Annotated in this window: 42 protein-coding genes and 2 pseudogenes (1 of these 44 running past the window's edge); 27 read left to right on the forward strand and 17 right to left on the reverse strand. The window is 71.7% G+C overall.

Annotated elements, in window-relative coordinates; all coding sequences use genetic code 11:
• The 3 genes and pseudogenes from ACFQUZ_RS10570 to ACFQUZ_RS10580 form a co-directional block, all read left to right on the forward strand.
• Positions 1–104 (forward strand): annotated as a pseudogene (locus tag ACFQUZ_RS10570) (RICIN domain-containing protein); the annotation flags it as partial.
• A gap of 205 nt (positions 105–309) precedes the next feature.
• Positions 310–2,304 carry an alpha-L-fucosidase gene (locus tag ACFQUZ_RS10575; protein ID WP_377440729.1) on the forward strand — a complete coding sequence of 665 codons (1,995 nt, stop codon included), beginning with the start codon at positions 310–312 and terminating at the stop codon, positions 2,302–2,304.
• 194 nt (positions 2,305–2,498) lie between these two features.
• Positions 2,499–3,617: a ScyD/ScyE family protein gene (locus tag ACFQUZ_RS10580; protein WP_377440731.1), complete on the forward strand. Its 1,119-nt coding sequence runs from the start codon at positions 2,499–2,501 to the stop codon at positions 3,615–3,617.
• Here ACFQUZ_RS10580 and ACFQUZ_RS10585 read toward each other — a convergent pair.
• The 3 genes from ACFQUZ_RS10585 to ACFQUZ_RS10595 form a co-directional block, all read right to left on the reverse strand.
• Positions 3,581–4,306 carry a hypothetical protein gene (locus tag ACFQUZ_RS10585; protein WP_377440733.1) on the reverse strand — a complete coding sequence of 242 codons (726 nt, stop codon included), beginning with the start codon at positions 4,304–4,306 and terminating at the stop codon, positions 3,581–3,583. The two genes, ACFQUZ_RS10580 and ACFQUZ_RS10585, sit on opposite strands and share 37 nt — an antisense overlap.
• Positions 4,307–4,363: 57 nt before the next feature.
• Positions 4,364–5,137, reverse strand: a complete 774-nt coding sequence (locus ACFQUZ_RS10590) for a peptidoglycan DD-metalloendopeptidase family protein (RefSeq protein WP_377440734.1) — start codon at positions 5,135–5,137, stop codon at positions 4,364–4,366.
• Positions 5,138–5,227: 90 nt separating this feature from the next.
• On the reverse strand, positions 5,228–6,037 hold the full coding sequence (locus tag ACFQUZ_RS10595) for an SAM-dependent methyltransferase (protein ID WP_377440736.1): 810 nt from the start codon (positions 6,035–6,037) through the stop codon (positions 5,228–5,230).
• Between the two features lie 272 nt (positions 6,038–6,309).
• Between ACFQUZ_RS10595 and ACFQUZ_RS10600 the strand changes: the two genes are divergently transcribed.
• The 4 genes from ACFQUZ_RS10600 (at position 6,310) to ACFQUZ_RS10615 (ending at position 11,107) form a co-directional block, all read left to right on the forward strand.
• Complete coding sequence (locus ACFQUZ_RS10600) at positions 6,310–7,461, forward strand: winged helix DNA-binding domain-containing protein (RefSeq protein WP_377440738.1); 1,152 nt, start codon at positions 6,310–6,312, stop codon at positions 7,459–7,461.
• Between the two features lie 326 nt (positions 7,462–7,787).
• A complete protein-coding gene (locus ACFQUZ_RS10605; RefSeq protein ID WP_377441134.1) occupies positions 7,788–8,573 on the forward strand; it encodes a tetratricopeptide repeat protein in 786 nt (261 codons plus the stop codon).
• Positions 8,574–8,711: 138 nt separating this feature from the next.
• Positions 8,712–10,220, forward strand: coding sequence for an amino acid permease (locus ACFQUZ_RS10610; RefSeq protein ID WP_377440740.1), 1,509 nt, complete (start codon positions 8,712–8,714; stop codon positions 10,218–10,220).
• A 128-nt stretch (positions 10,221–10,348) separates the two neighbouring features.
• Entirely contained in the window at positions 10,349–11,107 is a 759-nt protein-coding gene (locus tag ACFQUZ_RS10615; protein ID WP_377440742.1) for a YaaA family protein, read from the forward strand.
• 115 nt (positions 11,108–11,222) lie between these two features.
• Here ACFQUZ_RS10615 and ACFQUZ_RS10620 read toward each other — a convergent pair whose 3' ends face one another.
• Positions 11,223–12,317 (reverse strand): lytic polysaccharide monooxygenase, encoded by a 1,095-nt coding sequence (locus ACFQUZ_RS10620; RefSeq protein WP_377440744.1) that lies wholly within the window; start codon positions 12,315–12,317, stop codon positions 11,223–11,225.
• Between the two features lie 185 nt (positions 12,318–12,502).
• The gene (locus ACFQUZ_RS10625; protein WP_377440746.1) at positions 12,503–13,927 is read right to left on the reverse strand and encodes a cellulase family glycosylhydrolase; all 1,425 of its coding nucleotides are present in this window, start codon (positions 13,925–13,927) and stop codon (positions 12,503–12,505) included.
• A 348-nt stretch (positions 13,928–14,275) separates the two neighbouring features.
• Here ACFQUZ_RS10625 and ACFQUZ_RS10630 point away from each other — a divergent pair, with 348 nt between their 5' ends.
• The 15 genes from ACFQUZ_RS10630 (at position 14,276) to ACFQUZ_RS10700 (ending at position 34,127) form a co-directional block, all read left to right on the forward strand.
• A complete protein-coding gene (locus tag ACFQUZ_RS10630) occupies positions 14,276–15,664 on the forward strand; it encodes an MFS transporter (protein ID WP_377440748.1) in 1,389 nt (462 codons plus the stop codon).
• Between the two features lie 92 nt (positions 15,665–15,756).
• Positions 15,757–17,811: a molybdopterin oxidoreductase family protein gene (locus ACFQUZ_RS10635; protein ID WP_377440750.1), complete on the forward strand. Its 2,055-nt coding sequence runs from the start codon at positions 15,757–15,759 to the stop codon at positions 17,809–17,811.
• A complete protein-coding gene (locus ACFQUZ_RS10640) occupies positions 17,808–19,205 on the forward strand; it encodes an FAD-dependent oxidoreductase (RefSeq protein ID WP_377440752.1) in 1,398 nt (465 codons plus the stop codon). The genes ACFQUZ_RS10635 and ACFQUZ_RS10640 overlap by 4 nt, the downstream gene beginning before the upstream one ends.
• Entirely contained in the window at positions 19,202–21,727 is a 2,526-nt protein-coding gene (gene nirB / locus ACFQUZ_RS10645; RefSeq protein WP_377440754.1) for a nitrite reductase large subunit NirB, read from the forward strand. The genes ACFQUZ_RS10640 and nirB overlap by 4 nt, the downstream gene beginning before the upstream one ends.
• Positions 21,724–22,092: a nitrite reductase small subunit NirD gene (gene nirD, locus ACFQUZ_RS10650; RefSeq protein WP_377440756.1), complete on the forward strand. Its 369-nt coding sequence runs from the start codon at positions 21,724–21,726 to the stop codon at positions 22,090–22,092. Before nirB ends, nirD begins: the two co-directional genes overlap by 4 nt.
• Entirely contained in the window at positions 22,089–23,195 is a 1,107-nt protein-coding gene (locus ACFQUZ_RS10655) for a uroporphyrinogen-III synthase (RefSeq protein WP_377440758.1), read from the forward strand. The genes nirD and ACFQUZ_RS10655 overlap by 4 nt, the downstream gene beginning before the upstream one ends.
• Before the next feature lie 102 nt (positions 23,196–23,297).
• Positions 23,298–24,191, forward strand: coding sequence for an alpha/beta hydrolase family protein (locus tag ACFQUZ_RS10660; RefSeq protein WP_377440760.1), 894 nt, complete (start codon positions 23,298–23,300; stop codon positions 24,189–24,191).
• 185 nt (positions 24,192–24,376) lie between these two features.
• Positions 24,377–25,270, forward strand: a complete 894-nt coding sequence (locus ACFQUZ_RS10665) for an ABC transporter ATP-binding protein (RefSeq protein WP_377440762.1) — start codon at positions 24,377–24,379, stop codon at positions 25,268–25,270.
• Positions 25,267–25,989, forward strand: a complete 723-nt coding sequence (locus tag ACFQUZ_RS10670) for an ABC transporter ATP-binding protein (RefSeq protein ID WP_377440764.1) — start codon at positions 25,267–25,269, stop codon at positions 25,987–25,989. Before ACFQUZ_RS10665 ends, ACFQUZ_RS10670 begins: the two co-directional genes overlap by 4 nt.
• A gap of 12 nt (positions 25,990–26,001) precedes the next feature.
• Positions 26,002–26,880, forward strand: coding sequence for a branched-chain amino acid ABC transporter permease (locus tag ACFQUZ_RS10675; protein ID WP_377440766.1), 879 nt, complete (start codon positions 26,002–26,004; stop codon positions 26,878–26,880).
• On the forward strand, positions 26,877–28,034 hold the full coding sequence (locus tag ACFQUZ_RS10680) for a branched-chain amino acid ABC transporter permease (protein WP_377440768.1): 1,158 nt from the start codon (positions 26,877–26,879) through the stop codon (positions 28,032–28,034). The genes ACFQUZ_RS10675 and ACFQUZ_RS10680 overlap by 4 nt, the downstream gene beginning before the upstream one ends.
• 72 nt (positions 28,035–28,106) lie before the next feature.
• Entirely contained in the window at positions 28,107–29,390 is a 1,284-nt protein-coding gene (locus tag ACFQUZ_RS10685) for an ABC transporter substrate-binding protein (RefSeq protein WP_377440770.1), read from the forward strand.
• Positions 29,391–29,994: 604 nt separating this feature from the next.
• Positions 29,995–30,597, forward strand: coding sequence for a TetR/AcrR family transcriptional regulator (locus ACFQUZ_RS10690; RefSeq protein ID WP_377440772.1), 603 nt, complete (start codon positions 29,995–29,997; stop codon positions 30,595–30,597).
• 98 nt (positions 30,598–30,695) lie between these two features.
• Positions 30,696–33,488, forward strand: coding sequence for a LuxR C-terminal-related transcriptional regulator (locus tag ACFQUZ_RS10695; protein ID WP_377440774.1), 2,793 nt, complete (start codon positions 30,696–30,698; stop codon positions 33,486–33,488).
• A gap of 84 nt (positions 33,489–33,572) precedes the next feature.
• On the forward strand, positions 33,573–34,127 hold the full coding sequence (locus tag ACFQUZ_RS10700) for a histidine phosphatase family protein (protein WP_377440776.1): 555 nt from the start codon (positions 33,573–33,575) through the stop codon (positions 34,125–34,127).
• 34 nt (positions 34,128–34,161) lie between these two features.
• Here ACFQUZ_RS10700 and ACFQUZ_RS10705 read toward each other — a convergent pair whose 3' ends face one another.
• From ACFQUZ_RS10705 to ACFQUZ_RS10715, 3 genes are all read right to left on the reverse strand, one after another.
• On the reverse strand, positions 34,162–35,235 hold the full coding sequence (locus tag ACFQUZ_RS10705) for an alcohol dehydrogenase catalytic domain-containing protein (protein ID WP_377440778.1): 1,074 nt from the start codon (positions 35,233–35,235) through the stop codon (positions 34,162–34,164).
• A complete protein-coding gene (locus tag ACFQUZ_RS10710) occupies positions 35,232–36,650 on the reverse strand; it encodes an aldehyde dehydrogenase family protein (RefSeq protein ID WP_377440780.1) in 1,419 nt (472 codons plus the stop codon). The genes ACFQUZ_RS10705 and ACFQUZ_RS10710 overlap by 4 nt, the downstream gene beginning before the upstream one ends.
• A gap of 102 nt (positions 36,651–36,752) precedes the next feature.
• Entirely contained in the window at positions 36,753–37,418 is a 666-nt protein-coding gene (locus tag ACFQUZ_RS10715) for a TetR/AcrR family transcriptional regulator (RefSeq protein ID WP_377440782.1), read from the reverse strand.
• Positions 37,419–37,556: 138 nt separating this feature from the next.
• Here ACFQUZ_RS10715 and ACFQUZ_RS10720 point away from each other — a divergent pair, with 138 nt between their 5' ends.
• From ACFQUZ_RS10720 to ACFQUZ_RS10730, 3 genes are read left to right on the forward strand one after another with little or no spacing between them, the layout of a single operon-like run.
• Positions 37,557–38,729, forward strand: a complete 1,173-nt coding sequence (locus ACFQUZ_RS10720; RefSeq protein WP_377440784.1) for an acyl-CoA dehydrogenase family protein — start codon at positions 37,557–37,559, stop codon at positions 38,727–38,729.
• Entirely contained in the window at positions 38,726–39,190 is a 465-nt protein-coding gene (locus ACFQUZ_RS10725) for a MaoC family dehydratase (protein WP_377440786.1), read from the forward strand. Before ACFQUZ_RS10720 ends, ACFQUZ_RS10725 begins: the two co-directional genes overlap by 4 nt.
• Entirely contained in the window at positions 39,187–40,737 is a 1,551-nt protein-coding gene (locus ACFQUZ_RS10730; protein ID WP_377440788.1) for a long-chain fatty acid--CoA ligase, read from the forward strand. Before ACFQUZ_RS10725 ends, ACFQUZ_RS10730 begins: the two co-directional genes overlap by 4 nt.
• Before the next feature lie 94 nt (positions 40,738–40,831).
• Here ACFQUZ_RS10730 and ACFQUZ_RS10735 read toward each other — a convergent pair whose 3' ends face one another.
• The 5 genes from ACFQUZ_RS10735 to ACFQUZ_RS10755 all read right to left on the reverse strand — a co-directional run bounded on the left by ACFQUZ_RS10735 (position 40,832) and on the right by ACFQUZ_RS10755 (position 47,306).
• Entirely contained in the window at positions 40,832–42,832 is a 2,001-nt protein-coding gene (locus tag ACFQUZ_RS10735; RefSeq protein ID WP_377440790.1) for an endo-1,4-beta-xylanase, read from the reverse strand.
• 205 nt (positions 42,833–43,037) lie between these two features.
• A complete protein-coding gene (locus tag ACFQUZ_RS10740) occupies positions 43,038–44,057 on the reverse strand; it encodes a LacI family DNA-binding transcriptional regulator (protein ID WP_377440792.1) in 1,020 nt (339 codons plus the stop codon).
• Between the two features lie 62 nt (positions 44,058–44,119).
• The gene (locus tag ACFQUZ_RS10745) at positions 44,120–45,007 is read right to left on the reverse strand and encodes a carbohydrate ABC transporter permease (protein ID WP_377440794.1); all 888 of its coding nucleotides are present in this window, start codon (positions 45,005–45,007) and stop codon (positions 44,120–44,122) included.
• A gap of 14 nt (positions 45,008–45,021) precedes the next feature.
• Complete coding sequence (locus ACFQUZ_RS10750; protein WP_377440796.1) at positions 45,022–46,011, reverse strand: carbohydrate ABC transporter permease; 990 nt, start codon at positions 46,009–46,011, stop codon at positions 45,022–45,024.
• 2 nt (positions 46,012–46,013) lie between these two features.
• Positions 46,014–47,306, reverse strand: a complete 1,293-nt coding sequence (locus ACFQUZ_RS10755; RefSeq protein WP_377440798.1) for an extracellular solute-binding protein — start codon at positions 47,304–47,306, stop codon at positions 46,014–46,016.
• Positions 47,307–47,564: 258 nt separating this feature from the next.
• Between ACFQUZ_RS10755 and ACFQUZ_RS10760 the strand changes: the two genes are divergently transcribed.
• A complete protein-coding gene (locus ACFQUZ_RS10760) occupies positions 47,565–49,187 on the forward strand; it encodes a glycoside hydrolase family 43 protein (RefSeq protein ID WP_377440801.1) in 1,623 nt (540 codons plus the stop codon).
• A 274-nt stretch (positions 49,188–49,461) separates the two neighbouring features.
• The gene (locus ACFQUZ_RS10765) at positions 49,462–50,658 is read left to right on the forward strand and encodes an endo-1,4-beta-xylanase (RefSeq protein WP_377440803.1); all 1,197 of its coding nucleotides are present in this window, start codon (positions 49,462–49,464) and stop codon (positions 50,656–50,658) included.
• A gap of 153 nt (positions 50,659–50,811) precedes the next feature.
• Here the strand turns inward: ACFQUZ_RS10765 and ACFQUZ_RS10770 are convergent.
• The 4 genes and pseudogenes from ACFQUZ_RS10770 to ACFQUZ_RS10785 all read right to left on the reverse strand — a co-directional run.
• Positions 50,812–52,061, reverse strand: a pseudogene (locus ACFQUZ_RS10770) (MFS transporter).
• Between the two features lie 76 nt (positions 52,062–52,137).
• Positions 52,138–52,653 carry an FBP domain-containing protein gene (locus ACFQUZ_RS10775; protein WP_377440805.1) on the reverse strand — a complete coding sequence of 172 codons (516 nt, stop codon included), beginning with the start codon at positions 52,651–52,653 and terminating at the stop codon, positions 52,138–52,140.
• Positions 52,654–52,744: 91 nt separating this feature from the next.
• Positions 52,745–54,358 carry an FAD-binding oxidoreductase gene (locus tag ACFQUZ_RS10780; RefSeq protein ID WP_377440807.1) on the reverse strand — a complete coding sequence of 538 codons (1,614 nt, stop codon included), beginning with the start codon at positions 54,356–54,358 and terminating at the stop codon, positions 52,745–52,747.
• Between the two features lie 33 nt (positions 54,359–54,391).
• A protein-coding gene (locus tag ACFQUZ_RS10785; protein ID WP_377440809.1) for a beta-ketoacyl synthase N-terminal-like domain-containing protein crosses the window boundary here: on the reverse strand, positions 54,392–57,671 show its 3' portion. Its footprint extends 2,390 nt past the window's final position; only the last 3,280 of its 5,670 coding nucleotides appear in the window; its start codon lies beyond the right edge, outside the window — the gene reads right to left on this strand; it ends in the stop codon at positions 54,392–54,394.

Consider the following 57,671-nt stretch of genomic DNA (forward strand, 5'->3'; position numbering starts at 1 on the left):
AGGTGGTGGAGGTGCAGGGCGCCTCGACCGCCGATGGCGGCAACATCGTGCAGTACGCCGACTGGAACGGCGCGAACCAGCAGTGGCAGCTCAACCGCGTCGGATAGGACGGTTTCGGATGTGCGGCCGCTGTGGCGGCCGTACATCGATGTATGTCGCCAGCTGAGGCGCTGTCAGGTCAGCGATGCGCGGGCGGCGAGGCAGAACCTCGATGTGACCAGGTACTGATGTTCGTGACAGTGAATCTTAACGTCTGATGTCTGAGGCCGACGTGCCGCCTCAGCTCCCCTTCTGGCTGGAGGGATCCCCATGTCCCGCTCCCCGCTCACCCGACGCTCGTTCCTGACCGTCCTCGGCGCCACCGGCGCGGCGGCGGCCGTCGGCGCCGGCGACATCCTCCACCCGCTTCCCGCCGCTGCGGTCATCCCCGGACCGACCAGCTATTCCCCCACCTGGGCGTCGGTCGACCAGCACCCACCGGCGGCCGAATGGTTCCAGGACGCCAAGTTCGGCATCTACTACCACTGGGGCGCGTTCAGCGTCCCCGCCTTCGCCAACGAGTGGTACCCGCGCAACATGTACAACAACGGGTCCAACGAGAACAACCATCACCGGAGCGTCTACGGCGATCCGTCGGCCTGGCCGTACCACAACTTCATCAACGGAGCGAACAACCGGGCTGGCCAGTTCGTGCAGTTCGCGCCCCGGCTCAGGTCGGCAGGCGGCACCTTCGACCCGAACGAGTGGGCACAGTTGTTCGTCGACGCCGGCGCCAGGTTCGCCGGGCCGGTGGCCGAGCACCACGACGGCTTCTCGATGTGGAACAGCCAGGTCAACGAGTGGAACTCGGTGGCCCGCGGGCCGCGACTCGACCTGCTGCGGCTGCACGCCGACGCCATCCGGGCAAAGGGCCTCAAGCTGTTCGTGGCCCTGCATCACGCGTTCAACTTCACCGGTTTCTACCAGTGGGTGCCGTCGCAGTCGGACCAGAGCCTGCGCAAGCTCTACGGCCAGCTCGGCGCCAGCGCCGAACACCAGCTCTGGTACGACAAGCTGCGCGAGGTCATCGACGGCTACCAGCCCGACATCATCTGGCAGGACTTCGACCTGTCCAAGATCCCGGAGTCGTACCGGCTGAACTTCCTGTCGTACTACTACAACCGGGCGGTGGCCTGGGACAAGGAGGTCGTCGCCACCTACAAGGACGGCTTCAACACCAGGGGCGAGGTGTTCGACTTCGAGCGCGGCGGCCCCGCCGGCATCCAGACCCCCTTCTGGCTCACCGACGACAGCATCAGCAGTTCGAGCTGGTGTTACACGGTCGGCATCGGCTACTACTCGACGAACGCCCTGCTGCACGCGCTGATCGACCGGGTCAGCAAGAACGGCAACATGGTGCTCAACATCGCCCCGATGGCCGACGGCACCATCCCGTCCGGGCAGCGAAGCGTCCTGCTCGGCATCGGCGACTACCTCAATCGGTTCGGCGAGTCCATCTACGCCACCCGGGTCTGGACCTCCTTCGGCGAGGGACCGACCCAGATGGGTGGCGGGACGTTCCAGACCCCGCGCACCGGTACCGCGCAGGACATCCGGTTCACCCGCAACAAGGCCAACACCGTGCTCTACGCGACGATCCTCGGCTGGCCCGGCAGCTCGGTCACCATCACCACGCTGTCGTCCAACCGGATCAACCTGGGCAGCCTGGTCTCCGCGCAACTGCTCGGCTCCACCGCCGGCACGTACATCGACCTGCCGAACCGCACCCAGGACGGCGGCGGGTTCCGGATCACGATGCCGTCGGGCAACGCGCCGTACAGCGCCCCCGCGTACGTGCTGAAGCTGACCTTCTCCGGTCAGATCCCCACCCTCGGCGCGGCTCCAACCCCTACCGGATACGTACGGATCGCCAACGTCACGACCGGCCTGGTGCTGGACAGCGGCGGGAGCGTCGCCTCCGGCTCGAACCTCAAGCAGTGGAGTTACGACGGCAGCACGAACCTGCAGTGGCAGCTCGTCGACGTCGGCGGCGGCTATCACCGCATCGTCAACCGCACCAACGGCATGGTCGTCGACAGTTGGGGCAACGCCGCCAACGGGGCCCCCGCCCGGCAGGCGGCCTGGAACGGCGGCAACAACCAGCAGTGGCGGCTCACCAGCCTGGGCAACGGCCGGTACCAGATCGTCAACCGTGGCACCGGCACCGCGCTCGACGGCATGGGCAGCACCACGGTCGGTGCCACGGCCTGCATGTGGGCGCCGAACGCCAGCACGAACAACCACTGGACCGTCACCGCGGTCTGATCGCCATCACCACCGACACCATCCCGGTCGGGATCGGCCGGCGCCGCCAGGCAGCAGCCGGAACGTCCCGCCCAGGGTGTCCGGCGGACCGTGGCACGGTGTCCGACAGCCGACAACGACGCGGAGCCGGACGGTCGACTCACTAGCGTCATCGACGGACGTAGTTGACAGCCGACCACAGTGGAGGGAAGCCCATGGCCCGTCGCACCCTCAGTTCCAGCCTGACGGTCACCACCATCGCGCTGCTCGCGGTGGCGTCCGCGCCCGCCGGCGCGCAGGCGGCACCTATCGGTGCCGCTCGCCCGACGGTGGTAGCGACCGGACTCGACAACCCCCGGGGCATCACGGTGGAGCCCGGCGGTGTGGTGCTCGTCGCCGAGGCCGGCAGCGGTGGTCAGGGCCCGTGCATCGTCGGCGCGCAGGACCAGACGTTCTGTCTCGGCGCGACGGGCGCCGTGACCGCCATCTGGGGAGACCACCAGCGGCGGGTGGCGACCGGCCTGCCGTCGCTCGGCACTCCCGACCAGTCCGAGGTCTTCGGGCCGCAGGACATCGCTCTGACCAAGGCCGGGGCACTCGTCACCATCGGCCTGGGCACCGATCCGGCGCGCCGGTCCCAGTTGGGTCCCGCCGGCACGCTCGTCGGCCAGACCGTAAGGCTGGGGCTGTCCGGCGCCAGCGCCTTCGCCGACCTGGCCGGATACGAGGCCGCCAACGATCCGGACCAGGACCAGCCCGGCACCGGACCGGACAGCAATCCGTACGGCCTCGTGGCGGACGGCGACGGGGCGGTGGTGGCCGACGCGGGCGGTAACGACCTGCTGCGACTGGACCGCGACGGTCGCATCAGCACAATCGCCGTCTTCCCGACGACGCCGACGCCGAACCCGTTCGGCGGACCGGACGTCCCGATGCAGGCCGTGCCGACGGCGCTGGCGAAGGGCCCCGGCGGGGCGCTGTACGTCGGCCAGCTGACCGGGTTTCCGTTCCCGGTGGGCGGCGCCAAGGTGTGGCGGGTGACGCCAGGACGGGGGCGCACCGTCGTCGCCGACGGCTTCACCTCCATCATCGACCTCGCCGTGGACCGCCGAGGCCGGCTCCTGGTGCTCGAATTCGCCACGAACGGCCTGCTCAGTGGCGATCCGACCGGCGCCCTGACCAGGGTGGAACGGGACGGATCACGTACCGAACTGGCCACCGACCTCGTCGCCCCGACCGGAGTCGCGGTCGCCCCCGACGGCACGGTATATGTCGCCAACAACGGCACCCGGGTGGGTCAGGGTGAGGTGCTACGGCTCCGCGTGTCCGACTGAGTCCCGCGGATCGAGCCGCCGGTGCCGGTTCCGTCCGGCCCGGCGGCGCCCACCGTCCGCTGGTGCAGCCGGCTGAACGCCTCGGCCCATTCGTCCGGCCCGGAGCGGTCGGTCTTCTTGGTGGTGAAGTAGTCCGCGTGCAGGACGGTCGCCGTGATGAGCGCGATCAGGCAGGCGAGTGACAACCCGACCTGCACGCCCTGCGCGATGTCCTCCAGCCACGAATACCAGCCGGGGTAGAGCAGCGACTTGACCTGCGGGACGAGATCGCCGAGCCGCGCCTGGACCATCGCCTTGAAGTAGCCGGGGAAGTCGGGCGACGACATCACGTCACCACCGAGGCCGACCAGGCCGTACAGGAATAGCGCGGGCGTGGCGATGAACGCCGCGGTGCGCGCCCACAAGCGTCCCTGGGCTAGCAGCGGCGCCAGGCTGGCCAAGGCCAGGCACGCCACGCCGACGACGATGAGATCGACCGCGCCCCGCTGGCCTCGCAACAGTGGTGGTGGTGGCGGACCGTCCTGGCGGGCGATGTCGGCGAGAAGTGCCGTCAGCTGGGCCGAGTCCGGAGTACCCCACCAGTACAGCTCGATCGAGCCGGCCACGATGAGGAGCAGGCCGGCTCCTGCCGTCGCCCAGGTCAACCGCGAGGCCAGTCGTACCTTGCCCGGTGCGTTGATCCCCGTCATGGCATGGAGTCTAGAGTCCCTGCCCAATCTCGGTGGTCCGATTTTCCACGTGCCTGGTCAGCACCGCGGCACACCGGGGATGTAGCCGTCGTAACCGGTGTAGACGTACGCGTCGGCGATGAAGCGGCCGCTGCCGATCCGGTCCCAGATCGAACTGGTGCCATACGTTCCGGTGACGGTGCTGCCGCTGGTCTGGCAGTGGATGGTGACCCGGGTGCCGTCGGCGACCGTGCCGACGGCGGTGTAGCCGGTGCCGGGGCCCGAGCGCACCGTCAACGGGGTGCCGCTGGTGTTCACGGTGCCGGAGCCGGTCGACGAGGAGCAGGCGTTGTCGCTGGTGTAGGTCCTCGTGCCCCAGTAGAGGGCGAGCGCGCCGTTGAACCGGACCTGGATGTCGGCGCCGTTGAGGCGCTGCTCGTAGTGCAGGTGCGGGCCGGTCGAGCCGCCGGTGCTGCCCACCCAGCCGATCACCTTGCCGTAGCCGATCGACTGGCCGACGGAGACGTTGAAGCCGTTGAGGTGCGCGTAGTAGGTCGTGTAGCCGCCGCCGTGGTCGATCCGGACGTACTTGCCGTAGCTGGTGCCACCGAGGTCGGCGACCCGGTCCACGGTGCCGGGGGCGCTGGCCACCACGGGGTCGCCGAGGTCGTCGGTGCGGTTGAAGTCGACCGCGTACGCCGGGCTGTGGTTGGTGCGGGTCTGGCCGGACCAGGACTGGCCGCAGGGGAACGGGACCTTGAAGGTGGGGGCGGCCATCGCGGGAGCCGCGGGGCCGAGGACGCTCGCGGCGAGTACGCCGCTGATCAAGAGACTGAGCCACCGCTTGCGCATCGGTCCTCCTCCGCGAAGCACTTCGATGCCGGTGGATGAAATTTAATTACAGGACGTCGATACGTCAAGAAGGATGACTACATGATCTGGTCAGCGCTTGCGACCGACGCCGCAGTAACCGTCCACGGTCGCGGGAGTGCCGGCGGTGTCCGGGCGCCAGTGGGTGAACGGCACCAACCCCGGCTCGACCAACTCCAGACCATCGAAGAACCGAGCTATCCGGTCGGGGCTGCGCAGATGGTACGGAAGCGCGCCGCTCTCGTTGTACTGGCGGTGTGACTCGACGACCTCGGGACTGGTGTCGGTGCCGTCGGAGATGGCGAGGTAACTGTCCGAGGGCGCGGCGGCCATCAGGGTCTGGATGATGCGGTTGGCCTCGGCGTCCTCGCCGACGTGGCCCAGCACGCCGAGCAACATGACCGCCACCGGCTCGGTGAAGTCGAGGATCTCCCGGGCCTGCTTGATGATCTCGTCCGGGTCGTGCAGGTCGGCGTGGATGTACGTGGTCAGGCCCTCCGGGGTGCTGACCAGCAACGCGCGGGCGTGGGCCAGCACCATCGGGTCGTTGTCGACGTACACGATCCGGCTGTCCGGGCGGGTGCGCTGGGCGACCTCGTGCGTGTTGTCGGCCGTCGGCAGACCGGTGCCGACGTCGAGGAACTGGCGGACGCCCGCCTCGCCGGCGAGGAACCGCACCGCCCGGGAGAGGAACGCCCGAGACTCGCGCGCCGCCAGGATCATTCCCGGGAACACCTGCCTGACCTGGTCACCGGCGGCCCGGTCGACCTCGAAGTTGTCCTTGCCGCCCAGCCAGTAGTTCCAGATCCGCGCCGAGTGCGGCACGCTCGTGTCGATCTTCGCGTACGGCTCGGCCTCGGCCGGCTGGACGGTGTCTGCCACGGGTGCCTCCCGGATGAGGAACGGGCCGGTCTCAACGGACCACAATATGATCACACAGTCGTCCCGTGCCGGAACACTCCGGTGCTCCGCAGTGGACCGCCGATCCCACTCCGGCGTGTCGGCGTGGCCGCGCAGCAGATGGGCAGCCGGGTCGGTCATGGCACGCGGGAGGCCAGCGAGGTGGGACAGGTTCTGACCTACGTCGGCCCTACGGTGGTCGGTATGACGGAGTTCTGGACCGACATCCCGCAAGCCGATCCCGGGTACCCGCGGTGACCCGCCTGACCTGGGCGCAGGTGTGTGCCCGGCGCCTCGCCCGGCACGGGCTCGGGGTGGCCGCCGCCCCGACGCCGACCACGATCGCGGAGGTGGTGTCCGCGATGTGCGGCGCGCACGCGCAGATCGCGTCGGCCGCCGAACTGTCCGTGGGGCTGCGGGCGCCGGATGTCACCCGTACCTCCGTGCGCGAGACGTTGTGGACGGACCGCACGCTGGTCAAGACCCGCGGACCGCGCGGTACGGTGCACCTGCTCGCGGCCGCCGACCTGCCGATGTGGATCGGGGCGCTGTCCGCCATCCCGGGCTCCGCGGTCCCGCCGAGTCACGCCGCCCTGCTCACCGCCGAGCAGGTGGAGCAGGTGGTTGCCGCCATCGCGGACGCGTTGAGCGACGCGGAACTGACCACCGTCGAGCTGACCGAGCAGGTGGTGGCCCGCACCGGACCGTGGGCCGGCGACCGGGTGATGGAGGCCTTCCAGGACAAGTGGCCCCGGTGGATCGCCGCCATGGACGTCGCCGTCCGGCGCGGCGTGCTGTGCTATGGACCGAACCGCGGTCGCGCCACCACACACACCAGCCCGACCCGCTGGCTGCCGGGATTCACCCCGATGGAAGGCGAGGCCGCGCTGGCCGATCTCGTGCACGCCTATCTGCACGCCTACGGGCCGGCCACCCCGGCACAGTTCGCCCAGTGGTTGGCGGCCCCCCGATCGTGGGCCGCGGACCTGTTCGGATCGCTGGATCTGGCGCCGGTGACGGTGGAGGGCCGTCCCGGGTGGGTGGCGGCCGACGACACGGACTTCCCGGACGAGCCGGTGGACGTGGTGCGGCTGCTGCCCTACTTCGACGCGTACGCGGTCGGTTGCCACCCCCGCGACCGGGTCTTTCCGGGCGCGGCCGCCGAGCGGGCGCTGGCCCGGGGCCAGGCCGGCAACTACCCGGTACTGCTGGTGGACGGCACGGTCGCCGGAGTGTGGCATCAGCGTCGGTCCGGGCGCGCCATCCACGTCACCGTGGAACCGCTCGCCGACCTCGACGCCCGGCGGCGCCGGGCACTGGACGAGCAGGTCGAGCGGGTGGGCGAGGTGCTGGAGGGCAGGCCCACGCTGACCGTCGGGACGGTCAGCGTGGGCCCGCACGCCTGAGCGTGGTCGGTGCCCCGACCGGGCGGGGCACCGACCCTGGCCGCGATCAGAAGGGCTGCCGGTCGGCGGCGCAGGCGATCCGGTCCGCGACCGCTGGCCGTCGCCTGGTTGAGCCTCGGCCACGCCAACCATGCCCTGGGCGACACCAGCGCGGCGACCGCCGGCTACACCCGGGCCGCGTCCGCCGGTCGGGCCGCCGGCTGGGCGGAGTGCGAGGCCACCGCCCTCTACCTGCGGGCCAGCGTGGAGCTGAGCGGCGGCCGGACGGACCGGGCCGGCCGTAGCGTCGCCCGGGCGCTGAGCCTCAATCGGGCTGCCGGTCGCGAATCGGCCCGGGCGGTGAACCTCAATCTCCTCGGCGAACTGCGGCGGCTGCGCGGCGACCTGAGCGGCGCCGTCGATGTGCTCGCCGAGGCGCTCGTGCTGCACCGTCGCTACGGCGCCCCGGCGAGCCAGGCCAACGCGCTGGTGCTGACCGCGACGGTGGAACACGAGCTGGGCGGTTACACCGGGCGACCGGGCACCTCACCGAGGCGCTCGCGCTCGCCGAGGACTGCGGGAACTCGTACGCCATCGCGATGGCCCTGCGTGGGCTCGCCGCCGTACGACGGGACCAGGGGCGCCACGCGGAGGCCGAACGGCACGCCCGGGCGGCTCTCCAGATGGCGCAGCGCAGCGGCAGTAAAAGGGGGGATGGCCGAGGCGCTCACCGTGCTGGGGACCGTTCTCGGGCGGATCGACCGGCACGAGGCCGCGATCGACCTGTACGGGCGGGCGACCGCCCTGGCGCGGGCCACCACGGACCGGTACGTCACGGCGAGCGCCCTGGTCGGTCTGGGGCAGGCGCATCAGCGGCTCGGCCGTACCGACGACGGGCGGCGCTACACCCGTCAGGCGCACGCCCTCGCCGCCCGCTACGGCTATCGGGTCGTCGGCGGTCGCGCCCTGACCGTCTGGGCGGCCTGCGAGCTGACCGCCGGAGCGCCGGAACCGGCCGCCGACCTGGCCCGCCACGCGGTCGCCAGCCACCGCGACACCGGGCACCGCTACGGTGCGGCTCAGGCGTTGTTGGTGTTGAGCCGCACGGGAAGCCACCGGACGACCTGCCGTAACCGGGCACTGGCGATCTTCAGCGCCCTCGGGACGCCGGAGACCGAACCCTGATCCGACCTCAGGTTTACCCCGCTGGCGTTCTGGACAGTTGGTAACCCGGCAGGTCAGGTCTTTCCGAGACGGTGAGGTGAGGTCCCGTGAGCCTGTTCAGGACGAAATCGGTCGAACAGTCGATTCGGGATACCGAGGAGCCCGAGCATCAACTCCGTCGGGAGTTGTCCGGCCTCGACCTGACCGTGTTCGGCATCGGCGTCATCATCGGTACCGGCATCTTCGTGCTTACCGGTGTGGCCGCCAACCAGACGGCCGGCCCGGCCGTCGCGGTGTCCTTCGTCGTGGCCGGCATCGCCTGCGCGTTGGCGGCGCTCTGCTACGCGGAGTTCGCGTCCACCGTGCCGGTGGCGGGCAGCGCCTACACCTTCTCGTACGCGGCGCTCGGCGAGCTGGTCGCCTGGATCATCGGGTGGGACCTGGCCCTCGAATTCATCCTGGCCGGCGCGACGGTGGCGGTGGGCTGGTCGCAGTACTTCGCGGTGTTCCTGGAAACCCTCGGGATAACGCTCCCGGCCGCGCTCGCCGGCGGTGAGGACGGCGCGTTCAACCTGCCCGCCACGCTCATCGTGCTGATCCTCACCGCCGTCCTGGTCGGCGGCATCAAGATCTCCTCGCGGGTGAACGCCGTCATCGTCACCATCAAGGTGGCCGTGGTCCTCGCCGTGATCATCATCGGGGCGTTCTTCGTGAAGGGCTCGAACTACACCCCGTTCGTCCCGCCGTCCGAGCCGACGGACGGTGGCTCGGGCGTCGACGCGACACTGCTGGAAGCGATCTTCGGGCAGGCGCCGGCCAACTTCGGCATCAGCGGCATCTTCGCGGCCGGGGCGCTGGTGTTCTTCGCGTTCATCGGGTTCGACATCGTGGCCACCGCGGCCGAGGAGACCAAGCTCCCGCAGCGGGACATGCCGCGCGGCATCCTCGGCTCGCTCGCCATCTGCACCGCGCTCTACGTCGCCGTCTCGCTTGTCGTGGTGGGCATGCAGAACTACGCCGAGCTGGACACCGAGGCACCGCTCGCGGCCGCGTTCCAGGCTGTGGGACAGCCGTTCGTCGCCAACCTGATCACCGTCGGGGCGCTGGCCGGGCTGACCACCGTCGTCATGATCCTCATGATGGGGCAGAGCCGGGTGGCGTTCGCGATGAGTCGAGACGGGCTGCTGCCGCGGTGGCTGAGCCGGGTGCACCCGCGGTTCGGCACCCCGTACCGGATCACCATCATCGTGGGTCTGCTGGTGGCCGCGCTCGCCGGCTTCATCCCGCTGGAGGAACTCGCCGAGCTGGTCAACATCGGCACCCTGTTCGCGTTCGCCCTGGTCTCGGCCGCGGTGATCATCCTCCGCCGGACCCGGCCGGATCTGCGTCGCGGGTTCCGGGTGCCGTGGATGCCGGTGATCCCGATCCTCGCGGTGCTCACCTGCGTGATGCTGATGATGTTCCTGACCGTCGAGACCTGGCTGCGGTTCCTCGCCTGGATGGCGCTCGGGTTCGTCGTGTACTTCCTCTACGGCCGCCGGCACAGCCGGGTCGGCAAGGCCGCCGCGGACGGCGGCGAGCCGGCGCCGGACGGACGGTCGGCCGGCACGTCCTGACCGCGGGTACCGCCGTCTCCCGCGCCCCAGCCGGCGCGGGAGGCGGCGCGTGGGCTCCCGCACGAGGAGGCGACGTGTGGGGCTCCCGGCCGGGGCCGGGAGCCGGTCGATGCTGCCACAATGTCCGGGTGATCATCCTGCTGCACAGCTCCAAGACCATGCGGCCGCCGTCATCCGGCACGCGGCCCACCGGCACGCCGGTCCTCGTCGACCGCGCGGCCGAACTGGTCGAGCGGCTGCGGGCGCTCACCCCGGCACAGCTGTCGCGTGTCATGGCCGTCTCGGCCGACCTCGCGGCGAAGACCAGGGACCAGTACGCGGCCTGGACGCCGGAGCCGGGTACCCCGGCGGCCGAGACCTTCGTCGGGGACATCTACAGCGGTCTGCGCGTCGACGCGTTCGGCCCAGCCGAGCGCCGGTACGCCGATGACCACATCCGGATCCTGTCCGGGCTGTACGGGATCCTGCGGCCGTTCGACGGCATCCAGCCGTACCGTCTGGAGATGGGGTACCGCCTGCCGGGCCTGAACCTGTACCAGTTCTGGGGCGCGTCGATCGCCGAGCAGTTGCCGACCGAGGGTCCAATAGTCAACCTGGCCGCCGTCGAGTACAGCAGAACCGTCACCCGACATGTGGCGGCGGAGCGCGTCGTGGCGCCGAAGTTCCTGACCGTCGATCCGAAGTCGGGGCAGCCGAAGTTCGTGGTCGTGCACGCGAAGATCGCCCGAGGCGCCTTCGCCCGGTGGCTGGTCACCGAGCGGGCCCGCGATCTCACCGCGTTCGCCGAGATCGGTTACGTGTACGACGAGGCGCTCAGTTCCGAGCGGGAGCCCGTCTTCGTCTGCGCGGAGTTCGGCGGCAAGGGCCTCTCCGTCCGGCTGACCTGAGCGCGGCCCGCACGCCCGGCCGGGGAGTGGACCCCCGGCGCGCCGGCCGGGGCATCACCCGCGCGCCGGCCGGGCGGTGGAGCCACCGCCCGGCCGAGGTGGGAACGCCCGTTGTTCAGGTGGTCGCGGTGCAGGTGACCGCCGGTGCCGGGTTGCTGCCGTTCCAGGAGCCCAGGAAGCCGAATGTGGTGCTCGCTCCGGCGCCGAGGGTTCCGTTGTAGCCCACGTTCGTCGCGGTCACCGCCGATCCACTCGCCGAGACCGTGGCGCTCCAGGACGAACTGATCTGCTGCCCGTTCGCGTACGTCCAGCGAACGGTCCAGCCACGGATGGCGGAGTTGCCGGCCGTCACCGTGACCTCGCCCTGGAAGCCGCCGGTCCACTGCCCGGTGACCTGGTAGGTGGCGGAGCAGCCACCCGGCGCCGGGGTGGGTGTGGTCGGGTCGGGCGACGGGGTCGTCGGGTCGGGTGACGGCGTGGTCGGGTCCGGGTCGGGTTCCCCGCCGCCGAAGGTGACGTCACTGCACAGGTAGTACGACTGATCCATGTGGCTGGCCTGCCAGACCGTGAACACGATGTGCCGGCCGGTGCGGCCCGGCGCGGCGCCCGGCACCTGGATGGAGACGCCGCCGGTTTCCGGCGTCCACTGAGCGGCGGGCGTGTTGCCGATCTGGCCGACAAGGTCCAGGTTGCCCCAGCCGAGCGGCTGGGTCAGCGGGTTGAAGCCCTGCTTGGTGACGTACACCCGGATCCAGTCGGCGCCGTGGCTGGCCTGGTCGAACAGCTTGATCCGGAAGTTGTTCGACAGGGGGGTGGTCTGCCACGCCCCGACGGTGTCGAGCGCGTTGTAGCGTCCGTTCTGGGTCCGGCCGCCGCTGCACAGTTGACCGTCCGGAATCACGGCCTGCGGATTGCCGCCCACACCGTCGCGGTAGAGGCCGTTCCAGTTCCACATGGCCTGCGGATCGGCCTGCCAGGCCTGCCAGCACATCGGGTCCTCGGTGGCCATCGCCGGGTTCTGGAAGTCGCCTCCCCAGCGTTGCCAGCAGCCGTAGTTGCGGGTCGCCGGGTCGATCACGGAACCGTGTGCCGACGCCGGTTTGGACAGCACCGCCGCCACGCCGGCGGCGAGCAGCACGATGAGTGCCGCGCCCAGCGCGGCCAGCCAGGCGAGCCGCGGAAGGGGACGGGCACGGAGTGGGGTGGACATGGAGCCCTCCGGGAAATGAGGTCGGCAGGTCTGCCCGGACTGCCGGGGTGCCCGTCTCCCGGCGGGTCGCGCGTCGCGACCGCTCCCGCTGGCCAGACTGCCAGAATAATCGACAAGTTTCAATTGGAGTCGCGGTGGCGTCCCGGCCACGGGACGCCACCGCGACCTCGTCGGTGGGTGGGCAATCAGCTCGTGGGGAAGTTGTCCGGGGTGCGGATGCGGCTGCGCATCAGGTTTCCGGACTCGGTAAGCACGCCCGTGCCGGTGTACGTGCCGCCGTAACAGGTGTTCGGGCGGAAGGCGGCGCTGCCCTCGTTGGCATCCGAGAAGGTCCAGTTCGCGTAGCTGATCTTCAAGCGGTCGAGCAGGTCCAGCCAGGCGTTGCTGCTGGCCACGTCGACGGCGCCACCGCCGGTGTAGGTCACCGTGCCGAACTCGGTGACGAACATGGGCAGCCGGGCGGCGGCGCGCTCCAACTCGGCCCGGTAGTTGTCCTTGTGCGAGGCGGCGTAGAAGTGGAACGCGTACATGATGTTGCTCGCGTTCACCGGGTTGTTGATCACCTCGGTGGAGTTGCCGCCCTCCGAGACGCCGAGCGACGACCAGGCCCGGGTGCCGACGACCACGATCGCGTCCGGGTCGTTGGCCCGGATCACCGGGATGACCTGCTCGGCGTAGTTCTTGATGGTGCTCCAACTGACCCCGTTGGGCTCGTTGGTGATCTCGTAGATCACGTTGTTCTTGTTGGCGTGGCGGGCCGACACCGCGGCGAAGAACGTCTTGGCCCGGTCCAGGTTGTACATCGGGTCACCCGGCGTCAGGGTATGGAAGTCGATCATCGCGTACAGGCCCCGTTCGGTGGCCTCCTCGACGAGCGTGTTGACCCGGTTGGTGAATCCGGCGGGGTCGGTCTCGTAGCCGTCCTCCTGCACGTACATCGAGATCCGCAACAGGTCGGCCAGCCAGTCGGTGGCGAGCGCGTCCAGCGAGGCGTCGTTGTAGCACTGGGAGAACCACTGGAGTCCGTGCGTGCTCATCCCGCGCAACTGGATCGGCCGGCCGTAGGCGTTGCACAGGTTCACCCCGCACACCCGCAGCTGGCCGTTGATGGCCACCGGTGTCGTGCCGGTGGGTGGCGGGGGAGTGGTGGTTGGCGGATCCGTCGGCGGATCGGTCGGGGTGACCGACCCGGTGCAGACCGTGCCGTTGAGAGTGAACGATGTCGGGTTCGGATTGCTGCCCGCCCAACTGCCGTTGAAGCCGATGCTGGTGCTGGCATTGGTGGCCAGGGAACCGTTGTAGCCGACGTTCTGCGCCGTGACGACCGAGCCGCTCTGGCTGTAGCTGGCCGACCAGCCCTGCTGCACCCGCTGGCTGCTGTTGGGGAAGGTCCAGCCGAGGGTCCAGCCGTTGATCGGGTCACCGAGGTTCGTGATGGTGATGTTGGCGGTGAACCCGCCGGACCAGGAGTTGGTGGTGTAGGTGACGGCGCAGCCGGTGGCCGCCATGGCGTTCGCGGTGGGCAGCGCCGCCGTCGCGGCGGCCGCCACCGCCACGACGGCGGCGGCGGCGACCAGGTGGCGCCGCAACCGTGGGGGAACTGTGGTCATGGGAGTCTCAATCCGGGTACGGGGGCGGGCGGGCCGCTGATCCGAACGCCGGATCGGGTGATCCGGCGGGTCGGGTCGCGGGCGCCTGGCCACGGGGAGTGCGGGGGATGAGTCGCGAACCGGTGGCCCACCCCGGTCCGGTCGTTCGTCTCGCGGGACCCGTGCGTTCGCCCTGACACGGGAGCGCTCCCAAGAGGAGCTTCCCAGACTCCCGGACCCCCCGCAACAGATACGGCGTCGAAATTCGACAGCCATCACAGCGCCGCCCGGATCGCGGTGACCACCAATTCACACCATCGCCACGCCGCCGGTCACCACCCCGCAACGGGGGCTGCCGACCGTACCGGCATGACAGCCACGCTGCCCGTCGAGGCACCCACATCCACCATCGCCAGCGGACGCTGGATCAACCACTGGGAGCCGGAGGACGAACGGTTCTGGGCGACCACGGGCCACCGGGTTGCCCGTCGCAACCTCGTCTGGTCGATCGTCGTGGAACACCTCGGCTTCTCCGTCTGGCTGCTGTGGAGCGCCGTCGCGGTGAGCCTGCCGGCCGCCGGCTTCCGGTTCTCCGTCGACCAACTCTTCTGGCTGGTCGCGCTGCCCAACCTGGTCGGCGCGGCGATGCGCGTCCCGTACACCCTCGCGGTCGCCCGGTTCGGCGGCCGGAACTGGACCGCCGTGTCGTCCGCGCTGCTCCTGCTGCCGATCGGGCTGATGGCGGCCTGTGTGCTGAACCCCGGCACGCCGTACTGGATGTTCGCCGCCGCGGCGACGACCGCCGGCCTCGGTGGCGGCAACTTCGCCTCGTCGATGGCGAACATCTCGTACTTCTACCCGGAGCGGCGCAAGGGTTTCGTGCTCGGCCTCAACGCGGCTGGCGGCAACCTCGGTGTCGCCGTCGTGCAGTTCGCCGTCCCACTGGTCGTCGGGGTGGCCCTGCTCGGCACCACGGGCGACGGCCCGCACCTGGTGAACGCGCCGCTGCTGTGGCTGCTGCCGGTGCTTGTCGCCACGGTCTGCGCGGCCCTGTTCATGGACAACCTCAGCGTGTCCCGGGCCCCCCTGCGCCGGCAGGCGACGGTGCTGCGGGACCGGCACACCTGGGTGATGTCCGGTCTCTACATCGGCACGTTCGGCTCGTTCATCGGCTACTCGGCGGCCCTGCCGCTGCTGATCCGGTCGGAGTTCCCCGCCTCCGGTGGCGTGCTGTACGCCGCGCTCGGTCCGCTGGTCGGGTCGGCGTCCCGCCCGCTCGGTGGCTGGTTGGCCGACCGGTTCGGCGGTGCCCGGGTCACCGCGGTGACCTTCCTGGTGATGGCCGGCGGCGTCGTCGGCGTGCTGGCCGCCCTGACGGTCCAGCGGTTCGGCCCGTTCCTCACCGCGTTCCTGGTGCTCTTCGTCGCCAGCGGGGTCGGCAACGGCTCGACGTACCGGATGATTCCCGCGATCTTCCGGGTCCGGGCCGTGCGACGCCTCGGCGATACCCCCGAGGCGGTGGCTCGGGGCCGCACCGAGGCGGCCGCCGTGATCGGCCTGGCGTCGGCGGTCGGCGCGCTCGGCGGGTTCCTCATTCCCCGCGGGTTCGGCATGTCGATCGCGCAGACCGGCTCGATCGAGGCCGCGCTGCTCACCTTCCTCGCCGGCTACGCCGCGTGCGTCGCCGTCACCTGGTGGTACTACCTGCGCACCGTCCTGCACCGGGTAGCCCCCAGCCTGGCCGAGGCGGCGGTCTGACGGCCGACCGCCGCCCGTCACGGTCGCCGGCACCCGACGTGATCGTCGTTTTGCGTACCCGTAACACGCCCTTGCGCGGGAGGAAACCACGGATGAAGAGCATCGTCGACGTGGAGTCAGCGGACACCCACTGCCCGTACTGCGCCTTGCAGTGCGCCATGACGCTGCGGCCGGCCGGCGGTGACCGGGTGGCGGTGGCGGCTCGTGACTTCCCGACCAACCGAGGCGGGTTGTGCCAGAAGGGATGGACGGCCACCGACCTGCTCACCCACCCCGAGCGGTTGACCACCCCGCTGATCCGCGTCGCCGGTCGGCTGCGGCCGGCCCGGTGGGAGGAGGCGATCGACCGGATCGTCACCGCCATCGGAGAGATCCAACGACGGTACGGGCGGGACGCCGTCGCCGTGTTCGGCGGCGGCGGTCTCACCAACGAGAAGGCGTACGCGCTGGGCCGCTTCGCCCGGGTGGCCCTGCGTACCCGCAGCATCGACTACAACGGTCGGTTCTGCATGTCCTCGGCCGCCGCCGCCGGCCTCCGGGCGTTCGGGCTCGACCGCGGGCTGCCGTTCCCGGTCGGCGACATCGCAGCGGCCGACGCGGTGCTGCTGGTCGGCGCCAACCCGGCCGAGACCATGCCGCCGTTCGTCCGACACCTGGCCGGCAGCCGGCTCGTGGTGGTGGATCCGCGGGCCACCGCGACCGCCCGGCTCGCCGCCCTGCACCTGCAACCGACGCCCGGCACCGACCTCGCGCTGGCCCACGGGCTGCTGCACGTGGCCATCGTCGAGGGGCGCGTCGACACCGGATACGTTGCCGCCCGCACCACCGGATTCGACGCCGTCCGGCGGCTGGCCACGCAGTGGTGGCCGGGCCGGGTGGAACGGATCACCGGGGTTCCGGTCGCCGACCTGTACGCGACCGTGCGGCTGCTGGCCGGCGCCGAGCGGGCCGTGGTGCTCACCGCCCGGGGCGCGGAGCAGCACAGCACCGGCACCGACACCGTCTCCGCGTTCATCAACCTGGCGCTCGCCCTCGGGCTACCCGGACGGCCCGGCTCCGGCTACGGCTGCCTCACCGGCCAGGGCAACGGCCAGGGCGGTCGGGAGCACGGTCAGAAGGCCGACCAGCTTCCCGGTTACCGGCGCATCGACGATCCGGCGGCCCGCGCCCACCTGGCCACCGTCTGGGGGATCCCGCCGGACGACATACCCGGGCCCGGCCTATCGGCGTACGAATTGCTCAGCGCGCTGGGCACCGAGGGCGGGCCGCGCGGACTGCTGGTGTTCGGCTCCAACCCGGTGGTGTCCGCCCCCCGAGCCGCCACCGTGTCCGACCGGCTGCGCGCGCTGGACCTGCTGGTGGTGGCCGACGTCGTTCGCTCCGAGACCGCCGAGCTGGCCGACGTGGTGCTGCCCGTCGCCCAGTGGGCGGAGGAGGACGGGACGATGACCAACCTGGAGGGCCGGGTGATCCGCCGGCGCCGGTTGCGGCCGCCACCGCCGCGGGTGCGTACCGACCTCGCAGTGCTGGCCGAGCTGTCCGGCCGGCTCGGCGCGCCGACCAGCGCCGAACCCGAGGAGGTGTTCGCCGAACTGCGGCGCGCCAGTGCCGGCGGTCCGGCCGACTACGCGGGCATCAGCTACCAGCGGATCGACACCGAGGGCGGGGTCTTCTGGCCGTGCCCCACGGTCGACCATCCAGGCACCCCACGGATGTTCCTCGACCGGTTCGCCACGCCGGACGGCCGGGCCCGCTTCGTGGCGGTCGACCACCGGCCGCCCGGCGAACTGCCCGACGCCGACTATCCGCTGTACCTGACCACCGGGCGGGAACTCACCCAGTACCAGTCCGGCGCCCAGACCCGTCGGATCAGCGCACTGCCCGGACAGCCGTTCGTGGAGCTGCACACTGACCTCGCCACCCGGCTCGGCGTCACCGACGGCGATCCGGTCGCGGTCAGCACCCGCCGGGGCACCGTCACCGCGCCGGCCCGGGTCAGCGGCACCATCCGCCCGGACACCGTATTCATGCCGTTCCACTACGCCGGTGTGGCGCGGGCCAACACGCTCACCGGCGACGCCCTCGACCCGGTCTCCCGGATGCCGGAGTTCAAGCTCTCCGCCTGCAACCTCAGGGTGGCGAGGTGAAGGCGATCGTTATCGGCTGCGGCATGGCGGGCAGCCGGGTCGCCAGCGACCTGCACGCCCGCGACCGGGACGTCAAGGTCACCGTCTTCGGCGCTGAACGCCACCCGCCGTACAACCGGATCATGCTGTCCACGTTGCTGGCCGGCCGGGCGGCCGAGGAGGACCTGGCGATGACCGGGCCGCCGGCCGGTATGGACGTCCGGCTCGGCGTGCGGGTCACCGCCATCGACCCGGACCGCCGCCTGGTGATCACCCCCGACGAGGTGGTGGAGTACGACGCCCTCGTGCTCGCCACCGGGGCACGCGCGGTGTACCCGGCACTGCCCGGGTTGGACGCGCCCACCGTGCGCGCCTTCCGCACGCTCGACGACTGCCGGGCCATCGTGGCCGGCGCCGCCACCGCCCGGGCCGCGATCGTGCTCGGCGGCGGACTGCTCGGCCTGGAGACGGCTCGCGGACTCGCCGGTCGGGGCCTGGCCGTCACCGTCGTGCACGCCGGACCACACCTGATGGACCGGCAGCTCGACGCCGGCGGCGCCGAGGTGCTCGCCCGGACCCTCGACGGGCTCGGCGTCGCGGTGCGGCTCGGCGCCCGCGCCCTCCGGTGGACCGGCGCCGGTCTCGACCTGGCCGACGGCACCACCATCCCGGCCGACCTGCTCGTGCTGGCCTGCGGGGCCCGCCCGGACACCGATCTCGCCGCGGCGGCCGGCATCGCCGTGCGCCGCGGTGTGCTGGTGGACCACGCGCTGCGCACCAGCGATCCACACGTCTGGGCGATCGGCGACTGCGCCGAGCACGATGGCACGGTGTACGGGCTGGTCGCGCCGGCCTGGGAGCAGGCCGACACGGTCGCCGACCGGCTCACCGGCGCGACCACCTGCTACCGGGGCACCCGACCGGTCATCCGGCTCAAGGCGACCGGACTCGACGTCGCCGCGATGGGTTCGGTGGCCGATCATCCGGACGCCGAGGTGGTCAGCTTCGCCGACCCGGCCCGCGGCACGTACGCCCGGCTGGTGATCCGGGACGACCGGCTGGCCGGCGCCGTGCTGCTCGGCGACAACCCGAGCGTGGGCACGGTCGTGCAGCTGTTCGACCGGGACGCCGAGGTGCCCGAGGACCGGCGGTCGCTGCTGCTCGGCCGGTCGTTCGGCGCGGTCCAACCGGCCCGGTCCGAGTCGCCCGCGTTCCTGCCCGCGCAGGCGCTGGTCTGCCGGTGCAACTCCGTGACCAAGGCGGCGATCACCGATCGCTGGCGGGACGGCGCCCGCACCGTGCCGGAGATCGTCACCACCACCCGCGCCACCACCGGTTGCGGAGGTTGCCGGGACGCGGTCACCGGCATCGTCGACTGGCTGGCCGCGGCGGAATCCGAGGAGGGAAGCCCATGAAACTGGTGGTGCTCGGGAACGGCATGGTGGGGCAGCGGCTCATCGAGTCGCTCGCCGCACGGGACAGCGACCGGCGGTGGTCGGTGACCGTGCTCGCGGAGGAGAACCGGCGCGCGTACGACCGGGTGCGCCTGTCGGCCTGGTTCGAGGGGGTGAGCGTCGACGAGCTGACCCTCGCGCCGCCCGGCGTACCGGCCGGGGTGGACCTGCGGCTCGGTGAGCCGGCCACCGCCGTCGATCGCGCCGCCCGGGTCGTCCACACGGCGGCCGGTGCCTATCCGTACGACGTCCTGGTGCTGGCCACCGGCTCGCGGGCGTTCGTGCCGCCGGTGCCCGGCACGGACAGCCCCGGATGCTTCGTCTACCGGACGCTTGACGACCTGGCGGCGTTGCGGGACCACGCCGCCGGCCGGACTGACGGCACGGTGGTCGGTGGTGGCCTGCTCGGCCTGGAGGCGGCGAACGCGTTGCGTCTGCTCGGCCTGCGTACCTCCGTGGTGGAGTTCGCCCCGCACCTGATGCCGATGCAGGTCGACGAGGGTGGCGGCGGCATGCTGCGGCGCCGGATCGAGGAACTGGGCATCGCGGTGCACTGCGGCACCGGCGTGACCGCGATCGCCGAGCACGATGGGCGGTTGCGTCTGGACACCGCGGGCGAACTCGTGCTCGACACCGACGTGGTGGTCTTCGCGGCCGGCGTGCGACCCCGGGATGAACTGGCCCGGGCGGCCGGTCTGGCGGTCGGGGAACGCGGCGGCGTGCTGGTCGACGACACCTGCCGCACCTCCGACGAACGGATCTACGCGGTGGGGGAGTGCGCGGCGGTGGACGGCCGCTGCTACGGGCTGGTGGCTCCCGGCTACGCCATGGCGGACGTGGTGGCGGACCGGCTGCTGGGCGGCGCGGCCCGGTTCGGCGGGGCGGACACCTCGACCAAGCTGAAACTGCTCGGCGTCGACGTGGGCAGCTTCGGTGCCACCACGGGTCCGCTCGACGTGGTGTACGCCGACCCGGCCAGCGGCATCTACGCCAAGCTGGTGCTCACCGACGACGCGCGGACGCTGCTCGGCGGGATCCTGGTCGGCGACGTCTCGGCGTACCCGACCCTGCGTCCGGCCGTCGGCGGGCCGGTGCCCGGTAAGCTCGCCGACTTCCTGTCGGCCGGCGCGCCGGCCGGGACGCTTCCCGGCTCGGCGCAGGTGTGCAGCTGCAACGCCGTCACCAAGGACGAGGTCGTGTCGGCGATCGGCGGCGGCTGCACCGACGTCGGTTGTCTCAAGGCGTGCACCCGGGCCGGCACCACCTGCGGGTCCTGCGTGCCGCTGCTGCGCACCCTGCTCGACGAGGCCGGCGTCGCCCGGTCCACCGCGTTGTGCGAGCACTTCGGCCACTCCCGCCAGGAGCTGTTCGACCTGGTCCGGGTGCGCGGCATCGGGACGTTCTCCGAGCTGGTCGCCGGCTACGGCACCGGGCGGGGGTGCGACATCTGCAAGCCCGTGGTGGCCTCGATCCTCGCGTCGCTGGGCACCGGTCACATCCTCGACGGGGAGCAGGCCGCGTTGCAGGACACCAACGACCACTTCCTGGCCAACATCCAGCGGGACGGCAGCTACTCGGTGGTGCCCCGGATTCCGGGCGGGGAGATCACCCCGGACCGGCTCATCGTGATCGGCGAGGTGGCCCGGGACTTCGGGCTCTACACCAAGATCACCGGAGGGCAGCGGATAGATCTGTTCGGCGCCCGGGTCGAGCAGCTCCCGGCCATCTGGCGCCGGCTGGTCGACGCGGGATTCGAGTCCGGGCACGCGTACGGCAAGGCGCTGCGCACGGTGAAGTCCTGCGTCGGCTCCACCTGGTGCCGGTACGGCGTGCAGGACTCGGTCGGCCTGGCCATCGCCCTCGAACTGCGCTATCGCGGCCTGCGTTCACCACACAAGATAAAGGCGGCGGTGTCGGGCTGCGCCCGGGAGTGCGCCGAGGCGCGGAGTAAGGACTTCGGTGTGATCGCCACCGAGACCGGGTGGAATCTCTACCTGGGCGGCAACGGCGGGTTCCGGCCCCGGCACGCCGAACTGTTCCACACCGACCTGGACACCGACGCGCTGGTCCGCACCATCGACCGCTACCTGATGTACTACATCCGTACCGCGGACCGGCTGCAACGCACGTCCACCTGGTTGGAGTCGCTGGACGGTGGCCTCGACCACCTGCGCGCGGTGATCGTCGACGACAGCCTCGGCATCTGCGCCGACCTCGACGAGGCGATGGCCCGCCACGTCGGTGCCTACCGTGACGAATGGCGGGCGGTGCTCGACGATCCGGAGAAGCTGCGCCGGTTCGTCTCGTTCGTCAACCAGCCCGGCACTCCCGACCCGTCCATCTCGTTCACCGTGGAACGCGAGCAACCGGTGCCGGCCGTCGGGCCGGTCAGCCTCGGAATGCCGGTGTCCGGCCCGGTCACCCCCGAGGCACCGGCGGTGCCCGGTCCGGCCGCCCCCGAGGCGCCGGGGGTGCGGCGATGACCGTGGTGGGCCGCGCGGCCCGGCCGCCCGGACGACCGCAGGCTGACTGGACGGCCGTCTGCCGGCTCGCCGACCTGCTGCCCGAACGGGGCGTCGCCGCCCTGCTCGACGGCGTCCAGGTCGCCGTCTTCCGGCTGCACGACGACGGCGTACGGGCGATCGGCAACCGGGACCCGCTCTGCGGCGCGTACGTGCTGTCCCGGGGAGTCGTCGGCACCCGGGGCGAACGTCCGGTGGTCGCCTCGCCGATGCACAAACAGGCGTACGACCTGGACACCGGGAGATGCCTGGACGTTCCCGACGTCACCGTGCCGGTGTATCGGGCGAGGGTCCGCGACGGCCTGGTGGAGGTGGCGCTCCGATGACCGCCGCCGGCCCGTCGGCGACCGGTCCGGCGCCGCTGACCGGGTTCACGGTGGCGGTCACCGCCGAGCGTCGCAACGCCGAGTTGCGGGCCCTGCTGGAGCGGCGCGGTGCCCGGGTCGTCAACGCGCCGACCATCACGATCGTCCCGCTGCGCGACGACACGGCCCTGCGGTCTGCCACCGAGAGGCTGTTGCGCCGCCCACCGGACATCGTCGTGGTCACCACCGGCATCGGTTTCCGGGGCTGGCTGGAGGCGGCCGAGGGCTGGGGCGTCGCCGAGCCGCTGCGGGGGCGGCTGGGCAGTGCCCGGATCCTCGCCCGGGGGGCCAAGCCGTGCGGTGCGATCCGGGCTGCCGGACTGAGCGAGGAGTGGGCGGCACCGACCGAGTCGTGCGAGGAGATCCTGCGCGAACTCGTCGAGGAGGGGGTCGCGGGGCGGCGGATCGCCGTCCAACTGCACGGCGGCCCGCAGGAGGATTTCGTGTCGGCTCTCCGCACAGCGGGCGCGGAGGTGGTGGAGGTGCCTGTCTATCGGTGGACGGCACCCGGTGACATCGCCCCGGTGCGCCGGTTGGTGGGGCAGATCGTCACCGGTCAGGTGGACGCCGTCACGTTCACCAGCGCGCCGGCGGTGCGGATGCTGCTGGACGTGGCCGGCATGAGTCCCACGGACCTGTTCACCGACCGGGTGCTGGCCGCCTGCGTCGGGCCGGTGACCGCGGCCCCGCTGCGCGCCGCCGGGGTGCCCGCGCTGGTGCCGGACCGGGCCCGGCTGGGTGCCCTGGTCCGGGTCGTCACCGAGGAACTGCCACGGCGTGCCCAGCGGCTGTCCGTTGCGGGCATCGAACTCGAACTGCGGGGACACGCGGTGCTCGTTGACGGCGACGTCCGCGTTCTCGCCCCGGCCACCATGGCGATCCTCGCCGCGCTGGCCGAGCGTCCCGGAGCGGTGATCTCCCGGGCGGACCTCGCCACGGCCCTGCCCCGGGCCGCCGACAACCATGCCGTGGACATGGCGGTGGTACGGCTGCGGGCCGCGCTCGGCTCATCCCGGTACGTCGAAACGGTGATCAAACGGGGCTACCGGCTGCGGGTGCCCTAGTGACCGGCCGGGACTGGTGATTTCACCGATGCGGCGGAACCGATCCCCGCCGAAAACTGACGCATGTCGATAGAACCCCCGACGTGGTAGGGAGTACCCGACGTGCGATCACCCACCCCCATCCGCTCCACCGCCCGTACCCTGGCCGGCCTGGTGCTGACCGGCATCCTCGCCGCCGGCGCGGTCGTCGCCGGCTCGCCCGCCGCGCAGGCCGCGGACAACCCGTACGAGCGGGGCCCCGCCCCGACCAACGCGAGCCTGGAGGCCAGCCGGGGCCCGTTCGCGACATCCTCGTACAGCGTCTCCTCGCTCAGCGTCACCGGCTTCGGCGGTGGCACCATCTACTACCCGACCAGCACCAGCGAGGGCACGTTCGGCGCCGTCGCCATCTCGCCCGGCTACACCGCCCGCTGGTCCAGCCTGAGCTGGCTCGGTCCGCGCATCGCCTCGCACGGTTTCGTCGTCATCGGGATCGAGACGAACTCCATCTTCGACCAGCCGGACAGCCGTGGCCGGCAGTTGCTGGCCGCGCTCGACTACCTGGTGGACCGGAGTTCCGTCCGTACCCGGATCGACGGCGCGAGGCTCGCGGTGGCCGGCCACTCGATGGGCGGCGGTGGCAGCCTGGAGGCCGCCTCGGACCGCCCGTCCCTGCAGGCCGCCGTGCCGCTGGCCCCGTGGAACCTGGACAAGAGCTGGTCGGAGCTGCGGGTGCCGACTTTGATCGTCGGTGGTGAGTACGACAGCATCGCCTCCGTCTCGTCGCACTCCGAGCCGTTCTACAACAGCATTCCGGCCTCGGCCGAGAAGGCGTACCTGGAGTTGAACGGGGAGGACCACTTCTTCCCGCAGACCACCAACACGCCGATGGCCAAGCAGGCGGTGGCGTGGCTCAAGCGGTTCGTCGACAACGACACCCGCTACGAGCAGTTCCTCTGCCCGGGACCGAGTGGCCTCGCCATCGAGGAGTACCGCGACACCTGTCCGCATGCCTGATCGCCGACCGGGGCGGCCGCCTGTGGGTGGCCGCCCCATCACCGTGCCGTCGTCGGCCGCCTGCCGCTGTCTCCCCGCCGGCCGCCCTGTCGTCGGTCGTTAGTGGACATCAAGGGTATTGACCCGAGTTCCAAGAAAAGTACACTCCCAGTGTAAATAGTATCCCGCCGATCCGAGGGAAGGCGATGGATCAAGGCCTCGCACTGCACCACATCGGAGTGCGCTTCGGTGGCCTCACCGCGCTCGACGACGTCTCGCTGCGGGTGCAACCCCGGCAGGTGGTCGGCGTGATCGGACCCAACGGGGCAGGCAAGACCACCCTGTTCAACGTGGTCTGCGGGTTCGTCCCGGCGGACAGCGGCTCGCTGACCTTCGACGGGCGACCGCTGCGGCCACGGCCGCACCGGCTGACCCGGCTCGGCATCGCCCGCACCCTCCAGGGCACCGGCCTGTTCGCCGGGCTCACGGTGCTGGAGAACGTCATGACCGGGGCCTCGGCGGCGGCCCGTGCCGGGTTCCTGTCCGCCGTGTTCGGCCTGCCCCCCAGCGACCGGGACGAGCGCCGGTTGCGCCGGCAGGCCCTCGACATCCTCGGGGACCTCGGCATCGCGGCACACGCCGACGCCGTGCCGCAGACCCTGCCCTTCGCCGTACGTCAGCGGGTCGCGCTGGCCCGTGCCCTCGCCGCGCGGCCCCGGCTGCTCCTGCTCGACGAGCCCGCCGGTGGCCTCGGCGCCGAGGACATCGCCGACCTCGCGTCACTGATCCGCGACCTGCCCCACCGGCAGGCCGACCCGTGCGCGGTGCTCCTCGTGGAGCACCACATGGATCTCGTGATGTCGGTCTGCGACCGGATCGTGGTGCTGGACTTCGGGCGCGTCATCGCGACCGGCACCCCGGACCAGGTCCGCGACGATCCGGCGGTCGCCGACGCCTACCTCGGCGCTCCCGCCGACGAGGTCGCTCCCGCGGTTGAGGTGGCACCGCCCGGTGACGTGGCACCGCCCGGCGAGGCCGGCCCGGCCGGGGAGACGGCCCGGGACGAGGCGGCGGCACCGGCCGGGGAGACGGCCCGATGACGCCGGACGACCTGCTCGCGGTCCAAGGTGTGGTGGCCGGCTACGGCCCCGTTCCGGTCTTGCACTCCGTCGACCTGACGGTTCCCCGGGGCAGCATCGCGGCGGTGGTCGGGGCCAACGGCGCCGGCAAGACGACCCTGCTGCGCGCCATCTCCGGCATGATCCGGCCCACCTCCGGCCGGATCGTCCTCGACGGGGAGGATCTGCGGGGGACGCCGGTGGAGCAGCTTGTCCGGCGTGGCCTGGCCCACGTGCCGGAGGGTCGCGGGGTCATCAGCGAACTGACCGTCGACGAGAACCTGCGTCTTGGCGGGCTGTGGCGCCGCGACCGGGCGGCCGCGGACCGCGCCCTCGACGACGTCTACCAACTCTTCGAACCGCTGGCCCGGCGGCGCCGACACCCCGGGCACCAGCTTTCCGGCGGCGAACGGCAGATGTTGGCCCTCGGCCGAGCCCTCGTCGGTCGGCCCCGGCTGTTGCTGCTCGACGAGCCCTCGCTCGGCCTGGCGCCCCGGGTGGTGGCCCAGACCATGGCGCTGCTGCGCCGGCTGCGTGACGACACCGGGCTGACGGTGCTGCTCGTCGAGCAGAACGTGCGCAGCGCACTCTCGGTCGCCGACCAGGGCGTGGTGATGGCCCTCGGCCGGATAGTCACCACCGCGCCGGCCACGGCGCTGCGGGACGACGCCGACCTACGGCACGCCTACCTCGGTTTCTAGAAGGGGGACCTGTTGGACCGCTTCGTGTTCCTCACCGTCGACGGCCTGTCGAAGGGTGCGGTCTATGCCGCCTTCGCGCTGGCCCTGGTGCTCATCTGGCGGGCCGCCCGCATCGTCAACTTCGCCCAGGGAGCGATGGCCGTCGCCGCCGCATACGTGGCCTACAGCGTCACCGCCGCGACCGGCTCATACTGGCTCGGCTTCGGAGTGGCGTTCCTCGTCGGGCTGCTGCTCGGCGCGGTCGTCGACCTGGCGGTGATGCGCTTCGTCGACCACCGCTCCCCGCTCAACCCGGTGATCGTGGCCCTCGGGCTGGTCCTGCTCATTCAGGCCGTCCTCGGCATGGTCTACGGGAATGAGTTCCGGCCGGCCGGGACGCCCTTCTCGCGGGCGGCGCTCACCGTGGGCGGGGTGGCCGTGCTGTCTCCGTACGACATCTTCGCGTTCGTGACCGTGGGAGTGGTGGTCGTCGGACTCGCCTGGATCTTCGCCCGTACCCCCGTCGGGTTGCGGATGCGCGCCGCGGCGTTCGCTCCCGACGTCTCGCGACTGCTCGGGGTCAATGTCGGCGGCATGCTCACGCTCGGCTGGGCCCTGGCCTCCGGCGTCGGCGCCCTGGCCGCCATGCTCGCCCTTCCCACCGAACTCGGTCTGCACCCGCACGCGATGGACCTGGTCTTCGTCTCCGCGTTCACGGCGGCCGTCGTGGGTGGGCTGGACAGTCCGCCAGGGGCGGTCGTCGGCGGCCTCCTGGTCGGGCTCCTGCTCTCCTACGTCAGCGGATACGCCGGCAGCGACCTCACCCCCCTCGCGGTGCTCGTCCTGCTGCTGGTGGTGCTCCTGGCCCGTCCGGCCGGCCTGTTTGCACCGGTCACCGCGAGGCAGGTGTGAGCACCACCCGGGCGGCGGCCCCTCCCGCGACCCCGGTGGCCGACGGACGCGACCGGGTGGCCGGCGAACGGCACCGGTCGACCCTGCTGCGCCATCTCGCCATCACCGGGGTCGCCGCGCTGCTCCTGGTGGTCGTCAGCTACGAGCTGGAGCCGTTCCGGAACTTCCAGTTGGCCACCGTGGCCGCCTACCTCTGCGCGACCGCCGGGCTGACCGTCCTCACCGGACTCAACGGGCAGCTCTCCCTGGGGCATGGCGCGCTGATGGCCGTCGGGGCGTACGCGGTCGCATTCTGCCAGACCGCTTTCGGCGACCGGGGTGTCACGGCGGGGTGGACACTCCCGTTGTCGATGGCCGTGGCCGTGGTGGCGGCAATCGGGTTCGGAGCCGTCATCGGCGTGGCGGCGGCCCGGCTGCGAGGTCCCTACCTCGCCGGTGTCACCCTTGCCGTCGCGGTCGTCGTGCCCGCGCTGACCGTCACGTTCGACGGGGTGTTCAACGGCGAACAGGGACTCTCGGTTCCCGTCGAGCCGCCGCCGGTGGCGCTCGGCCTGTACTTCCCGTACGAGCGGTGGCAGCTCTGGATCGCCGGTGCCGCCGCACTCCTGACCCTGTTGTTGCTGGCCAACCTGGTTCGCAGCCGGTACGGCCGAACACTGCGGGCGGTCCGTGACGACGAGGCGGCCGCCGCCCTCGCCGGAATCCATGTCGCGCGTACGAAGGTGCTCGCGTTCGTGGTCAGCGCGGCCGGTGCCGGGCTCGGTGGTGGCGTGCTCGCGGTCCTCGCGCAGAGCGTGTCCCCGGGCGCGTTCTCACTGACCCTCTCGCTCTTCCTGCTGATGGCAGTCGTCATCGGCGGCCTCGGCCGGCTGGCCGGAGCGGTGTGGGGCGCCGTGCTGCTGGTCGCCCTGCCCGACCTGACGCACAGCCTGACCGAACTGTTCGACCTGTCACCCGCGGCGGCGCAACGCATGGAGGGCAACCTCCCCCTCGCCATCTTCGGGGGCGCGTTGGTCGTCGTCATGATCACCGCGCCGGGCGGTGTGCAGGGTCTGCTGACCCGTCTCGGCCACCTGCTGCGCGGCCGGCTCCCGTCCCGCTGGCTTCCGTCCCGGCGGCTTCCGTTCGGCCGGCGGCGGGCGCCGCGCCGATGAACCGTTCCCACTGACCACCACCTGACAGATCACCACCTGACAAACCGGACCGAGGAAAGGTCGGTGCCTCACATGCGACGAGCTTCACGACGCGGACTCGCGATCGCCACCGTCGTCACCCTGCTCATCACCGCTGCCGGATGTGGCGGTGGATCAGACGACGGAGGTGGCGCCCCGGTGCCCGGCGTCACGGACACCGAGATCCTGGTCGGCACGCACATGCCGCTGACCGGGCCGGCCTCGGCCGGCTACTCCAAGATCGCCCCGGCGACCAAGGCGTACTTCGACTACGTCAACGCCAACGGTGGCGTACATGGCCGGAAGATCACCTACAAAATCATGGATGACGGGTACAACCCGGCCAACACCCAGCAGGTCGTCCGCCAACTGGTGCTGCAGGACAAGGTCTTCGCCATTCTCAACGGACTCGGCACGCCCACCCACACCGGCGTACTCGACTTCCTCAAGAGCAACCGGGTGCCGGACCTGTTCGTCGCCTCGGGCAGCCGGAGCTGGGACCAGCCCGACAAGTACCCGGGCACCTTCGGCTTCAACACCGACTACACGGTGGAGGGCAAGATCCTGGCCAACCACGTCAAGGCCAACCTGCCCGGCCAGCGGGTCTGCTTCCTCGGCCAGGACGACGACTTCGGCCGGGACAGCCTGGCCGGCGTGGAGCGGGTGTTGGGCGCCACCACTCTCGTGTCCCGCCAGACCTACGTCACGAGCAACACAAACGTGGCCCCGCAGATCGGCGCGTTCAAGGCCGCGGGCTGCCAGGTCGCCATCCTCGCCACCGTGCCGGGCTTCACGGCCCTCTCGATCGGCACCGCCGCCCGACTGGGATTCAAGCCGCAGTGGGTGGTCTCCAACGTGGGCGCCGACCATCCGACCCTGGCGAAGCAACTCGGCGAGGCCGCCCCGCTGCTCGAGGGAATGATCGGTGCCAACTACCTGCCGATGCAGAACGACACCGCGGATCCGTGGATCCAGCTCTTCATGAAGGTCAACAAGGAGCACAACGGCGATGCGCCGTTCGACGGCAACATCGTCTACGGAATGTCGGTGGGTTACCTGTTCGTGCAGGTGCTCCTCGCGGCCGGGAAAGACCTCACCCGCGAATCGGTGATCGAGGCCGTCCGCAAGGGTGGGTACCAGGGTCCGGGACTCGCCCCGCTGCGGTTCTCCGCCACCGACCACTCCGGCTACGGCGGGCACCGACTGAGCCGGGTGACCGCAGGCGTGCAGACGTACTTCGGCCCCACGTTCGAGACGGATGAGGGGGACGGGCCGGTAAGCGAGTATTCGGCACCACCGGTGGCACCGCCGAGCAACGGCATCCCGACGGCCTCCTGACCGCCGCGGCGTCCCGGCCTCGGGATGCCCGGCGGGATGCCCGGCGGGATGCCGGCGGGACGCGCGGACGGGATGCCCGGCGGGACGCACAGGCGGGGCCCGGCCATCGCGGCGGCCAGCCCGTCGAACACGGCCCGCAGCCGGGCCAGCGCCCGGCGGTAACGCACAGCCGGGACGCCCGGCGGTCCCCACAGATCTTGGACAGAATCCGTTGCTATACGACGGAATCTGTCCAAGATCTGCGGCCGATCCGATCCGATCGCCGGTGGACCGCGACCGCGGGACCGTCGGTCGAGCCGCGGGCCTGGTGTCGCGGGGCTGTGACCGTCCGGGCGGGCGGTGTGGGGCCGCGCCCGCACGGGGCCGGCGGGACCGTCCGGGCCGGCGGGACCGTCCGGGCCGGCGGGACCGTCCGGCCGGCGTGACCGTCCGGGCCGGCGGGACCGATCCGTGACCAACCAGGCCGGCGGGACCGACCCGGTGTCCCGCCCGGGCTGGCCGGTACTGGTCGCGAACCCGCCGATAGTGACGTGTCTAGACTCGGCGTTCGAATGCGGCAGGAGTGACCGGCGTGGCGAGAGGGGGCGACCGGAAGGTGGCTGCGGTGGGGGCTCCGGACCGGGTCGACGGGCGGACCGCCCGGGCGGAACGGACCCGGACGGCGATCGTCGAGGCGCACCTCGCGCTCATCGCCGAGGGCGACCTGCGGCCCACCGGAGAGCGCATCGCCGAGCGGGCCGGCATCTCACTGCGTACCCTCTGGACCAACTTCAAGGACATGGAGACGCTGTTCGAGGCGAGTGGCGTGGAGGTGCTGCGGCGGCAGGATGCCGCCCACCGGTCGCTCTCGCCGTCGCTGCCGTTGGCGAAGCGGATCGACGCGTACTGCCGGCAGCGGGTCCGGCAACTCCAGGTGATCGCCCCCTTCGCCCGGGCCGCCCAGATGCGCGAGCCGGTCTCGGAGCAGTTGCGTCGCAACCGTCGAAAGCACACAGCCCGGGTACGCGCGGAGGTCGAGCAGCTCTTCGCCGCCGAGTTGGAGCGGGCCGGCGCCGGTCGGGAGCACCTGGTGTACGCGGTGGTCGCCGCGAGTATGTGGCCGGCCTGGTCGATGCTGCGGGACGGGCTGGGCCTCGGCGTCGAACAATCGCGCGCGGTGCTGACCCGAACAGTGTCCGCCCTGCTCACGGAGGTGGCGGGACGCTGACGGCCGGCGTGGACCGGCGTTCGTGCCGGCGCCGGTGGGAGACCCGCTGAGGTTACGAACCTCTTTCCAAGAAGTTACCGATGAGTCACACTGACTCCATGGTTAATGCATCGACAGTGCAAATAGCCGTGCTGCGTGGTCGAGACGAGGAGTGCCGGACGATCCGCGGGCTGCTCGACGCGCACGCCGGGGGAGCACTGCTGATGCTGGGCGATCCCGGCTCCGGGCGCACCGCCCTGCTGAGCTACGCCCACCGGCACGCGAGGGACCGTACGGTCCTCGCCGGGGCCGGGCTGGCCGAGGAGGCGGCTCTTCCGTACGCGGGGCTGCAACGGCTCCTGGATCCGCTGCTCGACCGGACCAGTCTGCTGCCGCACCGGCAACGCCGCGTGCTCCTGGACGCCGTGACGGGGGACGGGTGCCCCGCTGATCAGCGGCTGGCCCTGTCGATGGCCGTGCTGGGCCTGCTCGCCGGCGCCGCCCGGGAGCGTCCGCTGCTCTGCACGATGGACGACGTCGACCTCGGCGATCGGCCCACCGCCGAGGTTCTGGCCTTCGTGGCCCGGCGGCTGCGGCACGTGCCCGCATCGGTCATCCTCAGCGGCGGCGTCGATGCCGCGACCGGCGGGATTCCCACCGTCCGGCTGTCAGCCCTCGACGATCAGCACAGCCGGGCCGTCCTCACCGATCACCTTCCCGATGATCTGCCGGAACCCGTCGCCACGGCGCTCGGCACGGTTGCCGGGGGCAACCCGCAGGCGCTTGTGGACCTCGCGAACTCGCTGACTCCCGCGCAGCGCCGGGGTGACGAACCGCTGCCCGCCGCACCACCGCCCGATGGCGTGCTGGGTCGGCACTACCGTGCCCGGCTCGACCGGCTGCCGGTGGAGACCCGGCGGTTGCTGCTGCTCGCCGCCATCGACGACGACCTGGACGCGAGCACACTGCTCCGCTCCGCCCGGGACGCGGGCCCGGGGATCGAGGCCCTCGCCCCGGCCGAGATCGCCGGACTCGTCCGGGTGGAGGCGCGTACCGTGACGTTCCCGCAGCCGATGGCGCGGGCCATGGTCGTCGCCACCGCTCCGCTCGCCGATCGTCGATGGGCACATCTGCTCCTCGCCGACCTGCTGACCGGGCTGCCGGACAGCGGTCCCCGACACCGGCTGCGGCTGGCCCTGCACCTCGCGGCCGCCGCCGAAGGCTCGGATCCCGAGCTGGCGTCCGAGCTGGCGACGGCGGCCGGCGCCGAAGGCGACCAGGAGCCGATGACCAGCGACGCCCCCATCGACCACCGCACCGCGGCCGCCGCGTTGCATCATGCCGCCGACCTGAGCGCCGATCCCGCTCGGGCCGCCGCACGCCGGTTGGCCGCCGCCCGCCACGCCTGGGCGGCCGGTGAGCCGTGCCGGGCCCGACTGCTCGCCCAGGACGCGATCCGCGACGCGGCCGACCCGCCGTTGGTCGGCCGGGCCGACCTGCTGCGGGGGGAGATGGAACTGCGCGGCGGGCAGCTTCCGGCGGCACTGACCGCGCTGCTCGCCGCGGCGGACCGGCTGGCCGGCACCGATCGTTCCCTGGCCCTCACCGCGCTGGTCCGGGCCGGCGAGGCGGTCTGCTTCGCCGGCGACCAGTTCCGATACGCCGAGGTGGAGCGCCGGGCCGGCGACCTGCCCCGTCCCGGCGACCCGCCCGGTACGGAGTTGATGACCGCGTACCTCACGGGTGTCGCGGCGACGTTGCGGGGCGACCACGACCGGGCCGGACCGGCGTTGCGGCGGGCCGTGGTCCTCGGTGGCCAGGTGACCGGACCGGCACTCACCCCGAGCGCCCTGGCCTGGGCCGCCTCCGCCGGCCTGCTGGTGGCCGTCGACGGCGTGGCCCACCGGCTCGCCGACCGTGCCGTCGAGCTGGCCCGGACCCGCGGGGAACTGTCCGCGCTGCCCCGGGCCCTGGAGTTGCGCGCGGTGGCCGAGTACTGGATGGGCCTTCCCGACGTGGCGGCCGCCAGTTGCCGGGACGGGCTGCGGATCGCCCGGGACACCGGTCAGCGCAACAGCGCCGCCGCCCACCTCGGCATGCTTGCCGTCCTCGCGGCGATCCGCGGCGACCGCGCCGCCAGCCTGCGCCGGATCCAGGAGATCGGGGACGGCATCGGGACGCACAGCCGTCCCCGCGCCCTCGCGCAGTGGGCCCTCGCGGTGTTGGACCTGGTCGACGGCCGACACGCCGACGCCGCGGCCCGGTTGGCCGCTCTCGCGCAGCCTGGCACCGGTCGAGGGCAGGTGCTGGTCCATGTGATGGCAACGCCGTACCTGGTGGAGGCCGCCGCCCAGGTCGGCCACCGGCCGGCGGCCCACGCCGCCCTCACCGTGTTCGACCGGTGGGCGGCCGGCACGGCGAGCCCGGCGCGCCGGGCGATCGCCGCCCGGTGCCGCGCGCTGCTGGCGCCACGGGGCAGCGTCGAGGCGGTGGATGCCTTCGGTACGGCGTTGCGCCTGCACCCGGCGACCGGCGGCGCGTTCGAGCGGGCCCGCACCGAGTTGCTCTTCGGGCGGGAACTGCGGCGGCGGCGGCGACCCCGGGACGCCCGCGAACACCTGCACAGCGCCCGGGAGACGTTCACCTGTCTGGGCCTGGCGAGATGGGCCGAGCAGGCGGCGGCAGAGCTGCGGGCGGCAGGCGAGTCGGTCGGTGGCCCGGACCTACCGGTGGCTCGGGCGTTGACCGGCCAGCAGTTGCGGATCGCGCAACTGGTCGCCGAGGGCGCCACCAACAAGGAGATCGCCGCCCGGATGTTCCTGTCCACCCGCACGATCGACCACCATCTGCGCAACATCTTCAACCGACTGGGGGTCCGGTCGCGCATTGAACTGGCCCGCGCGCTGGCGTGACCGGCCGACGATGGTCACGCATAGAGTGCTCGTCGGGCCGGCGACGGCGGCATGGCCGTCCCGCGCGGTGCGGAGGAGCACGCGATGGCAGTCGAGATCGTCTACGAGACCCACTCGATCACCACCGACAACGAGGCCGGCTTCGCTACCGGCTGGCTGCCCGGCCAACTGTCGGAGACGGGCCGGAAGCTCGCTCAGGAGCTGGGACGACGCCGCAGATCGGATGGCATCGCCATGGTGTTCACGTCGGACCTCGCCCGCGCGGTCGAGACAGCGGACATCGCCTTCGCCGGGACCGGGATCCCGATCCGCCAGGACCCTCGACTGCGCGAGTGCGACTACGGAACGTTGAACGGTATGCCGGTCAGCGAACTCGCCCGCATCAGGTCCCAGCACATTCACCGGCCGTTCCCCGGAGGGCAGAGCTACCAGGACGTCGTCGACCAGACCCGCGACTTCCTCACCGATGTCGCACGCGAGTGGGACGGCAGGAGGGTCCTTGTCATAGCGCATTCCGCCAACCGGTGGGCGCTTGCCAGTCTGCTCACCGGGATCCCGCTGGAAGACCAGGTCGACGCACCCTTCGCCTGGCGGGAAGGGTGGCACTACTCCCTTCCCGCCGGTTGGAACGGTCGATAACGGCGAGCCGCGGAAGACGCTGTTCGACCCCGCGCTACGGCGTCACGACGGTCCGCGCGCCCTCGCCCCGGGCCATCCGGGTGAAGGCCGCCGCGGCATCGTCCAGACCGGTCCGGTGGGTGATCAGCGGAGTCAGGTCGAGCCGGCCGTCGAGCACGGCCCGGGCCAGCTCTGGCAGGTCCCGGTCGGGATCGGACGAGCCGTACACCGAGGAGCGCAGCGTCCTGGCCGAGTGGAAGATCTCCAGGGCGCTCAGGCCGACGATGTCGTCCTTCGCCCCCATGCCGACCACGACCACCTGCCCGCCTCGGCGCGTGGCCCGCCAGGCGGCGCGGATGGTGGCGGAGCGTCCGACGCATTCCAGGGCGTGGTCGACGCCCCGGCCGCCGGTGCGCGACCGTACGGAGCGGCTCAGCGCGTCGTCGGCGAGCAGGAAGTCGGTGGCTCCCGCCGCCATCGCGAGGTCCGCCTTGGCGGGGGAGACGTCGACCGCGAGCACCGGTTCGGCCCCGGCCGCGCGGGCGGCGGCGACCGCGGACAGGCCGACCCCGCCGAGGCCGATCACCGCCACCGAGTCGCCGGCGGTGACCGAGGCGGTACGGCGTACCGCGCCGACGCCGGTGAGCACCGCGCAGCCGAGCAACGCCGCCGCGTCGAAGGGCAGTTCGGCCGGGACCGGGATCACGGCGTGCTCAGACACCACCACCTGCTCGGCCAACGCCCCGAGGCCGAGCGTGACGTGTAGCGGCTCACCGGTCGAGGCGCGGCCCCGGGCGGCGGCCGGAGATCCCGTACGTTCGCACAGCCACGGCTCGCCGTGTCCGCAGAACCAGCATCGCCGGCACGGTGGCGCCCAGTTCAGCACCACGTGCGCACCGGGAACGACCCGGCTGACCGCTGGGCCGACCTCGGTCACCACGCCGGCCGCCTCGTGGCCGAGCACCAGTGGGTACGTCGGAGACACCGTACCGTCGACCATGGACAGGTCGGAATGGCACACTCCAGCGGCGCGGATCGCCACCCGGACTTCGCCCGGACCCGGCCCGGCCAGGTCGACGTCCTCCACCCGGGGCGTCGCCGCCACCCCGCGTACGACAAGCGCCCTCATCGTTGGATGGCCTTGACCTCGCAGAACTCGTCCAGGCCATAGCTACCCAGTTCGCGGCCGACGCCGGACTGCTTGTAGCCACCGAACGGGGCGAGTGGGTTGAACGGGGCACCGTTGATGTCCACGGCGCCGGTGCGCATCCGTCGTGCGACCCGCAGCGCGCGCTCCTCGTCGAGCGACCAGACGGCGCCGGCCAGCCCGTACCGGGAGTTGTTTGCCACCGCCACCGCATGTTCGTCGTTGTCGACCGGGATCACCGAGAGCACCGGACCGAAGATTTCCTCCTGGGCCAGGGCGCTGTCGGGGTCGACGTCGGCGATCACGGTCGGAGCGACGAAGTAGCCCCGGTCCGGCACCGGGGCCTCGGGTCCGCCGGCCACCAGCCGACCCCCGTCGGCCAGGCCCCGGACGACGTGGTCGCGGACCCGGTCCCGCTGCGCCGCCGAGACGAGGGGGCCCAGCCGGGTGTCCGGGTCGAACGGGTCACCGAGCCGGTAACCGGCCGCGGCCCTGGCCGCCAGCTCGACCGCCTCGGCGTACCGGGACCGGTGCACCAGCATCCGGGTCCAGGCGGTGCAGGTTTGCCCGGAGTTGAGGAAGGCGTTGCCGACCCCGACCTTCACCGCGGTGGCCAGGTCGGCGTCTTCGAGGATGACGTTTGCCGACTTCCCGCCCAGCTCCAGCGCGACCCGGGCGATCCGGTCAGCGGCGACGCGGGCGATCCGTCGGCCGGTGACGGTGGACCCGGTGAACGAGACCAGGTCGACGTCCGGGTGCGCGGCGAGTGCCGCGCCGGCCTCCGGTCCGGTGCCGGTGACCAGGTTCACCACTCCCGGCGGCAGGCCGGCCTCGTCGATCGCGTCGAAGAGCAGGTACGCCACCAGCGGGGTCAGTTCACTGGGTTTCAGCACGACCGGGCAACCGGCGGCCAGCGCCGGGGCGAGCTTGGCCATGATCTGGTGCAGTGGGTAGTTCCACGGCGTGATCGCGCCGACCACGCCGACCGGTTCGCGTGCCACAAGCGAGTTGCCCACCCGGTGCTCCTCGGTCGGGCGGGCGGCCAGCTCGACGTACCCGCGCAGGACCGTCAGCGGCAGGCCAGCCTGGATCCGGGTGGCCACCTTGAGTGGGGTGCCCAGCTCCAGCGCGACGGTGCGGGCGATGTCGTCGGACCGGCTGGCCAGCGCGGCGTGCACGCGGTCCAGGGCCGCTGCCCGGTCGGCGGGCGCGGTGGCGGCCCAGCCGTCGAAGGCGGCCCGGGCCGCACCGACTGCCTTGTCCACATCGGACGCCGTGCCGGCCGGGACGGTGGCGATGACCTCCTCGGTCGTCGGATTCCAGACCTCGATGGTGGCCGTGTCGGGCGCCGGGACCCAGCGGCCGTCGAGGTAGAGGTCGGTCCGTGCCAGATCCATCCGCGCCCCTTACGTGGCCCGAGAGACCGGCGGTGGACCGGGGCGGAGCCGCCTCCACCGTCCGGTCGCCGGTCCCTCTAACTAGCGGTGCAAGTTTTTACTCTAGTACGCGTTGGTGGCTGGCGGGAGGGGCGGCAGCGGTCCGACGGTCCGCTCGTAGGTGCGGGAGAGTCCCTCGATCAGCGCGTCGAGCCCGAGGGTGAACGCGCCCTCGTCGACGCGCTGCTGATGCTCGGCGAGCCGGTGCGCCTGCGTGAGGTGCGGATACTGCTCGGCGTACAGGCCGGGGTCGTCCACGAAGCCGCGGGCGAACGAGCCGAGCGCGGAACCCGCCACGAAGTAGCGCATGAGCGCCCCGATGTGGGTCGCTCGCGCGGGCGGCCAGCCGGCGTCGACCAGCCCGCCGTAGACGGCGTCGGCCATCGTCAGCGCGGCCGGCCGTCGCCCCGGTCCCGTCGCGAGGTGCGGCACGATGTGCGGATGCGCGGCGAGCGCGGCGCGGTACGAGTGTCCCCACCGGCGCAGCGCCTCGCGCCAGTCCACGCTGCCGAAGTACGAGACGTCCACCCGGCCGGTGACGCTGTCGGCCACCGCGTCGAGGATCTCGTCCTTGGTGGCGAAGTGGTTGTAGAGCGACGGGCCGCGAACGCCGAGTTCGCTGGCGAGCCGGCGGGTGGAGAACGCCGCCAGACCGTCCGCGTCGATAAGCGCGGCGGCGGTCTCGACGATCCGCTGCCGGCTGAGCAGCGCCTGCCGCGGCCGGGGCATCGGTCCTCCTTCGGGCGGTGGTCCGCAGAGCCTGGGTCGGTCGCCAGAACTCTGCCACAACGGGTCTGGACGAACTAAAACTTGCACCGCTAGTTTATAGGTCACGCACCTCCGCCGCGGCGAGGATCAGGAGGCGACATGGACTTCGCGTTGTCCGACGAGGAACGGGCCATCCGGGACACGGCTCGTGACTTCATCCGCCGGGAGGTGATGCCGCTGGAGCAGGAGGTGCTCCGTCGCGAGCGCGCCCACCGCCCCGGGCTGGACCGGTCCGAGTTGCGGGAGTTGCAACTCAAGGCCAGGAAGTTCGGCTTCTGGGGCCTTGCCACACCCGAGCAGTACGGCGGCATGGACCTGCCGGCCGTCACCCAGTCCCTCATCTGGACCGAGATCGGCCGGTCGTTCGTGCCGTTCCGATTCGGTGGCGAGGCGGACAACATCCTGTTCCACGCCAACGAGGAACAGCAACGGGAGTTCCTCGTCCCCACCATCGAGGGGGAACGGATCTCGTGCTTCGCCATCACCGAACCCGGCGCCGGCTCGGACGCGGCGAACATCAGGCTCAGCGCCCGGCGGGACGGCGACGACTGGATCCTCACCGGGGAGAAGACCTTCATCACCAACGGCCACGACGCCGACTTCGCCATCGTGGTGGCGGTGACCGACCCAGGGCTGGGGGCCCGCAACGGCGGGGCGACCGCCTTCCTGGTGGACCGGGCCATGGGATGGCGTTCGGAGTTCATCCAGACCATGGGGGAGGGCGGGCCCGCGTCGCTGATCTTCGACGACGTACGGGTGCCGCACCGCAACATCCTCGGCGAGATCGGCCAGGGCTTCACGCTCGGCATGGAATGGATCGGCAAGGGGCGCTACACCATCCCCTCGCACGCCCTCGGGATCGCCGAACGGGCCCTCGGGATGGCGATCGACCACGCCAACACCCGGGAGACCTTTGGCGCCCCGATCGGCACCAACCAGGCCATCCAATGGATGATCGCCGACTCGGAGACCGAGCTGGAGGCGGCCCGCTGGCTCGTCCTGCGCGCCGCCTGGACCGTCGACCAGGGCCTCGACCCCCGGCACGCGTCCTCGATGTGCAAGCTCTACGCCGCGGGCATGGTGAACCGGGTGGTTGACCGGGTACTGCAGATCCACGGCGGCATGGGCTACACCCGCGAGCTGCCCGTCGAACGCTGGTACCGGCAGGTGCGGCTCTACCGGATCTTCGAGGGCACCGACGAGATGCAACGTCTGATCATCGCCCGGGACCTGTTGCGCGGCTACACCCGGCTCGGTGGGCACCTGGGATGAGGACCTTCACCGGCATCTCCGAACTCGCCACGGCCGTCGGGCAGACCCTCGGGCCGGGACCGTGGCTGCGGATCGACCAGAGCCGCGTCGACCTGTTCGCCGACGCCACCGACGACCACCAGTGGATCCACACGGACCCGGAGCGGGCCGCCGCCGGGCCCTACGGCGGCACCATCGCCCACGGCTTCCTGACCCTGTCGCTGCTACCCGCGCTCGTCGGTCGCCTGTACCGGGTCGACGGCGTGCGAATGGGCGTCAACTACGGACTCAACCGGGTCCGCTTCCCGGCCCCGGTGGTGGTGGGCGGCTCGATCCGGGCCACGGCGGTCATCCAGGACGTGTCCGGGATCGACGGCGGCGCGCAGCTCGTCACCCGGGTCCAAGTGGACTCCGACGCCGGCGGGAAGCCCTGTTGTGTCGCCGACACGGTGAGCCGGCTCTACCTCGGATCGACCCGATGACCGCCCTGTCGCTGGCCATGGTGCTCGCCGAGTCCGCCCGCCGGCACCCGGACACGGTCGCCGTCATCGACGGCGACATCCGGGTGACGTACGCCGAACTGTGGCTGGAGGCCCGCTGCTACGCGGCCGGGCTGCGCGAGCTGGGGGTCCGCCCCGGCGACCGGGTGGCCCTGCTCGCCCCCAACGTCGTCGAGTTCCCCCGGGTCTACTACGGTGCCCTCGCCGCCGGCGCGGTGCTGGTGCCGATCCACCTGCTGCTCACCGCCGACGAGATCGGGTATGTGCTGCGCGACAGCGGCGCCCGGCTGCTCGTCTGCCACACCTCCCAACTCGCGACGGGAATCCGGGCGGCGAACGCGGCCGGCGTGCCGCTGGTCGCGGTGGGACGGCCGGACGGGGACGTCGACATCCAGCGCCTGGAGGACCTCCACGGATCATCGACGCCGCTGCCCTCGTACCTGACCCGGTCGGCCGAGGACACCGCGGTCGTCATCTACACGAGCGGCACCACGGGCGCCCCCAAGGGCGCCATGCTCACCCACCTCAACCTGGTCATGAACGCCACCGTCAACGTGTTCGACGCCAACGACGCGCGCGATACCGACGTGGTGCTCGGCTGCCTGCCGCTGTTCCACAGTTTCGGGCAGACCGTCGCGATGAACGGGACCTTCCGGATCGGCGCCACGCTCGTGCTGCTCAGCCGGTTCACCGGCCCGGCGGCGATCGACCTCATGGTGCGCGAGAAGGTGACCGTCTTCCACGGCGTGCCGACCATGTACATCGCGCTGCTCGACGCAAGCCGGGACCGCCCGGAACGACCCGCGTTGCGGATGTGCGTCTCCGGTGGGGCGTCGCTGCCCCTGGCCGTGCTCCAGGGCTTCGCCGCGGCGTTCGACACGACCGTCTTCGAGGGGTACGGCCTGTCCGAGACCTCCCCGTCGGCGACCTGCAACCAGCCGGCGTACGGCACCCGGGCCGGCACGATCGGGCACCCGGTCTGGGGCGTGGAGGTGGAGATCGCCCGGGCGGAGCTGGACGACCGGATCGAGCTGTTGCCGACCGGTGAACTCGGGGAGATCGTCATCCGCGGCCACAACGTCTTCGCCGGGTACCTGGGCCGTCCCGAGGCGACCGCCGAGGCGATCGTCGACGGCTGGTTCCGCAGCGGGGACCTCGGCCGCAAGGACGCCGACGGTTTCGTCACAATCGTCGACCGCAAGAAGGACATCATCATCCGCGGCGGGTTCAACGTGTATCCGCGCGAGGTGGAGGAGGTGCTGTCGCAGCACCCGGCGATCGGGCAGGTCGCGGTGATCGGAGTGCCGGACCCGTCGCATGGCGAGGAGGTCTGCGCGGTGGTGGTGCCCGATCCGGCCGGAGCGCCGTTGCCCAGCGAGCAGGACCTCGTCGACTGGTCGCGGGCCCGCCTTGGCCGGCACAAGTATCCGCGGCAGGTCCGGTACGTCGAGACGCTGCCGATCGGGCCGAGCCACAAGGTGCTCAAGCGCGAGTTGCGGCGCGTGCTGGCCGGGTCCGGCGGACAGTGACCCTGATGGGTCGGGGTCGTGGAGCCGGCGGACGCCGAACCGGGGTAGTGGCCCACCCGGTCGAGGTGGGCCACTACCGGCTCGGCGGTCGGAACTATCCGGCGGTGCAGGTGAAGCTGCCGGCGACGGTGCTGTCACCGCCTGGCCGGGCGACCTGGAACCCGAAGCTGGTGCTCGCGTTGGGACCGAGAGAACCGTTGTAGGCGGCATTGCGGGCGGTCGCGGTCTGACCGCTTACCGTCACCGCCGCGTTCCACGAGCCGACGAGCGTCTGCCCGGACGGCAGGGTGAACGTGACGGTCCAGCCGCTGATCGGCGCGGTACCCGTGTTCGTGACGGTGACCGGCTGGATGACGTAACCGCCGTTCCACTGGGTCTGCACGGTGGCGGTGGCCGAGCAGCCGCCGCTCCCGCCGCCGGTGGTGGTGACGGTGACGGTGTTGGAGACGGGGGACAGGTTGCCGGCGGCGTCGCGGGCGCGTACCTGGTAGCGGTAGGTGGTGTTGGCGGTCAGGCCGGTGTCGGTGAACGACGTGGTGGTGGCGGTGCCGACCTGGGTGAAGGTGCCGCCGCTGGTGCCGGGGGCGCGCAGGATGTCGTATCCGGTGACGCCGACGTTGTCGGTGGCGGCGGTCCAGGACAGGCTCGCGCTGCTGGCGGTGACGCCGGACGAGGTGAGGGTGCCGGGCGCGGTGGGCGGAGTCGTGTCGTCACCCCCGCCGCCGGTGGTGGTGACGGTGACGGTGTTGGAGACGGGGGACAGGTTGCCGGCGGCGTCGCGGGCGCGTACCTGGTAGCGGTAGGTGGTGTTGGCGGTCAGGCCGGTGTCGGTGAACGACGTGGTGGTGGCGGTGCCGACCTGGGTGAAGGTGCCGCCGCTGGTGCCGGGGGCGCGCAGGATGTCGTATCCGGTGACGCCGACGTTGTCGGTGGCGGCGGTCCAGGACAGGCTCGCGCTGCTGGCGGTGACGCCGGACGAGGTGAGGGTGCCGGGCGCGGTGGGCGGGCTGGTGTCACCGCCGCTTCCGGCCGCCAGCGCGTCGTGCACGGCGGTGTACGACGGCTTGCGCTGGTAGTTCTCGTCGTAGATCAGCGCGGCGCCCTCGCTCGGGAAGGTGTCCGGCACCCACGAGTGCTTGTCGGTGAATCCCCAGATCGTGATGCCGGCGCACGCCGTCACCGCGAGGCAGGCGTCGACGACGTTGCGGTAGTAGGTCGCCTGGGTGGCGTCCTTGGCCGAGCTGCGCGGCATCTGGATCCGCACGTCCAGTTCGGTGATCCGCACCTGCACGCCCAGGTCCGCGAAGCGCTGGAGGTTCTGCTGGAAGCTGGTCGGGAAGCCGTACTGGGTGGCCAGGTGGGTCTGGAAGCCGACGCAGTCGACCGGCACGTTCTGCGCCCGCAGCGAGCGGACGAGGTCGTACATGGCGGTGCTCTTGGCGTTGATGCCCTCGACGTTGTAGTCGTTGATGCACAGCCGGGCGTCCGGGTCGGCGGCGCGGGCGTACCGGAACGCGTCGGCGATGAAGCCGGAGCCGAGCGTGTTGTACCAGAAGCTGGACCGGAAGCTGCCGTTCTCCTCGAACACCTCGTTGACGACATCCCACGACACCACCGCGGGATTGTTCGCGTAGCGACCCACCAGGGTGTTGATGTGGTCCTGCATGGCGGTGCGCATGGCCGAGGCGCCGAGGTTGTGCACCCAGCTCGACGTCTGGTTGTGCCAGACCAGGGTGTGGCCGTGCACCTGCTGGTTGTTGGCGGTGGCGAAGTTGACGATCTGGTCGGCGCCGGAGAAGTTCCAGTTGTTGTCGGACGGTTCGGTGGCGTCCCACTTCATCGCGTTCTCGGCGGTGATCTGGTTGAACTCGGTCTGCGCGATGGTCCGGTAGGCGGACTCGTTGGCCAGCGGGCCGGTGGCCGCGGCGAAGCCGATGAACTTGCCCTTGGCGGCGGCGTGCGTCCGCAGTGGCGCGGACGCTTCGGCCGGGGTGGCCGACAGCAACGGTACGGCGAGTGCCGCCAGCATGGCGAGCACCAGCGGGACCACGAGGCGGTGCCGGGACGGAGCGACCCGGGGACACGGATACGTCATGATCTCTCCTGAGCACGAATGGAAGGCGGCCTGCCCAGTGCTCCGGTTGGATCCGCCCGGTGGCGACACGCGGGCCCGGACTGCGGAGGCGGGACCGGACGGATCGATCACGTCGGAGGCACGACCGACATCGACTTACTGCGATCCCTATCGTGATCTGCGCGCAGCGGCGAGTCAACAACTTCCGGTAACTATCGGAGAGCGTCTATTGGTGGGACTCGGCCGCACTGTCCCGGACCACCAGTTCGGTGGCCAGTTCCACCCGCGGGCTCTCGATCCGCTCGCCATTCGCGAGCCGGAGCAGGGTGCGCGCGGCGAGCATGCCCATCTCGCTCAACGGCTGGCGGACCGTGGTCAGCGGCGGCGAACACCAGCGCACCTCCGGCAGATCGTCGAAACCCACCACGCTGATGTCGTCCGGCACCCGCAGGCCGCGCTGGCGGACCGCCTCGTAGACACCCAGTGCCATCTGGTCGCTGGAGGCGAAGATGGCGGTCGGCGGATCGGGCAGGTCGAGCAGCTTCGTCCCGCCGGCGAAACCGGCCTCGTGATAGAAGTTGCCCGGCTGGATCAGCGCGTCGTCGACGGCGACGCCGGACGCCTCCAGCGCCGCCCGGTAGCCGTCCAGCCGGGCACGGCTGCACATCAGCTGAGGGGGCCCCGCGATGAACCCGATCCGCCGGTGGCCGAGGCCGAGCAGGTACTCGGTGGCGCTCAGCCCGCCCGCCCAGTTGGTGGCCCCGATGGTGGGAGCGCCCTGCGGCGGCACACCCGCAGGGTCGACGATGACCACCGGGATGTTGAGCCGGCGCAGCTCGGCCTGCTGCGGCGGTTCGAGCGTGGAGGTCACGAAGATGACCCCGCTCGTCGACCGGGTGCGGATGTTGTCCAGCCACTGCTTCGCCGACGAGGTGCGCCGGTGGATGGCCGAGACGACGGTGCCGACTCCGGCCGCGTGCGCGACGTCCTCCACCCCCCGGATGATCTCCACGGCCCACGGGCTGTCGAGATCGGGAAAGACCAGGTCCAGCAGGCCGGAGCTGGCCCGCATGCTCGGCGGCCGGCGCCGGTATCCGTGCCGGGTGAGCAGCTCCTCGACCCGTTCCCGGGTCTGCGGCGCCACGTCGGACCGGCCGTTGATGACCCGCGACACCGTGGGCACGGATACCCCGGCCAGCCGCGCGATCGCCGCGATGGTTACCGTTCGGTTGTCACCCTCGGCCACTGGTCGCCCTTCCGCTCGGTGCCTGACTTCAGCCTTGACCCGGCCGTGTGCCGGGCCCTGACTCAGCCCTTGACGCTGCCCGCCAGGCCGCCGACGAGCTGGCGTTCGGCCACTGCATAGAAGCCGAGCGCCGGGACCATCGACAACACGACGTACGCCAGCACCCGGGCGGTGTCGTCACCATACTGACCCTGGAAGGCCTGCACACCGACGGGCAGGGTCCACCAGCTCTGGTCGGTGAACACCACGAGCGGCAGCATGAAGTTGTTCCAGCTCGCCACGATCGCCAGGACCGAGACGGTGGCCAGTGCCGGTCGGGCCATCGGCAGCAGGATCCGCCAGAAGAACCCGAACGCCGTGCAGCCGTCCAGCGTGGCGGCCTCCTCGACCTCGGCCGGGATCGTCCGGAAGAACTGGCGCAGGATGATGATGGTCACCGGCAGCCCGAAGGCGGCCTGCGGGAGGATGACGCCCAGCGGGTTGTCCAGCAGACCCAGGCTGCGGAGCAGGACGAACAGCGGCAGGATCGCCACCGCGAACGGGAACATCAGTCCGACGGCGAAGAGGGTGAACACGAGTTCCCGGCCGCGGAAGACGAACCGGGCGAAGACGAACGACGCCATCGCCGAGGCGCCCACCACGACGATCGTGGTGGCCAGCGCGATAAGCGTGCTGTTGGCGAGTTGTCGCCAGAACACCTCGTCGGCGAGGATGCCGGTGTAGTTCCCCGGCCGCCACGGGTCCGGCAGGCCCAGCGGGTTGGTGGACAACTGGCCGTTGTCCTTGAACCCGCCCAGGACGCCGAACCCGATCGGGATCACGATGAGCGCGCCGACCGCTATCGAGATGAGATGCAGCGTCAGGTGCCGGATCCGCTGCCCGGTCCGTCCGTTCGTCCGCGCCCGTCCACGCGTCGCCTCCGTCCGGCTGGTCGTTCCCGCCCCACTCATCGGCGCACCTCCACTCATCGTTGGACCCCCGCGGTGGTGATCGCCCCGGCGGTGTCCCGACGCAGCACGAAGCGCTGGTACGCGAGGGCGAAGACGAGGCTCAACAGGAACATGACGATGCTGATGGCGCTGGCGTAGCCCACCTCGAAGCGGCGGAAGCCGTACTGGTACATGGTCACCGCCATGGTTTCCGACGCGTGGATCGGCCCGCCCCCGGTGAGCACCCACACCATGTCGAAGAGCTGGATGGTGCCGATCACGGAGAGGAAGATGCTGATCCGGATGGTGGGGCCGAGCAGCGGCAGCGTCACGTGCCGGAAGGTCTGCCAGGCGTTGGCCCCGTCGGTGGTGGCGGCCTCGGTCAGCTCCCGGGGGATGCCCTGTCGGCCGGCCAGATAGAGGATCATGTGCAGGCCGAAGTACTTCCAGGAGATGACCAGGAAGAGGGCGTACAAGACGGTGTCCGGGTCGGCGAAGATCGCCCCGCCGACCTCGGTGCCGAACCATCGGGAGAAGGTCTCCCCGAAACCCCGGTTCGGCGAGAACACCAGGGTGAACAGCACCGCCGTGGTGACCTCGGAGATCACGTACGGGGCGAAGAACAGCAGCCGGTAGACGCCGCGCCCGCGCAGTGGCTGGTTGAGCAGCATAGCCAGGCCGAGCGAGACGGGTAGTTGGATGACAAGTGAGAGCGTGATCAGCACCAGCGCCCGCCACAGGTCACCCTGGAAGATGGGATCACCCAACGCCCGGGTGAAGTTGTCCAGGCCGACGTTCTGTTCGGGCAGGCCGAAGCCGTTCCACTTGAACAGGCTGCCGTACGCCGCGACCAGGATCGGCGCGATGACCAGCAGCAAAAAGAGTACGAGGGCGGGCGCCAGGAAGATCGCGATGGTGCCCAGCCGGCGGACGCCCGATCGGTCCCGACGGTGCGGCTCCGGCGAGATCGCCGGAGCCGCCGCCGGGACCCGGCGACCGGCCACGGGGTCGTGGATGGTCGCCATCGTTACTGGTTCTTCGCCACCGTGGTGATGTCCTTGACGATCTGCTCCGGACTCCTCCGCCCGGCGATCAGCTCGGCCACGCTGTCGTTGATCTGCTGCCCCACGGCAGGTGGGAACGCCTGGTCCAGGTAGAGCTGGAAGTCGGTCGCGTTGGCCAACCGCTCCGCGACGATCTTGCCGTTCGGGTCCGCGATGGCGTCGACGGCGGCCTTGTTGGTGGGCAGCACCGCGCCGGTTTCCGCTTCCCGACGCTGGTTGGCGTCGTCAAGCAACGTCTTGAGGAAGTCGACGGTCGCCGGGGGCGCGTCCTTGCCGACCGCGAAGCCGTTGCCCCCGCCCATCGCGTCCGTGAGCTGCCCCTTGCCGCCGTCCACCGTCGGGAACGGGAAGAACGCGAGCTTGTCCCCGATGCCCTTCTTGTTTGTTGACGAGGACGCCTGCACCGACGGGGCCCACTGGCCCATCAGCTCCATCGCCGCGCCACCGTTGCCCATCGTCGCCGCCTGCCCGTCGGGCGTGCCGTACTCCGCCCCCAGGAAGCCCTTCTGGAACGGCGCCAGATCAACCAGCTCCTTGAGCCGCTGGCCGGCGGCGACGAACTCCGGCAGGTCGAAGTTGCCGTCCTTGAGGGCGCTCTGGAAGATCTCCGTGCCGCCGACCCGCATCGCCAGGTACGCCCAGTAGTAGTGGCCGGGCCATTTCGCCTGGCCGGCCAGCGCGACCGGGACCACGCCCGCGGACTTGATCTTCTGTACGGTGGTCAGCAGCTCGGCCCAGGTGGCCGGCGGTGCGGTGATGCCGGCCTTGGCGAACAGGTCCTTGTTGTACCAGAAGCCGATCATGCCCGCGTCGAACGGAATGCCGTAGATCTTGCCGTCGATGGTGTACGGCTCGACCGCCGGTGGCGACAGCTTGCCGATCCACGACTGCACGTCCGCGGTGATGTCCTTGACCAGCCCGGCGTCGACCTGCTGCTTGAGCACGCCGCCGCCCCAGGACTGGAACAGGTCCGGCGGCGTTCCGGCCTGGGTCGCCGGGGTGAGCTTGGCCTTGAAGGCGTCGTTCTCCAGCGGTTGGATCTCGATCTTGACGTTGGAGTGCGCGGCCTGGTACTCCTTGGCCATCGCGTCCCAGACCGGCAACATCGGATCGGTGTTCTGGATGTGCCACCAGTTGATGGTCTGCTGACCGTTCGGGTCGTCGGAATCATCGCCGCCGCAGGCGCCCAGCAACAGTGCGCCGGTGCCCGCGCCGGCCAGGGCCAACAGTGACCTGCGGGAGATGTGCGCCGTCATGTGCCATTCCCTTCGAGGACGTGTGGAGCTCTCGGACCCGCCGATCGCTCGGCGGGAAGTGCGGAAATCCTGACCGGAAGTTTCGGCTTGATGCCGGTATCGATCCGTGTGATGGCCGGCACGTTACGACGCGATGTCCACCCCGGTCAAGGGGCTGTCCAACGTCGACCCAAACCGTTACGGTGAGCGGAATTCCGACACCAGGGGACCGACGACTTCCGGAACAATGCCGGAAGCAGAAGGCTGAAGGAGCCCACCATGTCGACCGAGATCGCAGACGTGGCCACCGCCCGGTCGATCCGCAACCCCGTCCTCACCGGCTTCCACCCGGACCCGTCGATCCTGCGCGTGGGCGACGACTACTACCTGGCCACCTCCACCTTCGAGTGGTATCCCGGCGTCCGGGTGCACCACTCGCGGGACCTGGTCCACTGGCGCGCGCTGGGCGGGATCATCACCGAGCGCCGGCTGCTCGACCTGTGGGGGTGCGGCGACTCCAACGGGGTGTGGGCACCCGATCTGTCCTATCACGACGGCCTGTTCCACCTGGTCTACAGCGACGTGGCCAGCTTCGCCAGCGGCTACTGGGACGTGCGGAACTTCCTCGTCACCGCGCCCGACATCGGCGGTCCCTGGTCGGATCCGGTGCCGCTACACTCGCGCGGCTTCGACGCGGCGCTGTTCCACGACGAGGACGGCAGCAGCTGGCTGCTGTCGATGAGCGCCGACTGGCGACCCGGCCGGGACCGGTTCGGCGGCATCGAGATCCAGCGGTACGACCGGGACCGTCGTCAGCTGACCGGCCGACCCGAGATCATCTTTACCGGCACGGCGGCCGGGCTCACCGAGGGGCCGCACATCTACCGGCACGAGGGTTGGTACTGGCTGATCACCGCCGAGGGCGGTACGAGCTGGGAGCACCAGGTCACCGTCGCGCGGTCCCGCAACCTGCACGGGCCGTACGAGGCACACCCGGACGGCCCGCTGCTCACCTCTCTCGGCCGACCGGACCTGCCCCTGCAGAAGGCCGGCCACGGCAGCCTCGTCCAGACCCAGCGCGGCGAGTGGTACCTCGCCCACCTGGTGGGGCGCCCCTACACCCCACTGGGCAACTGCGTGCTCGGCCGGGAGACGGCGATCCAGCGGGTGGACTGGTCCCCGGGCGGTTGGCCGAGCATCGCCGGCGGCGTCCCGGCCGAGGAGATCCCCGCGCCGGATCTGCCCGCGCACCCCTGGCCCACCGAACCGGCCACCGACGACTTCGACGCGCCCACGCTGGCCCCCTGGTGGTCCACCCTGCGCCGACCGGCCACCCCCGACTGGATCGACCTGCGGTCCCGGCCGTCGTACCTGCGGGTCCACGGCGGACAGTCGCCGGTCGGCCGGCAGGCGCCGAGCCTGGTGGCGCGGCGGGCGGCGGCGGCGCGGTGTTCGCTGGAAACGGTGGTCGAGTTCACCCCCGCCAGCCACCGCCACCTGGCGGGTGTCACCGGCTACTACAACAGCATGAACTGGCACCACCTTTACCTGACGCGCGCGGATGACGGCCGGGTGGTGCTGGAGCTGCTCAGTGCCGACAGCGGCCGGCGGACCGCCTATCCCGAGCTGACCGTCGACGCCAGCGACGCCGGACGGGTCGGCCTGCGGGTGGCGTTCGACGGGCCGGTGCTGCGCTTCGCGTACGACCTGGGAGCGGGGTGGCGGGACCTGCCGGTCGAGCTGGACGCGACGATCCTCTCCGACGAGCACGCCGCGGTGGTGGTCGACGGGGAACCGGAGGCCTGGGGGTTCACCGGCGCGTTCCTGGGTCTGTGGGTGCAGGACCTCGCCGGCGACGGCGGGTACGCGGACTTCGACGAGGCCACCTATCGGGAGTACTGACCGGCTACCCGGCTGGCGGGCGGCACCGGGGCGTCCGGCGCCGCCCACCGGCGTGCGCGGTCGCCGCCCGTCGGTCGCCTGACCAGGGCTTTTCGGTGGGCTGACGATGGACTTCCGGAAATACTCGGCGTTGACGGCCGGATGGCCTCTCCCTACTGTTTCGGGAAAGTTACGGATGTGGATCTCACGGGTCCCGGCACCCGCCGGTGCCGGATCGCGACAGCGATTCCACGACCGCCGGGGGCGGATCCACGGCCTACCGAAGGGAACACGGATGAACGTGAGACGGTGGTTGGCCATCGGCGCGGTCGCCGTCGCGACGGTGGCGACACTCGGCACACTTCCCGCCACGGCTGACCGTCCCGACCTCAACCCGGCCGAGCAGAGCCTGGGCGCCCTCGGCCTGCGCCACAACCTGTACCTCGGCACCGCGGTCGACATGGCCGCCCTGAACGACGCCGCCGACCCCCACTACCGGGAGATCGTCGGCTCGGAATTCACCTCGGTGACGGCCGAGAACGTCATGAAGTGGGAATCGCTGGAGCCCACCCGGGGCACCTACAACTGGGCACCGGCCGACGAACTCGTGGCCTTCGCCAAGCGAAACAACCAGCGCGTACGCGGACACGTGCTGGTCTGGCAGAACCAGCTCCCGGCATGGCTGACCGAGGGCGTGGCCGACGGTTCGATCGACCGGGAGGAACTGCGGACCATCCTGCGTAACCACATCACCACCGTGGTGCGGCACTTCAAGGGCAGGATCTGGCAGTGGGACGTGGTGAACGAGGCGGTCAGCGACCCGTGGGACGACCCGCCGACCCTGCACTACAAGGGTTTCTGGGCGCAACACCTCGGTCCGGGATACATCGCCGACGCCTTCCGGTGGGCCCGCGCCGCCGACCCCCACGCCCTGCTGTTCTACAACGACTACAACATCGAGGCGTTCGGCTCCGGCGACGCGGCCAACGACAAGACGCAGTTCGTCTACAACATGGCAAAGGAGCTGCTGCGGGCGGGCGTGCCGATCGACGGCGTCGGCAGCCAGGGCCACCTCGGCACCCAGTACCCCAACTACGACACCCTCCAGGTGGTCGACGCATTGCGGAAGTTCGCGAGGCTCGGTCTGGCCACCGCGTTCACCGAGGTCGACGTGCGCAGTCAGCTGACCGACGGGGTGCGGGCCGGCGACTCGGCCGAGGTCAACCCGCGGCTCCAGGCCTCCGCCGCCAACTTCCACGTGCTGCTCCAGGCCTGCCTGGCCGAACGGCGCTGCCTGTCCTTCACCGTCTGGGGCTTCACCGACAAACACTCCTGGGTGCCCGGCTGGTTCGACGACCCGCCCGAGGGCCTGGCCACCATCTATGACGAGAACTACCAGCCCAAGCGGGCGTACAACGTGATGCGGGCCGACCTGATCTACGCCGGCCCGCCGTACGTGCTGCCCCGCCTTCCGCAGCGGCCGCGCCGCTGACCGACCGGCGGTGCCGGTGCGTCGGGATCAGTTCCCCTCGACGCGCCGGCACCGCCCCGGGCGGCGCCGGCCCGTCGAGCCGGCTCCACCGTCGGGCCGATCTGCTCGTCGGTGCCCGGATCGCGGGGTGGGGTCGCGGACGGTCCACGCGCGTCACCCGGCGGGCGCGGTGGCATGGGCGTCCGCGTGGGCGATCCGGGTCATTTCCCGCCACAGCAGCACGACGAAGACCGCCGACCCGGCGAAGGCGAACCAGAACGGCGCCGTGACGCCGTACCGGGTGGCGAGCGCGCCGCCGATGACCGACCCGATCACCAGTCCACCGAAGACGCATATGGTGTTGATGCTGTTCACCCGGCCCTGCAGGTGGCTGGGGACGGCCCGCTGCCGGACCGTGACCGAGGTGGTGCCCCAGATGAACACGTGGGCGCCGAAGACGAAGAAGACCGCCGAGGCGACCCACGCGGACCTCGTGACGGCGAGACCCAGGTGGGTGAGGGTCTCGATGACCAGCCCGATCCGCATGATGTCGCCCAGGCTGACCCGGCGGGTGATCCGGCCGTACAGCGCCGTGCCGAGCAGCCCGCCGGCCGCCGACACCGTGGTGAGCAGGCCGAACCCGATGTCGCCCAGATCGAGGCGTTGCTGGGCGTAGAGCACCAGCACCGACCAGGCCGCACCGAACGTGACGTTGAAGATGAGGATGGTCAGGCACAACGTGCGTACCGCCGGGTGGCGCACCGTCCACCGGAAACCCGTGGCGATGTCGCGCCAGACACCCGACGCCGCCTCGGCCGGATCACGTTCGTGCGCCGGGAGCGTGATCCGGGACACCAGCAGCACGCCCGCCGTCACGAGCACGGCCTCGGTGACGAACGGCCACGCCTGGCCCGCGGTGAACAGGGCCGCCCCGATCGGTGGGCCGACCAGCTGGTTGAGCGTGATGAAGCCGGTCTGGATCCGGGCGTTGGCGGTCGCGAGGTCGTCGCGGTGCACCAGCATCGGCGTCAACTGGTGGACGTGTTGTCCGCGAAGACCTCGGCGGTGGCGACCAGGCCCAACGCGAGCAGCACCGCGAGCACCGCAGCGGTGTCGGTGACCACCATGATGACAAGCGCGGCCAGCACCGCGACCCGAGCCACGTTGGCCACCATGACGATCCGGCGCCGGTCCAGCCGATCCGAGAGCACCCCGGCGTACAGGCCGAACACCAGCGGCGGCGCCCAGCGCAGCAGGGCCGCCAGCGAGACCAGGAACGCGTTGTCGGTGAGCGACGCCACCAGCAGCGGACCGGCGGCGATGGCGATGCCGTCCCCGAGGTTCGTGGTCCACGACGACGCCAGCAACCACCGGTAACCCGTCCCCAACCGGGCCGGTACGACGGCCTCGACAATCCTGCTCACGAGGGCGGAACACTACCGCCGTCCGTCGGCAGCGGCTACGGATATCGGGGCATCACGCCGGACGGAGCGCCGCCGCTCAGCGGGCCGCCGCGCCGGCCGCGACCACGTTCTCGACGAACGCCTCCACGTGCAGGCGTAGCCGTTCGATCCGGTCCGCCTGGGCGATTGTCTCGTTCATCCGGGTGATGGCGTCCGACTTCAGCAACCCGCGTACGTAGAGCGAGCACTGCAGGTCGGTGCAGATGTACGTGCCGACGCTGTTGCCGTTGCGGCCGGCGGCCCCGGTCAGCGGCGCGGCGAAGAGCGTGACACCCGAGGAGGCGTGCAGGGTCATGCAGAGCGAGCACATGGTGCTCTTGGTCAGCGACTTCGCCGTCTTCGTCGCCGCCCGCAGCACCAGGCCGACCCAGCGGTCGCCGGCCCGGGTGACCAGGCAGGCCCGGTCGGGCGCCTTCGGATCACGCCAGCCCAGGAAGTCGAGGCGGTCGAAGTCGACGGCGTCGAGCCGTCCGGGCAGCGCGATGCGGGACCGTTCCCCCCGCGTGCAGTTGACGAACGAGGCACGCAACTCGGCCTCGGTGATCGGATCCATCTGGCGACCGTACGAGTTCGCCGGCCGGTGGCCAACGCATTTCCGGCTCGGCGGCGGACGCCCACAGCGGCCGCCGGGTGCGCGAGCGCGGTCAGTTCGGTCGGTCGACCAGGACGCCGGGGTTGAGGATCCACGCCGGATCGACGGCGCCCTTGACGGCGCGCAGCGCCTGCCCCACGAGGTCCGGGCGCTGCCGGTCGTACCAGGGCCGATGATCGCGGCCGACGGCGTGGTGGTGGGTGATGGTGCCGCCCGCGGCCAGCAGGGCCTCGGACACCGCCGCCTTGATCTGGTCCCACTGCGCCACCGTGGCGCCCCACCGCCCGGCGGCGTACACCCCGAAGTAGGGCGCCGGGCCGTCCGGGTAGACGTGGGTGAACCGGCAGGTCACCAGGCCGGTCGCGCCGACCGCGCGGAACGCCTCGCCGGCCGCGTCCAGCACCGCCGCCCGCAGCGTGGGAAACCGATCCCAGGTGCAGGCGGTCTCGAACGTTTCCACGATCATCGACCGGGCGGCGAGCGCGTCGCGCTGGTACGGCATCCGCAGGAACGACGACCGCCAGGTGTCCGTGGTGGTGTCGCGCGCTCGGGGCGTGTCCGGATCGGTGGCGCGGGGCGGTTCCGGCAGCGTGCCGCCGTGGCCCTGACACAGCTCGACGGCCCGGTCCAACGCCGTGGTGACCGGGTGGTCGGCTGACTCGAAGCCCAGCACCAGCACGCCGCCGGTGGTGGCGGTGCCGGCGTTGAGGAACGCCTCCGCCGGGTCGAGCAGCCGGCAGTTGGCCGGGTGCGACCCGGACTGGGCGACGGCCCGGGTGGCGGCCACCGCCGCGTCGTACTCGTCGAAGTGGACGGCCGCGGCGGCCCGCCAACGGGGTCGGTCCTGGAGCCGCAGCCACGCCTCGGTGATGACGCCGAGCGCGCCCTCCGAGCCGAGGAACAACCGGTCGGGTGACGGTCCCGCCCCGGAGGCCGGCAGCCGGCGGGACTCGCTGACGCCGGCCGGGGTGACCACCCGCAGCGACTCGACCAGGTCGTCGATGTGGGTGAGAACCGTGGCGTAGTGCCCGCCGGCGCGGGTGGCCAGCCAGCCGCCGACCGTGGAGAACTCGAACGACTGCGGGAAGTGCCGCAGCGTCAGGTCATGCCGGCGAAGCCGCGCCTCCAGCGCCGGCCCGAGGATGCCGGCCTGGACGCGGGCCGCCCGGCTCGTCCGGTCCACCTCCACCACCCGGCCGAGGCGCCCGAGGTCCAGGCTGACCGCCCCGGAGTATCCGCCGGCCAGCCGCGGCTCGACGCCGCCCACCACGGACGAACCACCGCCGTACGGGATCACCGCGACCGTCTCGCCCGCGCACCAGTCGAGGATGTCGACGACGTCCCCTTCGGACGACGGGCGCACCACCAGGTCGGGCACGTTCCGGACCTGTCCGTGCAGGTTCCGGACGATGTCCCGGAACGCCTTTCCGTGGGCGTGCGCCACCCGGTCGGTCGGGTCCGCCGAGCACAGCCGCGCGAGGGGCGCTGGCGGGGTCACCCGTGGCGGGCGTACCCCCAACTCGGTGACGGGCGGCGGGGCGTGCGCGGTCAGGTCGGCCTCGGGCAGCAGGGTCCGTACGCGGTCGGTAAGCGCGGTGGCCTCCGCGCCGGTCACCGCGTCCTCGACGGTGCCCCACCCCCACCAGGACCGGTGCTTGCCCGGCATCGAGCCTCCCTTGTCCGGCCGGTCATCGAGTCCTCATCCTGGAAGGCCACCGGCTCCCGCACAACCCGGGTCGGTGAGGTGTCCGGCGATGTCGGTGACCAGTTGCCGCTCCTGATCGAGCAGATAGAAGTGGCCGCCGGGGAAGGTCCGCCTGTCGAAGCCGGCGGTGGTGGACGATCGCCAGTCGTCCATCCGGGCAACCGGCACGGTCGGGTCGCCGCGGCCGGCGTACCCGACCACCGGGCAGTCCAGCAGGTTCGCGGGGTCCGGCCGGTAGGTCTCGACGGCGCGCAGGTCGGCACGGGCGGCGCGCAGCATCATGGCCCGAAGGTCATCCCTGTCCCAGGTGGCGTCGGGGACACCACCCAGCCGGCGCAGTGCCGTCGCCAGTTCGTCGTCGTCGGCCAGATGCAGGCGTCCCTGCTCCGGGTGCCCCCGGGCGGGGAAGCCGGAGACGAACAGCCGTATCAGGGGACGCCCCGCACGGGCGCAGCGCAACGCCACCTCGCGGGCGACGGCGGCCCCCATACTGTGGCCGAACACCGCCACCGGTCGGGGGTCGGCACCCAGCACGGCCTCCGCCACGAGGTCCGCCAGCCGGAGCAGGTCGGCGATCGGCTCCTCGGCATGCCGGTCCTCCCGGCCCGGATACTGGACGGCGGCCAGCTCGACGGTGGGCGGCAGATACCGCGGCCAGCCACGGAAGAATCCCGCTCCGCCGCCCGCGGGCGGCAGGCAGACCAGCCGCAGTACGGCCCGTGGACGGTCCCCGAGCCCGCGTAACCACGGGTGCTGGAGTGATCCTGAGGTGGGCCGTGCCGGTTCGGTGGGCGGGCGCGCAACGACGGCGGGGTCCAGCGGGTCGGGCGGTTCGGTGCCGATCAGCTCCCGCAGGTGGCGGGCCAACCGGGCGGACGTGGGATGGTCGAAGACGGCGTTCAGCGGCAGGTCGGCACCCGTCGCCTCCGACAGCCGGTCCCGCAGTTCCAGGGCGGCGAGGGAATCGAGACCCGCGTCGGTGAACCGCCGGTCGGCGGCCAGCGTCTCGCCCTCCGGGTGGCCCAGCGCCCGGGCCGTCTCGATCCGGACCAGCTCCTCCAGGTCCTGCGGTGGGTGAGCGGCGGCTTCGGCCGCTTCGGCGGCTTCGGCCGCTTCGGCGGCTTCGGCCGGTTCGGCGTGCGTGGCGGGGTCGGCCGGTTCGGTGTCGGACCGGTTCGCTGGGGACAACCAGTACCGCTGCCGCTCGAACGGGTAGGTCGGGAGGTCCACCCGGCTGGCGCCGCTGCCGGCGAAGTACCGGGTCCAGTCCACCGGGAGTCCTCGGACGAACAGCCGGCCGACCGCCTCGATCACCGTGTCGACCTCGGACCGGTCCCGGACCACGGCGGCCACCAGGCCGTCGGCGTCCGTGCCGGGCCGGTTCGCCCGGGTCAGCGTGGCGAGCGTGCCGTCCGGGCCGAGCCCCAGGAAGGTTCGCACGTCCATCCCGTCCAGGGTCCGGAGACAGTCGGCGAACCGTCCGGGCTGGCGCGCGAGGCGCGTCCAGTGCCCGGGATCCCGGAGTTCCTCAGCGGTGGCGAGGGCACCCGTCACGGTGGACACCAGGGCCGTCGACGGCGGGCGGGCGGTCAGGCCGGCCACCACCTCGCCCGGGTCGATAAGCCTCCCGGCGGCGGCTCCGGCGAGCCTGCTCCGGGCGGCGACCAGCCGCGCCGCGTCCGCCAGGTCGAGCCCTCCGGCGACGTGTGCGGCGACGATCTCGCCCACCGAGTCCCCGCCCACCGCGTCCGGCCGGATGCCCCAGGACTCGAACAACCGGAACAGCGCCACCTCGGCCGCGAACAGCGCGGCCTGGCCGAACCCGGGCTGCCGTAGCGGTCCCGCCGTCGGCTCGCCGGCCAGCACGTCGGGTAGCCGTTGCCCGGCGTACCCCGGCAGCGCCTCGTCCAACCGGGCACAGGCGGCGTCGAACGCGTCCGCGTACGCCGGGAACCGCGCCCGCAGTTCGCGGCCCAGCCCGGGGTGTCGCCCGTCCCGGCCGCCGAACCAGATCACCAACCCGCCGCTCGCCGCGGCTCCGCGTACCAGCCCGGGGGCCGTGCCGTCGCGGGCGAGCGCGGCCAGCGCGGCCCGCCGGGCATCGCCATCCGGGACGTGCACGACGGCCCGCCGGTCGAGCGCGGCGCGGCCGACCGCCAGGGTGTAGCCGACATCCAGCGAGGTGATGTCGGTGCCGATGCGGTCCGCGTCCGCGACGGCGGCGGCGAGCCGCTCGGCCTGGGCCCGCAGCGCGGGTCCGGTGCGTGCCGACAGGACCCACGGGACCGGTCCCGGCACGCCGGCTGGCCGGTCATCCGCCGGGGAAGGCGGGCCGGCAGGTGCCTGTTCGACGATGAGGTGCGCGTTGGTGCCGCTGATCCCGAACGCGGAGACGGCGGCCCGGCGCGGTCGCGGCCCGGCCGGCCACTGCCGTGCCTCGGCCAGCAGGTCGACCGCGCCGGCCGACCAGTCCACCCGGTCGGTGCGGGGGGCGGCGTGCAGCGTCGCGGGCGCCACGCCGTGCCGCATCGCCAGGACGAGTTTGATGAGGCCGGCCACCCCGGCGGCGGCCTGCGTATGACCGAGGTTCGACTTGACCGAGCCGAGCCACACCGGCATGCCGGGCGGGCGATCCCGACCATACGTCGCCAGCACCGCGCCGGCCTCGATAGGGTCGCCGAGCGGGGTACCGGTGCCGTGCGCCTCGACGAGGTCGACGTCCCCGACCGCCAGTCCGGCGTCGGCCACCGCCCGCCGGATCAGCCGTTCCTGGGCCGGCCCGCTGGGCGCGGTCAGCCCGTTGGACCGACCGTCCTGGTTGACCGCGCTGCCCCGGATGACCGCGAGCACCGGGTGGCCGTGGCGTCGGGCGTCGGCCAACCGTTCCAGGAGCACCAGGCCGGCGCCCTCACTCCAGCCGACCCCGTCCGCGTCCGCGCCGAAGGCCCGGCAGCGGCCGTCCGGCGACAGCGCGCGCAGTCGGCTGAACTCGACGAACGCGCCCGGCGTGGCCATCACCGTGGCACCCCCGGCGAGCGCCAGCCCGCACTCGTCGCGGCGCAGCGACTGGACGGCCAGGTGTACCGAGACCAGCGAGGAGGAGCATGCCGTGTCGATGGTGACGGCCGGGCCGCACAGGCCCAGCGTGTACGCGATCCGGCCGGACGCGACGCTGCCGGCCGTACCGGTGCCGAGCAGGCCCTCCAGGTCCGCCGGGCGATGGTCCGGTGTCGTCGCGTAGTCGTGGCCGAGCAGCCCGACGAACACCCCGGTC

The sequence above is a fragment of the Plantactinospora sp. GCM10030261 genome (assembly GCF_042666615.1).
In the GTDB taxonomy this organism is placed as follows: Bacteria; Actinomycetota; Actinomycetes; order Mycobacteriales; family Micromonosporaceae; genus KBS50.

Coding starts and splice junctions, on each gene's coding strand:
- ACFQUZ_RS10695 (WP_377440774.1), top strand. CDS start 30,696: ATGGTTAATGCATCGACAGTGCAAATAGCCGTGCTGCGTGGTCGAGAC.
- ACFQUZ_RS10765 (WP_377440803.1), top strand. CDS start 49,462: ATGAACGTGAGACGGTGGTTGGCCATCGGCGCGGTCGCCGTCGCGACG.
- ACFQUZ_RS10730 (WP_377440788.1), top strand. CDS start 39,187: ATGACCGCCCTGTCGCTGGCCATGGTGCTCGCCGAGTCCGCCCGCCGG.
- ACFQUZ_RS10700 (WP_377440776.1), top strand. CDS start 33,573: ATGGCAGTCGAGATCGTCTACGAGACCCACTCGATCACCACCGACAAC.
- ACFQUZ_RS10720 (WP_377440784.1), top strand. CDS start 37,557: ATGGACTTCGCGTTGTCCGACGAGGAACGGGCCATCCGGGACACGGCT.
- ACFQUZ_RS10620 (WP_377440744.1), bottom strand. CDS start 12,317: ATGTCCACCCCACTCCGTGCCCGTCCCCTTCCGCGGCTCGCCTGGCTG.
- ACFQUZ_RS10635 (WP_377440750.1), top strand. CDS start 15,757: ATGAAGAGCATCGTCGACGTGGAGTCAGCGGACACCCACTGCCCGTAC.
- ACFQUZ_RS10755 (WP_377440798.1), bottom strand. CDS start 47,306: ATGACGGCGCACATCTCCCGCAGGTCACTGTTGGCCCTGGCCGGCGCG.
- ACFQUZ_RS10705 (WP_377440778.1), bottom strand. CDS start 35,235: ATGAGGGCGCTTGTCGTACGCGGGGTGGCGGCGACGCCCCGGGTGGAG.
- ACFQUZ_RS10580 (WP_377440731.1), top strand. CDS start 2,499: ATGGCCCGTCGCACCCTCAGTTCCAGCCTGACGGTCACCACCATCGCG.
- ACFQUZ_RS10780 (WP_377440807.1), bottom strand. CDS start 54,358: ATGCCGGGCAAGCACCGGTCCTGGTGGGGGTGGGGCACCGTCGAGGAC.
- ACFQUZ_RS10665 (WP_377440762.1), top strand. CDS start 24,377: ATGGATCAAGGCCTCGCACTGCACCACATCGGAGTGCGCTTCGGTGGC.
- ACFQUZ_RS10590 (WP_377440734.1), bottom strand. CDS start 5,137: ATGCGCAAGCGGTGGCTCAGTCTCTTGATCAGCGGCGTACTCGCCGCG.
- ACFQUZ_RS10760 (WP_377440801.1), top strand. CDS start 47,565: ATGTCGACCGAGATCGCAGACGTGGCCACCGCCCGGTCGATCCGCAAC.
- ACFQUZ_RS10585 (WP_377440733.1), bottom strand. CDS start 4,306: ATGACGGGGATCAACGCACCGGGCAAGGTACGACTGGCCTCGCGGTTG.
- ACFQUZ_RS10575 (WP_377440729.1), top strand. CDS start 310: ATGTCCCGCTCCCCGCTCACCCGACGCTCGTTCCTGACCGTCCTCGGC.
- ACFQUZ_RS10630 (WP_377440748.1), top strand. CDS start 14,276: ATGACAGCCACGCTGCCCGTCGAGGCACCCACATCCACCATCGCCAGC.
- ACFQUZ_RS10670 (WP_377440764.1), top strand. CDS start 25,267: ATGACGCCGGACGACCTGCTCGCGGTCCAAGGTGTGGTGGCCGGCTAC.
- ACFQUZ_RS10735 (WP_377440790.1), bottom strand. CDS start 42,832: ATGACGTATCCGTGTCCCCGGGTCGCTCCGTCCCGGCACCGCCTCGTG.
- ACFQUZ_RS10775 (WP_377440805.1), bottom strand. CDS start 52,653: ATGGATCCGATCACCGAGGCCGAGTTGCGTGCCTCGTTCGTCAACTGC.
- nirB (WP_377440754.1), top strand. CDS start 19,202: ATGAAACTGGTGGTGCTCGGGAACGGCATGGTGGGGCAGCGGCTCATC.
- ACFQUZ_RS10625 (WP_377440746.1), bottom strand. CDS start 13,927: ATGACCACAGTTCCCCCACGGTTGCGGCGCCACCTGGTCGCCGCCGCC.
- ACFQUZ_RS10750 (WP_377440796.1), bottom strand. CDS start 46,011: ATGGCGACCATCCACGACCCCGTGGCCGGTCGCCGGGTCCCGGCGGCG.
- ACFQUZ_RS10715 (WP_377440782.1), bottom strand. CDS start 37,418: ATGCCCCGGCCGCGGCAGGCGCTGCTCAGCCGGCAGCGGATCGTCGAG.
- ACFQUZ_RS10655 (WP_377440758.1), top strand. CDS start 22,089: ATGACCGCCGCCGGCCCGTCGGCGACCGGTCCGGCGCCGCTGACCGGG.
- ACFQUZ_RS10710 (WP_377440780.1), bottom strand. CDS start 36,650: ATGGATCTGGCACGGACCGACCTCTACCTCGACGGCCGCTGGGTCCCG.
- ACFQUZ_RS10745 (WP_377440794.1), bottom strand. CDS start 45,007: ATGAGTGGGGCGGGAACGACCAGCCGGACGGAGGCGACGCGTGGACGG.
- ACFQUZ_RS10685 (WP_377440770.1), top strand. CDS start 28,107: ATGCGACGAGCTTCACGACGCGGACTCGCGATCGCCACCGTCGTCACC.
- ACFQUZ_RS10725 (WP_377440786.1), top strand. CDS start 38,726: ATGAGGACCTTCACCGGCATCTCCGAACTCGCCACGGCCGTCGGGCAG.
- nirD (WP_377440756.1), top strand. CDS start 21,724: ATGACCGTGGTGGGCCGCGCGGCCCGGCCGCCCGGACGACCGCAGGCT.